The sequence below is a fragment of the Acidocella aromatica genome, from assembly GCF_014201825.1.
Taxonomy (GTDB): domain Bacteria; phylum Pseudomonadota; class Alphaproteobacteria; order Acetobacterales; family Acetobacteraceae; genus Acidocella; species Acidocella aromatica.
Window position 1 is genome coordinate 1 of sequence record NZ_JACHFJ010000014.1, and the last position, 56,295, is coordinate 56,295.

Below are 56,295 nucleotides of genomic sequence, written 5' to 3' on the forward strand. Positions count from 1 at the left end.
ATCTGCTCTTCAGAAAATCGGCTGCCCTTCATCGGTCTATCCCCCAGGAACAGACTCTACACAAAAACGGTCACATTCCAGGGGAGCACGTCAAAACTGCCGCGCTTTATCTACAAAGCCAGGAGCTCCGTCGCGCAGATCTTTGTAGAGGTTTGCCGAAAGCTTCGGTATCGCTTGATCGATAGCCTGCTCTATCACATCTTCAAAATTCTGGATCTGTATCCCGGACGCACTGGCCATCCTTCCAGCAGAATCAATTACGTCCTCGGCAAGTTGCTTTAGAGAGCGATCTTTGGATGCACTTCTCGTAGGGGGGTTAGTTCCCATCCAAAGAGACTTTCTGCGCTCGCAAAGGTAGGAGCATAGAGGTTTTTTTGCTGTCCATGATCAGACGTTAATGCAAGAATTTGGGTTCAACTAGGCGTCTCTGTACTCACCCGTTGCAAGCCTTAAAGCCACCATTCCGCTTCCCCCCGTCACCCTACCCTCCCCCTGGCAAAAACCGCCCCGCTGCCTTGGCCACTTCCTCCGCGATAAAATCGCAGGTCACACGGATGCGCGCCAGCTCCCGGATATCGGACGGCACCAGCAGCCAGAAACTGCGGATCAGCCGGATTTCCGTTCGCAGCACCCGTACCAGCCGCGCATCCGCATCGGCCAGGAAGCACGGCAGGATGCACAGCCCTGCCCCGGCGGCGGCGGCCATGTGCTGGGCCAGCAGGCCTGAGCAGCGCAAACGTGGCTCTATGCCCTTGCCGATGGCGGGCACGTAATCCAGCTCGGGGGCGACCAGCATATCGTCGATATAGGAGATGAACGGCAGGGTCTGGATGTCCTCCACGCTCCTCACCGCCACCGCCAAAGCGGGCGTGGCGTAGAGGCCCAGCGCGTAATCGGTGAGTTTGCGCGCATGGATGCGCCCATGCGCCGGGCGCGAGAGCGCGATGGCGATATCGGCCTCGCGCTTGGAGAGCGAAAACCCGCGCGGCGTGGCGGCGAGGTCGATCTGCAAATCCGGCTCCGCCTCGGCCAGCCGCCCGATCACCGGGGCGAGGAAGGCGGTGCCGAACCCCTCCGGCACGCCGATGCGCACCGTGCCCGAGACCTGGGCGCGCTCGCGCCCGGCATCCGACTGGATGGCCAGCACCGTGCTCTCCATCGCCTCCGCCCGGCCCAGCAGATGCTCGCCCTGATGTGTCAACGTATAGCCCGAAAGCTGGCGCTCGAAGAGTTTGGCCCCCAGCGCCGCCTCCAGCGCGGTGAGGCGGCGGCTCAGGGTGGAATGGTCGATGCCCAGCCGCCGCGCCGCCATGGTAAGCTTGCCCGTGCGCGCCACGGCGAGGAAGGATTGCAGCAGATCCCAGTCGAAATTACGGCTCATGTGAATTTTTGCACAATGGTTTTGGGAATCTACCCCTATGATCGTGCGCCAATTCATGCAAGCTGTGCGGTATAATTCGGAGGACCCAAAAATCATGCGTAAGATCGGGCATTTCATCGGCGGCAAGCGTGTCGCCGGTACGTCTGGCCGCTTTGCCGATGTGTTCAACCCCTCGACCGGCGCGGTGCAGGCCAAGGTGGCCCTGGCCACCAAGGCCGAGCTGCGGGCGGCGGTGGAAAACGCGCGGGAGGCGCAGATCGGCTGGGGGGCCACCAACCCGCAGCGCCGCGCGCGCGTGCTGATGAAGTTTCTGGAGCTGGTGAACAAGGAGTATGACGAGCTGGCCACCCTGCTCGCCTCCGAGCACGGCAAGACCGTGCCGGACGCCAAGGGCGACATCCAGCGCGGGCTGGAGGTGGTGGAATTCGCCATCGGCGCGCCGCATCTGCTGAAGGGCGAGTTCACTGATTCCGCCGGTACGGGCATCGACGTTTACTCGATGCGCCAGCCGCTCGGCGTGGTGGCGGGCATCACCCCGTTCAACTTCCCGGCCATGATCCCGCTCTGGAAGGCCGCCCCGGCTTTGGCCTGCGGCAATGCCATGATCCTGAAGCCCTCGGAGCGCGATCCCTCCGTGCCGCTGCGCATCGCGGAGCTGTTCATCGAGGCCGGGCTGCCGCCGGGCGTGCTGAACGTGGTGAATGGCGACAAGGAATCCGTGGACGCGATCCTCGACGACCCGGACATCAAGGCGGTGGGGTTTGTCGGCTCCACGCCGATTGCGCAATATATTTACCATCGCGCCGCCGAAACCGGTAAACGCGCCCAGTGCTTCGGCGGGGCCAAGAACCATGCCATCATCATGCCCGATGCCGATCTCGATCAGGCGGTGGATGCGCTGGTGGGGGCGGCCTATGGCTCAGCGGGCGAGCGCTGCATGGCGCTCTCGGTGGCCGTGCCGGTGGGTGAGAAAACCGCCGAGCGTCTGGTGGAAAAGCTGATCCCCCGCGTGGAAAACCTGCGCATCGGCCCCTCGACCGATGCCGCCGCCGATTACGGCCCGCTGGTGACGGCACAGGCGCTCGCGCGCGTGACTGATTATATCGGCGTGGGCGTGGAGGAAGGCGCGAAGCTGCTGGTCGATGGCCGTGGGTTCAAGCTGCAAGGCTATGAGGGCGGCTTCTATATCGGCGGTTCGCTGTTCGACCATGTGACGCCGGAGATGCGCGTCTACAAGGAAGAGATTTTCGGGCCCGTGCTCTCGGTGGTGCGCGCGCATGGGTATGAGGAAGCCATCTCGCTGGCCACCGACCATGAATATGGCAATGGCGTCGCCATCTTCACCCAGTCCGGCGATGTGGCGCGCGATTTCGCCAACCGCGTGCAGGTGGGCATGGTCGGGGTGAATGTGCCTATTCCAGTGCCTATCGCCTACCACACCTTCGGCGGCTGGAAGCGCTCGGGCTTTGGCGATTTGAACCAGCACGGGCCGGACTCGTTCCGATTCTACACCAAGACCAAGACCGTCACCTCCCGCTGGCCCTCCACCGACAAGGATGGCGCGAGCTTCGTTATTCCCACGATGAGCTGAGCCATGGATTTTCATCCCAACGAGGAACAGGGCGCCATCCGCGAGATGGCGGAGGGGTTCGCCGCCGAGGAGTTGGCGCCCTTCGCCATCGAGTGGGACCAGGCCAAGCATTTTCCCGTGGAGACGCTGCGTAAGGCGGCGTCTCTGGGGCTGGGGGCGATTTATACGCGTGACGATGTGGGCGGCTCCGGGCTGGGGCGGCAGGAGGCCGTGCTGGTGTTCGAGGCGCTGGCCAAGGGCTGCCCCAGCGTTGCCGCGTATCTCTCCATCCATAATATGTGCGTGTGGATGATCGACCGTTTCGGCGCGGACGCGCTGCGCCAGACATACATCCCGCGCTTGGCGAGCATGGAGCATCTGGCGAGCTACTGCCTGACCGAGCCGGGTGCTGGCTCGGATGCTGGAGCCTTGCGTACCCGCGCTGTGCGCGATGGCGATGACTACGTGCTCACTGGCGAGAAACAGTTCATCTCCGGTGCTGGCAGCAGCGATATCTACGTGGTGATGGCGCGCACGTCTGATGCCGGCGCGCGCGGCATCTCCGCCTTCGTGGTGGAGAAGAACACAGCGGGCCTGTCCTTCGGTGCGAATGAGAAGAAGATGGGCTGGAACGCGCAGCCCACGCGCACCGTCACCTTCGATGGCGTGCGCGTGCCCGCCGCCAATATGCTGGGCGAGGAGAATAAGGGCTTCAACATCGCCATGGCGGGGCTGGATGGTGGGCGGCTGAACATCGCCGCCTGTTCGCTCGGCGGGGCGCAGGCGGCGTTCGAGAAGGCGGTGGAGTATATGGCCACGCGCAAGGCCTTTGGCGCCGCCTTGAACGAATTCCAGGCGCTGCAATTCCGCCTCGCCGATATGGCGACGGAGCTGGAAGTGGCGCGCACCTTCCTCTGGCGCGCCGCAACTGCACTTGATGCCAAGACGCCCGACGCAACGCGCCTCTGCGCCATGGCCAAGCGCTTTGTTACCGATGCCAGCTTCGAGATCGCCAATCAGGCGCTGCAACTGCATGGCGGCTATGGGTATCTCGCCGATTACGGGCTGGAGAAGATCGTGCGAGATTTGCGCGTGCACCAGATCCTGGAAGGCACGAACGAGATCATGCGCGTGATCATCGCGCGCGGCATTACCGCGAAGACTTGAAACGAGGACCACACATGGCGGAAACCCCCGATATCCTGGTTGAACGTGCTGGCGCGCTGGGGCGCATCCGGCTCAACCGGCCCAAGGCGCTCAACAGCCTGACCTTCGAGATGGTGCAGCATATCCAGGCGGCGCTGACGCGCTTCGAGGACGATCCCGCCGTTGGGGCCTTGCTCATCACCGGCGAGGGCGAGCGCGGCCTGTGTGCGGGCGGGGATATCCGCGCGCTCTACGATAACCGGGACAAGGCGCTGGATTTCGGGCCGACCTTCTTCCGCACTGAATACCGGATGAACGCGCATATCGCGGAGTACAAAAAGCCCTATATCGCGCTCATGGACGGCATCACCATGGGCGGTGGCGTCGGCGTTTCGGCGCATGGCTCGGTGCGGATCGTGACGGAGCGCACGCGCATGGCCATGCCGGAGACGGGCATCGGCTTCTTCCCGGATGTCGGCGGCACATGGCTGCTGGCACATGCGCCGGGCGAAGTCGGCACCTTCATGGGCCTCACGGGCGATGGCTTTGGCGGGGCGGATGCGATTTATGCCGGGTTCGCCGACCATTTCGTGCCAAGCGAGAAGCTCCCGGCCATGCTCGACGCGCTGACCACCCTGCCCGTCTCCGCCACACTGGCAGATATCCGCGCCCTGGTGCAGGATTTCGCGCAGAACGTGATACCGCCAATGACCGCGCACCGTGCGGAAATTGACGCCGCCTTCGCGCATGACAGCGTGGAGGAGATCGTCAGTGCACTGAAGGCGTCGGGTAGTGAATTCGCGCAGAAGACACTGGCGGTGATGGCGCAGAAATCCCCCACCAGCATGAAGGTGACGCTGCGGCTGCTGCGGCTTGCGCGGGCCGACAAGTCGCTGAAGGACGCGCTGGAACGCGAATTCGCCGCCGTGCATACGGTACTGGCCTCGGATGAGTTCTACGAGGGCGTGCGCGCCGCCGTGGTGGACAAGGACCGCAACCCGAAATGGCGACCGGCCACGCTGGAAGAAGTGGATGCGGCGCTGGTGGATTCATACTTCCAGAATTCCCCTGACAAGCTCTTCTAGAAAACCAAAAGCAGGAGGAAACAATGAGCAAGAACATCGCATTCATCGGGCTCGGCAATATGGGGCTGCCGATGGCTGGTAATCTGGTGAAAGCCGGGTTTGCCGTCACGGGCTTCGACCTCGCCCCCAACGCCAAGGCGGCGGCCGAGGCTCAGGGGCTGAAATTCACCGCCAGCGCCGCCGATGCCGTGCGCCATGCCGATGTCGTCATCAGCATGCTGCCGGCGGGCAAACATGTGCTCTCCGTATGGGGCGAGCTGACCGCCGAGGCGAAGCCGGGCACGCTGTTCATCGACAGTTCCACCATCGACGTGGAAAGCGCCCGCAAGGCGCATAAGCTCGGCGCGGGCATGGGCATGCTGACACTGGACGCCCCCGTCTCCGGCGGCACGGTGGGTGCGGCGGCGGGCACACTCACCTTCATGGTCGGTGGCACGACGGAAGCCTACGCCAAGGGTGAGGCGGTGCTACAAAAGATGGGCAAGCGGCTGGTGCATTGCGGCGATGCCGGGGCGGGCCAAGCGGCGAAGATCTGCAACAACATGATCCTCGGCATCTCCATGGCCGGAGTGGCGGAGGCCTTCGTGCTGGGCGAGCGGCTCGGGCTCTCGCATCAGGCACTGTTCGACGTCGCCTCCACATCCTCGGGCCAGTGCTGGGCTCTTACCACCAACTGCCCGGTGCCGGGACCGGTCCCCGCCTCTCCAGCCAACCGCGACTACAAGCCCGGCTTCGCCACAGCGCTGATGCTGAAGGATCTGCGCCTCGCGCAGGAAGCGGCGCTGACCGCCGGGGCCTCCAGCCCCATGGGCGCGCAGGCGGCGGCGCTTTACAGCATCTTCGAGAAGCTGGGCCATGGCGGGGAAGATTTCTCGGCCATCATCAACTTCTTCCGGGAGGCCGAAAGCAAATAATGCAGGGCAGTTGACCCAGGTCAACGCAATACGGGCGGATCCTTGCTCAGTTGGCGGCGAGAACGGGGCGCGGGCAGCAATGGCCGGCAGCCCTGCCGCCACACATGGAAAGGACCGAAAATGGACCAGACCGGCCCCCTGCCGTCCCGCCCTAGCGCGAGCGATGAAAGCGCGCATCCGGAGGCTCGCAAACTCGGCCTGCTGATGCTGAGCGGCGTTGTCGTCGGCTCGATGATCGGCGGCGGCGCGTTCAACCTGCCCGCCAACATGTCCGGCGCCGCTGGGCTGGGGGCCATCGCCATCGCCTGGGTGATAACGTTTGTCGGCATGTATTTCCTGTCCGCCAGCTTCCGCATCCTCTCGGACAAGCGGCCGGACCTGAAGGCCGGCATCTACCGCTATGCCGAGGCAGGGTTCGGCCCCTTCGCCGGGTTCCAGATGGCCTGGGGCTACTGGCTCTCCGCCGCGTTCGGCAATGTCGCCTTCGCGGTACTGATCATGCAGATCCTCGGTTATTTCTTCCCCGTCTTCGGCAATGGGCAGAACTGGCCGTCGATCATCGGCGCATCGGTGCTGATCTGGGTAATGTGCGGGATCGTGATGTCCGGCGTGAAGCGCACGGCGGCGCTGAACGTGCTGGCGAGCTTCCTCAACATCGCCACCATCGCCGCGGCACTCGTCGTCATGGCCTACTTCATGACCGGCGGCAATTTCATGTTCGATATCTGGGGTCACGCACAGGGGCTGGGCAATGTCTTCGGCCAGGTGAAGAGCACGATGCTGGTCACGCTCTGGGTGTTCATCGGCATCGAGGGCGCGGTGGTGATTTCTGACCGTGCGCGCAAGATGTCACAGGTTGGGCCCGCCACCTTCATCGGGCTCGGCGTGTGCACCGTGCTATACTCGCTGCTCTCCATCCTGCCATTCGGCCTCATGCACCAGGCCCAGCTCTCCGGGCTGGCCAATCCTTCCGCCGCCTATGTGCTGGAGCAGGTGGTCGGCAAATGGGGCGCGGTGTTCGTCAATGTCTCGCTGCTCATCGCGGTGCTGAGTTGCTGGCTGGCCTGGACCATCCTGGTCGCCGAACTGCCCTATGAGGGCGCCAAGGGCGGCGTGTTCCCGCGCTTTCTGGCGCGCGAGAATGCCGCGCACGCGGCGACACCCTCGCTGCTGCTCTCCAGCATCGTCATGCAGACCACGCTGTTCGTGGTGCTGTTCGCGCATAACGCATGGCTGTGGCTCATCGACATTACCGGCGTGATGATCCTGCCGCCTTATTTTGCCAGCACGCTGTATCTGGCCGTGTACGCAGGCGCCAATGGCTACGTGGAAACACATGGCGAAGGCAAGGCGAATGCGCTGACCACCGGCCTTCTCGGCTCCGTTTATTCGCTATGGATGCTCTATGCCGCCGGACCAGAATTCGTTCTGATGTCCACGCTCTTGTTCGCGCTCGGCGTGCCGGTGTTCATCTGGGCGCAGCACGAACACAGGCCGGGTGAACCGCTGTTGCGCACCTACGAAAAGATCGCCGTGGTGGCACTGTTCGCGGTGGCGGCGTTGGCGCTGTGGCTGTTCCTCAACGGCACGGTGAAAGTCACCTGAGATGAGTTTCGAGATGATGTTCCGCTTCCTGCTCGCGGTGGAGACCGCAGGCATGGGGCGTACCGAGCGCGCGCATCTGGCGCGCCTCGTCGAGGCCGTCGCCGCGCGGGAGGTGACGATCACCGATGTGGTGGACCTCGCGGATGCCGAGCAGGCGGTGCTGGCGGATGCCTCCATCGGCTGCATTCTGGTGGAATGGGGGGCGGGAGAAGCGTTCGGCGATGTCGGGCGGTTCATCCGCATGGTGCGCGGCCGCGGCCTGGAGATGCCAATCTTCCTCTTCGCCCGGCGGCATGAATTCCAGGAGATCGACGCAGAAACGCTGAGGCTGATCTCGGGCTATGTCTTCGCCGGGGAGGACACGCCGGAGTTCATCGCCAAGAACCTCCTTAACCATTTCAGCCGCTATGCTGAGAGCCTGAAGACGCCGTTCTTTGGCGCGATGGTGGATTACGCCGAGCAGGGCAACCAGCTCTGGACCTGCCCCGGGCATAATGGCGGCGTATTTTACCGCAAAAGCCCAATCGGCAATGTGTTTGTCGAGCACCTGGGCGAGGCGGTGTTCCGCAACGATCTAGACAATTCCGTGGTCGAACTGGGCGATCTGCTGGTGCATGAGGGCCCGGCGCGGCAGGCGGAGATCGAGGCCGCGAAGATCTTCGGCGCCGAGCGCACTTATTTTGTACTCAACGGCACCTCCACCTCGAACAAGATCGCGCTCTCCGCCATCATCGCACCGGGCAACCTTGTGCTGTTCGACCGCAACAACCACAAGGCCGCTGTGCATGGCGCACTGCTGTTCGGCGGCGGCGTGCCGGTTTATCTGGAGACCACGCGCAACGCGCAGGGGCTGATCGGGCCGATTGCCTGGGAAGCGCTGGATGAATCAAAAATCCGCGCGGCCATCAGGCACAACCCGCTGGTGGCTGATAAGAGCATGGCCGACAAGCCCCGCCCCTTCCGCGCTCTGGTGCTGGAGCAATGCACTTACGACGGCACGATCTACAGCGCCGAGATGCTGCTGCAAAAGCTCGGGCCACTCTGCGAGTATATCCTCTTCGACGAAGCCTGGGCGGGGTTCATGAAATTCCACCCGCTCTTCAAAGGCCGCTACGCCATGGGGCTGGAGCTGAAAGCTGGTGATCCGGGCGTGATCGCCACGCAATCCACGCATAAGCAACTGGCCGGGTTCTCGCAGGCATCGCAGATCCATGTGAAGGATTCGCATGTGCAGGGCCGCGCGCGGGTGGAGCAGCGACGCTTCAACGAGCTGTATATGCTGCATTATTCCACCTCGCCGTTTTATCCGCTCTTCGCCTCGCTCGATGTCGGCGCGCAGATGATGAGGGGCCGCTCCGGGCAAGTGCTGTGGGATGACACGGTGCGAATTGGCATCGAAATCCGCAAGAAGCTGCGGGCGCTGGCCAAGAGCTTCGCGGCAGCGGCGAAAACTCTGGACGAGGCGTGGTTCTTCGACCCGTTCGTGCCGGATGCAATCGGCGGCATAGCCTGGGAGGAGCTGCCCGAGGACGAGCTGGCCAGCAATCCGCAGGCCTGGACGCTGGCGCCGGGCGCGGCGTGGCATGGCTTCCCCGGCCTTGCCGATGGCTACGCCATGACCGACCCGAACAAGCTCACACTGCTCACGCCCGGCTTCGACAGGCACACGGGCGCGTACACGGAGCATGGCATCCCCGCCCCTGTGCTGGCGGAGTTTCTGCGCGAGCGGCGCATCGTGCCGGAGAAGAACGACCTCAACTCTATACTCTTCCTGCTTACGCCAGGAGTGGAAGCAAGCAAGGCCGGCACGCTGCTCGCCGCACTCACCGCCTTCAAGGAGTTGCACGACGCCAACGCGCCGCTGATCGAGGTGATGCCAGATTTCGTACGCCGCCATGGTGCGCGTTACGCCGAAACGCGGCTGCGCGATCTCTGCCGCACGCTGCATGATTTCTACAAAATGCATGATGCCAGCCGCTTGCAGCGCGAATGCTTCGAGGCCGCGCATTTGCCCCGGCAGGTGATGACGCCGCGCGATGCTTGGGAAAAACTGATGCGCAACGAGGTGGATTACATTCCCCTTCAACAGGCGCAGGGGCGCGTCGCCGCCACGCTGGCGCTGGTTTATCCGCCAGGCATCGGGCTCATCGTGCCTGGCGAGCGCTATGGCGGTGTGGATGATCCGGTGCTGGATTATTTCCGGCTTGTCGAGGAAGGCTGCAACCTCTTCCCTGGCTTCGAGAACGAAATCCAGGGCGTGTACCGCGAAACCGGCGAGAATCAGCGCGTGACGCTCTACACCTACGTGCTCGCACGCAATTCATGAAGGATATTGCCATGACCACGATATTTTCGGACCCAGGCGTTTATTCCGAAATCGGCAAGTTGCGCGAGGTGCTGGTGCACCGGCCCGATCTCAGCCTCACCCGCCTCACCCCCGGCAATTGCCATGAGTTGCTGTTCGACGATGTGATCTGGGTAAAAAAAGCCCGGCAGGAGCATGATGCGTTTGTCGATACCTTGCGCGAGCGCGGGGTAGAAGTGTTGGAATTTGGCAAGGCCCTGGCCGAGACCTTGGCCGATACAACGGCGCGGGACTGGCTGCTGGATAAGCGCCTCGGCACCGCGCAAAGCGCCACCGGCGTGGATGCCGAATTACGCGCTTGGCTCGCCGGATTGCCCGCCAACCAGCTTGCCGCTTACATGATCGGCGGTATCGCCCGCGCGGAGCTGCCGTTTGTGCCGCATGCGCTCTTCAGTATTACCCGCGCGCCGCATGAATTCGTGCTGCCGCCTCTGCCCAACCAGCTCTTCACGCGCGACACCACATGCTGGGCGGGCAATGGCGTGTTCATCAACCCCATGCATTGGCCCGCACGCCAGCAGGAGGCCGCGAATGTCGCGGCGGTGTATAATTTCCATCCGCGTTTCAAGGGCGCGAAATTCCACAAATACTTCAACGCCGCCGAGGAACATGCCGGATCGCTGAGTCTGGAGGGCGGTGATTTCATGCCCGTGGGCAATGGAATCGTGCTCATCGGCATGGGCGAGCGCTCCACACCGCAGGCGGTAACGCAATATGCACGGCGGCTGTTCGAAAAGGGTGCGGCGGAGCGCGTCATCGCCGCCCTGATGCCAAGCGACCGCTCCTTCATGCATCTGGACACGGTGTTTTCCTTCTGCGACCACGATCTTGTCACCATCTATCCCGACGTGGTGCACCGGCTGAAACCGTTCTCGCTCTATCCCGATGACAACGGCGTGCGCATCGTCGAGGAAACCGGCAGCTTCCTAGACGTCGTTGCCAGCGCCTTGAAGATCGGAAAGCTGCGGGTGATCGAGACCGGCGGCGATTCGTACGAGGCCGAGCGCGAGCAATGGGATGACGGCAACAACGTGTTCGCGCTCGAACCCGGCGTGGTCGTGGCCTATGACCGCAATGTTTACACCAATACCCTTCTGCGCAAGGCCGGGGTGGAGGTCATCACCATCGAAGGCGCGGAGCTGGGGCGTGGGCGCGGCGGCGCGCATTGCATGACCTGCCCGATCCGCCGCGACGCCATTTAAGGAGAAGCCATTATGTCTCATCTTCGCGGACGTTCCGTTCTCTCGCTGGAAGACTTTACCCAGACCGAAATTCTTGAAATCCTGAAACTCGCTGGCGAGCTGAAGGCCGCCAAAAAAGGCGGGTACGAGGTGCAGCGGCTGAAGGGCAAGACCATCGCGCTGATCTTCGAGAAGGATTCCACCCGTACCCGCAGCAGCTTCGAGGTGGCAGCCTATGACCAGGGCGCGCATGTTACCTATATGGGGCCAAGCGGCAGCCATATCGGCCATAAGGAGAGCATGAAGGACACCGCCCGCGTGCTCGGGCGGATTTACGACGCCATTGAGTTTCGTGGTTTCGCGCAGGCGGATGTCGAAGCGTTGGCGAAATATTCTGGCGTGCCTGTGTATAACGGCCTCACCGACGACTCCCACCCCACCCAGGTCTTCGCCGATTTCCTGACCATGCAGGAACACTCCAAGAAGTCTCTGGAGGATCTCAAATTCGCCTTCCTGGGCGAGGGCAAGGATAATGTCGCGCTCTCGCTGGCCATGGGGGCGGCGAAGCTGGGGATGCGCATGAGCATCGGCTCGCCCGAGGCACTTTGGCCCAACCCGACATATATCGCGCGGCTGCACACCATCGCGGCGCAGAGCGGGGCGGAAATCAGCTTTGAGGCCGATCCGCAGAAGGCCGTGGCGGGGGCGGATTTCCTCTATAGCGATGTATGGGTCTCGATGGGCGAGCCCGAGGAGATCTGGGCCGAGCGCATCAAGCTGCTGCTGCCCTACCAGGTGAACATGGCGCTGATGCAGGCCACCGGCAATCCGGCGGTAAAGTTCCTGCACTGCCTGCCTGCTTTCCACAACACCGAGACGAGCGTGGGCCAGGAGATCGAGAAACGCTACGGCATCACCGCCATGGAGGTGACTGAAGAAGTGTTCGAATCCCCCGCCTCCATCGTGTTCGACGAGGCGGAGAACCGCATGCACTCCATCAAGGCGCTGCTGGTCGCCACGCTGGGCTGATGCATATCGTCGCCGCCCTGGGGGGCAATGCGCTGCTGCGCCGGGGCGAGGCCCTGACCGAGGCGGCGCAGCACGAGAATGTCCGCCACGCCGCCACGCAGCTGGCGGCGCTGGTGGCCGAGGGGCATCGCGTTACCCTCACCCACGGCAACGGCCCGCAGGTGGGGCTGCTGGCGTTGCAGGCGGAAGCCGGCCCGGCCGGCTCGGCGCAGACGCTGGACAGCCTGGATGCCGAGAGCGAGGGCTGGATCGGCTATCTGCTGGAACAGGAACTGGCCAACGCCCTGCCGGAGGGCATGGAGATCGCCACGCTGCTCACGCGCATCGAGGTGGCAGCGGACGACCCGGCCTTCGCCAAGCCGAGCAAGCCTATCGGCCCGGTTTACGACGAAGCCACGGCCAAGCGACTTGCCAACGAGCGCGGCTGGCATGTGGCGCCGGACGGTAAATATTGGCGGCGCGTAGTGCCCTCACCCACGCCCAAGCGGCTGCTGAATGCGGGCGGTATCGCCTGCCTCACCGGAGCGGGGATCTTCGTGATCTGCGCTGGCGGCGGTGGGATTCCGGTGGCGCGGGACGCGGCGGGGAAATGGCGCGGCGTGGAGGCTGTCATCGACAAGGATTCCTCCGCCGCGCTGCTGGCGGAACAGATCGGCGCCGACCTGCTCATCCTGCTCACCGACGTACCCGCCGTGTATTTGGATTACGGCACCTCGGCCCAGACTGCTTTGCGCGAGGCCACGCCGGACGAATTGCTGGCGCACTGCTTCGCCGCCGGGAGCATGGGGCCGAAGGTGCGGGCGGCCTGCGGCTTCGTGCAGGCCACGGGGCGAAGGGCCGCCATCGGGCGGCTGGAGGACGCCGTGGCCATCGCCGCGGGCATGGCGGGTACGCTGGTGCGTCGTTAGGCCTTAACGTCGTCGAGCGCTATGGCGATTTTGGCGGCCAGATCCGGGTTCTCACCGCAGACAAGGCGCCATACCGGGTGCGTCGTGTCGTCCACCGTCAGGTCCACGTAATAATCGTAGAAGCCGTTGTCGCGGCGCTCGCCAACGGCGTGGGTCCGCAGCGCGGCAATGGGCAGAATGGCGGATTTCAGCCCGCCCTCCTCGCGCACCGCGACGAAGGCGAGGCGCTGCGTCAAGTCCAGCGCGAGACCAACACCGTCCTTGAAAAAGCTCTTGTCTTGCTCGAAGGGCCGCCCCTGGGTCTGGCGCGTCAACTCCTGCTCAAGCTGGTGCTGGTGGTGCTGGGCGCCGGACTTCTGCAACCAGCCCGCCATGCCGGTGTACCAGCGGGTCGGCAGCATGAATATGGCAGAAAAGATGAAGGTGACGATAAGAAGTATCCAAAGCAGCGTCATTTTATGAAATCTTTTCCCGTTTGACTTGTCTCTTGCCACTTATACCCGGCCCACCACCAAGGCAACGATCGCCTACCCCATCGCCGCGAATTGCGGAACCCCGCTGGACGCATGACCAACCCCGCATATGATGCCCTTGCCTTGCACCAAAAAGGATGAGCGGCATGAAGATTGTCTATAGCGCGGACCATTTCCTGCATCACGCCCCAGGAGAATTGCTGTTCGGCGAGTTTGTCCCGGCCTTCGAGAAGCCGGAACGGGCAGAGCTGGTGCTGGCGCGGGTGCGCGAAATGGAGCTGGGCGAGGTAATCGCGCCGCAAATTTTCCCGCTGGAGCCCATCACCCGCGTGCATGCGCCGGGGCTAATGGAGCTGCTGCAAAGCGCACACAAGGAATGGGTGGAACTGGGCCGTTCCGGCGCCGCCTATCCGTACACCTGGCCGACGCGGGGAATGCGCATGGACCGCGTGCCAACCTCGCTGGACGGACGGCTTGCCTTTTACAGCTTTGACTGCGGCACGGCGCTCACCGCCACAAGCTGGCAGGCGATCAAATCCTCAGTGGATGTGGCGCTGACCGGCGCGACCCTGCTTCAGGGCGGCGAGCGCGCAGCCTTCTCGCTCTGCCGCCCGCCTGGGCACCATGCGGGGGCCGACCATTACGGCGGTTATTGCTTCCTCAACAACGCCGCCATTGCCGCGCAGAAGCTGCTGGATGACGGGGCCAAGCGCGTCGCGATTCTGGACGTGGACTACCATCACGGCAATGGCACGCAGCAAATCTTCTATAATCGTGACGATGTGTTCTTCGTTTCGCTGCACGGCCACCCGGACCAGGAATACCCGTATCTGCTGGGCTTCGAGGATGAAAAGGGTGCTGGCAAGGGCGAAGGCTACAACCTGAACTTCCCGCTGCATTGGGGCACGGAATGGCCGGGCTACGAAGCGGCGCTGCAAGAGGGAATCAAGCGGATCGCGGCTTATGCGCCGGATGTGGTGGTCGTCTCGCTCGGCGTGGATACGTACAAGGACGACCCGATCTCGCATTTCAAGCTGGAGCACGAGCATTTCACGCGCATCGGCGCGATGATCAAGGCGCTGAACAAACCGACGCTGTTCGTGATGGAAGGCGGCTACGCCGTGGCGGAAATCGGCATCAACGCGGTGAACGTGCTGACCGGCTTTAAAGGCGCGTAAAACAAAAAGGGCCCGGGGTTTCCCCCGGGCCCAATCCCGTGAACCGGTTGACGCTGATTAGGCGGCGAACTGGTTCATGGTGTTGTGCACGCCGCCCGCCTTCAGGGCAGCCTCACCCGCGAAATACTCCTTGTGGTCGTCACCGATGTCGGAGCCGGACATGTTCTGGTGCTTCACGCAGGCGATGCCCTGACGGATCTCCTTGCGCTGCACGCCAGCCACGTAGCCCAGCATGCCCATCTCGCCGAAATACTCCTTGGCCAGGTTGTCGGTGGACAGGGCCGCGGTGTGGTAGGTCGGCAGGGTGATGAGGTGGTGGAAGATGCCCGCGCGCTTCGCAGCATCGCGCTGGAAGGTGCGGATCTTGTCGTCGGCTTCGAGCGCCAGCGGGGTGGCGTCGTAGTCCACGCTCATCAGCTTGGCGCGGTCGTACGGGGTGACGTCCTTGCCGGCTTCCTTCCAGGCATCATAGACCTGCTGGCGGAAGTTGAGCGTCCAGTTGAAGGACGGCGAGTTGTTGTAGGTCAGCTTGGCGTTCGGCCACACTTCGCGGATCTTGTCCATCATGGACGCGATCTGCTCGACATGGGGTTTCTCGGTCTCGATCCACAGCAGGTCGGCGCCGTGGTTCAGGGCGTTGATGCAATCCAGCACGCAACGGTCCGCGCCGGTGCCCGGACGGAACTGGTACAGGTTGGAGGGCAGACGCTTCGGACGCAGCAGCTTGCCGTTGCGGTTGATGATCACGTCGCCGTTATGGGCGGCGTCGGCTTCCACTTCCTCGCAATCCAGGAAGGCGTTGTACTGGTCGCCAATGTCGCCCGGCTCCTTGGAGAAGGCGATCTGCTTGGTTAGGCCAGCACCGAGGCTGTCGGTACGGGCGACGATCACGCCGTCCTCAACGCCCAGCTCCAGGAAGGCGTAGCGCAGGGCGCGGATCTTGGCCACGAAATCCTCGTGCGGCACGGTCACCTTGCCGTCCTGGTGGCCACACTGCTTCTCGTCGGACACCTGATTCTCGATCTGCAGCGCGCAGGCGCCGGCTTCGATCATCTTCTTGGCCAGAAGGTAGGTCGCCTCGGCGTTACCGAAACCGGCGTCGATGTCGGCGATGATGGGCACGACATGGGTCTCGTAGGTGTCGATCTTGTGCTGCACTTCCTTCTGCTTGGCGACATCGCCAGCGGCACGGGCGGCATCGAGGTCGCGGAACAGCATGCCGAGCTCACGGGCGTCGGCCTGACGCAGGAAGGTGTAGATCTCCTCGATCAGCGCGGGCACGGAGGTCTTCTCGTGCATGGACTGGTCCGGCAGCGGGCCGAACTCGGAGCGCAGGGCGGCGACCATCCAGCCGGAGAGGTAGATGTAGCGGCGCTTGGTGGAGCCGAAATGCTTCTTGATGGAGATCATCTTCTGCTGGGCGATGAAGCCGTGCCAGCAGCCCAGGGACTGGGTGTAGTTGGCGGGATCGGCGTCGTAAGCGGCCATGTCCTCGCGCATGATCTTGGCGGTGTACTTGGCGATGTCGAGCCCGGTGGTGAACCGGTTCTGCAGACGCATGCGCGCCACGTATTCAGGGCTGATGCCGTCCCAGGTGCCGTTCTTGGCCTGGACGAGCTGGGAAACCTGCGAAATATGGTCTTGATAGGACATTTTCAGTCTTCCGTCGGGTTAGGGGAGCGCTTGTTGCGATGCAACAGACACATACAAACTCATGAACGGAATAGGGAGAGAAAAATGTCGCCAAAGCCACCCGAAAACTGCAAAAAAACTGTAATTATGTGAAGTATTTTACATACCTGCGGCCGTAAAAGTAAACACTTTTACGGCCGCAGACCTGCCCAAAATCCAGGTTTTACGCGCCGCGCCACACCCCTTTGCGCTTCTCGGAGAAGGCGGCCATGCCTTCCACCTTGTCGGCGGTGGAGCAGAGCGCGTTAAACAGGCGGCGCTCGAAATGCACGCCAGTGGAGAGCGTGGTCTCGAACGCGGCGTTCACCGCCTCCTTGTTGGCGATGGCGGCCAGCGGCGCCATGTCGGCAATCGCCTGGGCCTGCTTCAGCGCCTCGTCCAGCAGCCCGGCGGCGGGCACCACCTGGGCCACCAGCCCGGCGCTCTCGGCCTCGGCGGCGTCCATGAAGCGCCCGGTCAGGCACATCTGCATGGCCTTGGCCTTGCCCACGGCGCGTGTCAGGCGCTGGCTGCCGCCCATGCCGGGCAGCACGCCGAGCTTCACCTCGGGCTGGCCAAACTTCGCGGTGTCGGCGGCGATGATGTAGTCGGCCATCATGGCCAGCTCGCAGCCGCCGCCCAGGGCGAATCCGGCCACGGCCGCGATCCAGGGCTTGCGGGTGGCGGTAACCTGCTCATAGCCCGCGAAGAAGTTCTGGCCATACATGTCGGCGAAGCTCAGCGGCTGCATTTCCTTGATGTCCGCCCCTGCGGCGAAGGCTTTCTCGGAGCCGGTGAGCACCAGGCAGCGCTGGGTGGAATCGGCATCATAGGCGGCGAAGGCGGCGACGAGATCCTTCTGCACCTGGGAATTCAGGGCGTTGAGCGCCTGTGGGCGGTTGAGGCGGATGAGCGTGACGGCGCCGTGGGTTTCGACGAGCAGCGTTTCATAGGCCATGTAACTCTCCTAGATCGTTATCGGTTGCTTACCCTTTAGCACGGCTTTGCGGATTGCCACCTGCCCCCGCCGATTCCGGCTTCACAGCGCCGCCCCCATACCCCAGAAACCAGATATTATGGACACCCTTATCACAAGCACGCTCGGCCTGTTGCTTGCCGCCATCGCCGTGGCGCTCATCGCGCGGCGCCTGCATCTGCCCTACACGGTGGGGTTGGTGCTGGCCGGGGCAGTGCTGGCCATGGCGCGGGTGCATACCGGCATCACCCTCACGCATGAGATCATCTACACCCTCATCCTGCCGCCGCTGCTGTTCGAGGCCGCGATCAACATCCATTGGCGCGAGTTGCGCCAGGATGCTTTGCCCGTGCTGGTACTCTCCATCGCCGGCACGCTCATCGCCGCCGCAACGGTGAGTGCCGGAATGGTCTGGGGGCTGGGCTGGCCCTTGCCAACGGCGGCCTTGTTCGGCGCGCTGATCGCGGCCACCGACCCGGTCGCGGTTATCGCCATGTTCAAGGACAACAACCTCACGGGGCGGCTGCGCCTGCTGGTGGAGTCCGAGAGCCTGTTCAACGACGGTGTGGCGGCGGTGCTGTTCACCCTGGTGCTGACCTGGGCGCAGGCCAGCGGCGCGCCGCAGAGCCTGCCCGGCGTGGCGCTGAGCCTTGGCTGGACGGTTGCGGGAGGCATCCTTATCGGGCTGGCCACTGCGGCGCTGGTGCTGGGGCTGGCGGGGCGGACGACTGACCATCTGGTGGAGAGCACGCTCACCACCGTCGCCGCCTATGGGGCCTTTCTGTTCGCGCAGCATCTCGGCTGCTCGGGTGTGCTGGCCACCGTCACCGCCGGGTTGGTGATCGGCAATCTCGGCATTCTGGCCGAGACCGACGCCAGCCGGATCACCCCGCATGGCCGTCAGTTCGTATTGGCGCTGTGGGAGTTCATCGCCTTTATCGCCAATTCGCTGGTGTTCCTGCTCATCGGGCTGGCCGTGGGCGGCATGCACATAACCGAGCCAACCGAGATTGGGCTGCTGGCCGTCATCGCCCTGGTGCTGCTGAGCCGTGCGCTGACCGTGTATCCGCTCTGCCTGTGCTTTGCCCGCTCACGCTGGGCCATGCCGCTGCCCATGCAGCATGTGTTGTGGTGGGGCGGCCTGCGCGGCGCGCTGGGCCTCGCACTTGCCCTCTCCTTGCCGCCCGCTCTGCCCTATCGCGATGCCATCCTCACCGCCACCTTCGCCGTGGTCATCTTCTCGGTCGTCGGCCAAGGGCTGACCATGCCGCCGCTGCTGCGGGGCCTGCGGCTCATTCCGCGCCGGTAACCGCCCCCCCGCTTGCATCACCGGCCAGTGCGCGCATATTGCCACGGTAGAGAACATGGCTCAGGCAAGGCCTTGAGACTACCGAGGAATATTTTATGGAACTGCGCCATCTGCGCTATTTCGTCGCCGTCGCGCAGGAGCGTAATTTCACGCGCGCGGCCGAGCGGCTGCATATCGCGCAACCGCCCTTGAGCCGACAGATCCAACAGCTCGAGGAGGAACTCGGGCTGCAACTCTTCGAGCGCGAGAGTCGCCCCCTGAAAACCACCGAGGCTGGGCGGCTGTTTCTGGAACAGGCCGTGCAGGTGCTGGAGCGCGTGGACACGGTGCGGATGATGATGCACCGGCTGAAAGAGGCGGGAAAGCCGCGCTTCGTCATCGGCTTTGCGCCCTCCACCATTTACGCGGCACTGCCGAACCTGATCCGCCGCTTCCGCTCCACGGCGCCAGAGGTGGAGCTGAGCCTGGTGGAAATGGTGAGCTACGAGCAGATCGCGGCGCTGAAGGAGGGGCGGATCGATGTCGGGTTCGGGCGCATCCGGCTGGAGGATCCCGCCGTGCGGCGGGACGTGCTGCGCAACGAGCCGCTGGTGGTGGCGCTGCCGGTGGCGCATCCGCTGGCCAGCGCCGAAGGACCGCTCGGCCTCGCCGAACTCGCGCGGGAAGCACTGATCATCTATCCGCGTGAGCCGCGCCCGAGCTATGCGGATCAAGTGATCTCGCTGTTCCACGACCGCGGGCTGGAGCCAAATATCGTGCATGAAGCTCGTGAGCTGCAAACCGCCATCGGGCTGGTGGCCGCCGAGATCGGCTGCGCCATCGTGCCGGTTTCCGTGGCGAGGCTGAAGCGCGACGACATCGTGTACCGCGACCTCGACGATCCCGCCGCCGCCTCGCCGATCATCATGAGCCGCCGGGCGGGAGACACCTCGCCGATGCTTTCGGTGATGTCGCGCGTGATCGTGGAAACTTATACCGACTGGGGCTGGCCCGCCCCAGCCAGACTTGAAGACTAACCTATGTCTCCGCCGGCCACGGGGATCGTGATGCCGGTGATGTAGGAGGCTTCGTCGGAGGCCAGGAACAGGATCGCGCTCACCTGCTCATCCAGCGTGCCGTATCGGTGCATCAGGCTCGATTGCAGCGTCTGGTCGATGAGGCACTGATACCAAGCCTTCTCCCTATCGGTCTGCTCCGCCGTATTGCGCGGAACGCGCCGTGGCGGGGCCTCGGTGCCGCCAGGGGCCACGGCGTTCACGCGGATGTTCTGCGCCGCATATTCCCAGGCGAGATTCACAGTGAGCGCGTTCACACCGCCCTTCGCAGCGCCGTAAGGCACGCGCATCAGCCCGCGCGTGGCGACGGAAGAGATGTTGACGATCGCCCCGCCCTTGCCCGCCAGGAATAAAGGCAGCGCCGCGCGGCAGCCCCAAAGCGTGGGGAACAGCGAGCGTCGGATTTCCGCCTCGATCTGCTCCGGCGTGTACTCGCCATAGGGCTTGGCCCAGATCGTGCCGCCAATGTTGTTGATGAGCACATCGAGGCGGCCGAATTTTTGTTCAGCCGCCTGCATCACCGCCTCGGCCCCCGCATATTGCTCAAGGTCCGCCTGCACGGCGATGGCCTCGGCGCCAAGCGAGCGCGCCTCATCCCGCACCTCATCCACCAGTGGGGAACGGTCGGCCAGCACCAAGGATGCTCCCTCTCGCGCCATACGCAGGGCGGCCTGCTGGCCAATGCCCTGCGCGGCGCCAGTGATCACCGCGATTTTGCCCGCGAATCTTCCGGGCCAGGCAGGAGCGCTCATGCCGCCTTGTCCACCGGGGCGCTGGGGTTGAACTTCTCGTAATGGAAGCTCGCCGGGGTGACGCCGCTATCAGCGAAGTATTTGCGCACGGCTTCGACCATCGGCGGTGGGCCACAGAGATACACATCGACATCGCCACCATTGATGTGCTCAGGCAGGATGTATTGCGTCACGTAGCCCTTGCGCGGATAGGCGCCATTCGGGTTGGCAATGCAGGCTTCCCAGGTGAAACCGGGAATCTTCGCCGCGTACTCGTCCAGCGCCGCCGTTTCCACCAGATCTTCGTCGTTGGTGACACCGTAGATGAGATGCACCTTATGCCCGGGCGGTTTGGCCTGCAGATGCCCCAGCATGGACAGCAGCGGCGCAAGCCCGGTGCCACCGGCAAGCAGCAGCAGCGGACGCTTCACCTCGCGCAGGAAGAAGCTGCCGGAGGGGCCGACAAAGTTAAGCTCCACGCCTGGCTGCGCGTTGGCGATGAACGTGCTCATCAACCCGCCAGGAATATTGCGGATGAGGAAGCTCGCCACCTCCGCCCCCGGTGCGGAGCTGAAGGAATAGGCTCGTTGCTGGTTGGTACCAGGAACCTCGATGTTCACATACTGGCCGGGCAGGAATGTCACCGGCTCGGCCAGCTTGAGCGAAAACGAGATCGTCGTGGGAGAGAGCTTGTTCACAGCTTCCAGCGTTGCGGTCTGCTTCACCGGCCCGGTCTTGCAGGCCGACGAAGGCACCGGAATGTTCAGCACGAGGTCCGAGCGCGGGCGCATCTGGCAGGCCAGGGCAAAACCCTGGGCTGCCTCCTCATCCGTCAGCGCGTCCTCAATATAGGACCCGCCATCGTATTTGCCGGACTCGCAGAACAGTTTGCAGGTGCCGCAGGCGCCGTCACGGCAGTCCAGCGGGATGTTGATCCCGGCGCGATAGGACGCGTCAGCCACTGTGTCCGTCTCCGGGCAGTTGATGAAGCGCGTGACGCCGTCCTCGAAGTTGAGCGCAACCTTGAAAGCCATGATACCCTCCCTCCCCAGGTCAGATATGGTAGATGTCGACGACGTGGTGGATGTAATCGTTCTTCAGCACCACTTTCTTGTTCGTGATCTTTGGTTCCGCACCAGAGATGTCAAGCGTGTAGAACGACACACCGAAGAACGTGTCGGTCGTCTTGTAACGATGGCTCAGCGTGAACCAATTGAAGCGCAACTTGCACTCGTTGGCGCTCTGCTCGAGGACCTCGAGATTGCTGATATTATGCGAGGTGCGCGGCTCCGGGGTCGAGGCGCTGGAGCGCTCGGTGCGGATACGGAAGATGCGATCCTCCAGCCCGCCGCGGTTCGGATAGTAAATCAGCGAGATCTGGCGCTGGGGATCGGTCACCAGCGCATCGTCCTCCTTCCAGGACGGCATCCAGAATTCAGCTTCCGGCGCATAGAGTTCCAGCCAGGAATCCCACTGACGGTCATCGAGGAAACGAGCTTCCTTATACAGGAACGCCTGGACCTGTTCGGTCGTGATCATATCGTTTTTATCCCGTGCTTCTTGACGTTATTCTTCTTCGGCCTGGAACTCACCTTCCAGCACCTTGTTCATCGTTTCCAGCCAGTAGCGGTGCTGTTCCACGTACAGCCCCTCATCCTCGGTGCGGGTACCGCTGAGCAGCGGGTTCAGGCCGATGACCTTGGCCGTCTCATCCGGCCCCTTCACCCAGTGCTTGGCACCGCGCGAAAGATCGTTCCACGCCGCGGCGCGACCCTTGTAACCTTCCTGGCAGGCACGGAATTCCTCGAGGTCATCCGGCGTCGCCATGCCGGAGGCGTTAAAGAAATCCTCGTACTGGCGGATGCGGTGGGCGCGGGCCTCGGCATCCTCGCCCTTCGGCGCGATGCAGTAGATCGTCACCTCGGTCTTATCGACGGAGATCGGGCGCAGAACGCGGATCTGCGAGCTGAACTGGTCCATCAGATAGACGTTCGGGTACAGGCACAGATTGCGCGAGCGCAGCACCATCCAGTCCGCCATGGCTTGGCCGAACTTCTCCGCCAGTTCCTCGCGGCGGTTCCAGTTCGGACGGTCCTCGGGGTTGGCCCAGTTGGTCCAGAGTAGCATATGGCCATGCTCAAAAGAGTACGATCCGCCACCAGTTTTCGCCCAGCCACCGGCGGACATGGCGCGCACGCCATCCTCGCGCTCCAGCTCCTTGCGGCGGCCGGTGGTGGCCGCGTAGTTCCAATGCGTCGCGGTCACGTGGTAGCCATCGGCGCCATTCTCGGCCTGCAGCTTCCAGTTGCCGTCATACACATAGGTGGAGGCGCCATCCAGCACTTCCAGCCCTTCAGGAGATTGGTCAACGATCATGTCGATGATCTTGGCGGCTTCGCCCAGGTGCTCGGCCAGCGACTTCACATCCGCGTTCAGGCTGCCGAACAGGAAACCGCGATAGCTCTCGAACCGAGCCACCTTGGTCAGGTCGTGCGAGCCCTGCTTGTTGAAGCTCTCGGGGTACTCCGCACCCTCGGGATCCTTCACCTTAAGCAGCTTGCCGGAGTTGTTGAAGGTCCAGCCATGGAACGGGCAGGTATAGGTACCCTGGTTGCCGCGCTTGCGACGGCAAATCATCGCGCCGCGATGGCTGCACGCGTTGATGAAGGCATTCAACTCGCCATTGCGGTTGCGCGCGATGACGATCGGCTGACGGCCGATATTGGTGGTGAAGTAGTCGTTGTTGTTCGGGATCTGCGTCTCATGCGCCAGGAACACCCAGTTACCTTCGAAGATGTGCTCCATCTCCAGCTCGAACAGCTCGGGGTCGGTAAAGATGTCGCGGCGGCAGCGGTAATGGCCGGTGGCGGGATCATCCTCCAGCATGGCGCCGAGAGGGGACTGCGAAAAATCGTCCAGCATGCTTGCGTTTCCTTGCTTGCTTTTGTTGTACGAATATCGGGGAACAGCCCCCGATGGCTGACATTGGAATAGAATTTCGAGATTTTCGGGTCCAACACTGATTATGTATATTTCAATACCTACAGGATATAGAGCATCTCGCCAGCACCAAACTCGCCCCCTGGTTTGTGGTGCATCGCAAAAGGCGCTAAAACACCAGAAATCACACACACGGAACGCCAAGATGCCAGACTCCACCGAAAATGTTTTCAAATCATCCCTCGCCCGGGGAGAGACGATGATCGGCCTGTGGCTGACCCTAGCGGACCCGTATTCCGCAGAGATTTGCGCCGGGGCCGGATTCGATTGGGTATTGATCGACGGTGAGCACGCGCCCAACGACCTGCGTAGCGTGCTGGGACAGTTGCAGGCCATCGCCCCCTACGGCACCGAGGCCGTTGTCCGCCCGCCGGTTGGCGAGCCGCACCGCATCAAGCAACTTTTGGACATCGGCGTGCGCAGCCTACTGATCCCGATGATCGAGACCGCCGAACAGGCCGCCGCCATGGTGAGCGCCGTGCGCTACCCGCCCGCCGGTATCCGCGGCGTGGGCAGCGCCATCGCTCGCGCCTCGCGCTGGGGGCGGATTGGCGACTACCTGGACCACGCCGATGACAGCGTCTGCCTGCTATTGCAGGTGGAATCCGGCACTGCGCTGGAGAATCTCGACGCCATCCTGGCCGTGCCGGGTGTGGACGGCATTTTCGTCGGCCCGGCCGATCTCTCCGCCTCGCTCGGCTATCTCGGCGCGCCCGACCACCCGGAGGTGCAGGGGAAGATCCTCGATGCCATCGCGCGCATCCGCAAGGCCGGCAAGGCGGCGGGCATCCTCAGCTCGGATGAAGCCTTGTCGCAAAGCTATATCGATGCCGGTTGCGGCTTCGTCGCCGTGGGAGTGGACGCCACGCTGCTCGCACGTGGCACCGAGCGCCTGGCCCGCAAGTTCAAGCCCTCCTCCGGCCCGGCGGTGAAGCCGGGTAGCGTGTACTAGCGCCAAACACCGCACCGCCCATGCTCAGCCATATCGTTTCCGTGCTGTTCCCGTTATTCACGATCAGCGCGCTGGGCTACATCGTCGGGCGGCGCACCAAGCCGGACCTCTCCACCGCCAACCGGCTGAACATGGATGTGTTCACCCCCGCCCTCGTGTTCAGCGCGATGGCGGACAAGGATTTCCACATCCGTGGCTTTGCCGCGCTGGCGGCGGCGGCGCTGCTGGTGGTGGCGGGTTGCGGCGTGGCCGGATGGGGCATCGCGCGGCTGCTGCGAATCGACCCGAAAACCCTGGTGCCGCCGCTGATGTTCAATAATTGCGGCAATCTCGGCCTACCCATCGCCGTGCTCGCCTTCGGCCCGCACGCATTGGCTCCGGCGGTCATCACCTTCCTTGTCTCCAACGTCTCGCAATTCTCCTTCGGCACCTGGCTGCTCGACCATAAGGCACGCCTCGCCGGGGTGTGGCGCTCGCCCTCCATCCAGGCGGCCATTGTTGGGCTCGCGGTGGCGCTGGCGGGGTTCCAAATCTGGCCGCCACTGCTCGTCTCCATGAAGATGCTCGGCGATATCTCGATCCCGCTGATGCTCTTCGCCCTTGGCGCAAGGCTAGCCGATTCGCGGTTTCATGCCGTGGGGTTCGGCATTCTTGGCGCCGTGTTGCGCCCGGTGCTGGGCATGGCCATGGCATGGGCGGCGATGGCCATCATCCCCCTGCCGCCGCAGCAGCGGGCTCTGCTGCTTATCTTCGGCGCCCTGCCTCCTGCGGTGCTCAACTACATGTTCGCCGAACGTTACAACCAGGAACCGGACAAGGTGGCCTCCATGGTGCTCATTGGCAATATCGCGGCGCTGGTGTTCCTGCCCATCGCCCTGATGCTGACGCTGCATTAAACACAAACAAAAACGGCCCGGTTTGCACCGGGCCGTTTGCCGTGTTGCTTAAGCTAGCCTTCGAACGCGGTGAGGAAGCGGAAATCGACGAAGTCGCCGCCCACGTCGTTATGCACGCTGACGAAATGGTTCCAGACCGCGGTCACGCTCATTCCACCGGGGAACTCATAGCCCACGATCGGACCAACGCTGTAGCTGGTCACACGAGTATTCGCTACCGAGGCGCCATTCAGCGTATCGTTGCTGAACTGATTCGCCTGGCTGCCACCAACGCCGAGCGTCCACCTGCCCATAGTCTTGGTCACAGCGTAGTCCGCCGTGAACTCCGAGGTGGAGTGATAGCTGTTGCCGTGGATGCCAGCATAATTGTTGTCATCGCCAACGTTGAAGCTGACATGGCCAGCGGCGGTGACATTCCAGCCATTATACAGCCAGCTGACAGCGAAATCAGGCTGGAAGGTGGTGAACGCGTTACCCGAGGGCACGCCGCCATTCTTCACATTGCCCTGGAAGTAATCGCTCATGGTGTTCGTGGCGGTCGGCAGCAGCACGGTCAGGCTGACGCGTGCAAACAGATTATGAGGCAACTGCCAGGACAGAGCACCCGGGATCAGTACGGTGTTGTACATGCCCAGATTGCCGCCACCCGGATGCTCCGACTGTGTTGGCGCGTAGGAGGTGTAATCGAACGGCAGGCCAATCGCCATGCCGTAGGTCGCGCCCAGAACCTTGAAGTTCGGGATATAGATCAGCACCGGAACTTCAACCAGCGCGGAAAGATGCGTGCCTGGAATCGAGTTACCGTTACGGTCGTACTTAGTGTAATCGGCGTAGTAGTTGTCCAACTCGCCATAGAAACCCGGAGGCGCCAGAGCACCCGAGGGGATACCTTCGCCAAAACCACGCAGGTACGGATCCCAAAGCTCCTCGGCCTTGGCGGCGGTGGCGGTAAACACGGACCCAGCCACAGCCAGCGCGGCGGCACTCGTCAGCAGCTTCAGCTTCATCGACATTTCCTTCTCCCTGTATTTGTGGCACGCGGCCCTTTTTGAGCCGCGCTTAGTCTCTCCGAACTGTCCCGTTTTGACGCAGCACACCGACTAGCGGCACCACGAAGCTGAACAGGCAACAGCGCAATAAACTAAACCGTAACGTTCTCAGTCCCGCCGGGGTGGGATTTAGTCCTGCGGATTCCAAGCAAACGGCTTGATTATATCGTCTTGAACAGTGGGCTCCTCGTCGTTTTTTTGTCATCTTTGGCGGTAAGGAACCGCTCAGTCAAGATATGTTTCTCAAACAAACGACCTTGCATCAACATATTGACGCATGCCTCGATCATGGGCGGCGGACCGCACAGATAAGCAGTCAAACCCTCGAATAATTTATCGTACAGCCTTGCTGCCACATCATGCACAAACCCCCGCTCCCCGGCCCAATCGGAGCCTTCCGGCTCCGACGACAATGCTGGAACGTAACGGAAATTCGGGTGCTTCGCGGCCAGCGCCTCAAACTCCGATTCGCCGTAGAGATCGGCCCGGGTCCGCACGCCATGGATCAGCGTGATCGGCTCCGCGTAGCCCTCGGCCAGCAGGTCCAGGATCATCGAGCGCGGGCTGGAAACGCCCGTGCCGCCTGCCAGGAACAGCAGCGGCCCGCCACGGGATTTACGCACGAAGAAGCGGCCATACGGACCCGAAAGGGTCAGCTTGTCTCCCTCCTTCAAAACCTCGTGAATATAGGTCGTGCCCTTGCCGCCCGGCAACAGGCGGATCTGCAGATCGACATGCCCATTCTCCGATGGCGGATTCGCAATCGAGAAAGCGCGCGTGCCCTCCACCCCCGGCAATTTCAGATTGACGTACTGGCCAGCCTGGAAATCGATGGTTTTGCCTTCGAGACGAAGGCGCAGCCCCTTCACGTCATGAGTCAGGTTCTCAAGCGTCTCAACCGTAACGTTGAAGTCCTGAATCGGAATCCGGCGCTGGTCCGGGTCCTCCTCGATATCCGCTTCGATGGTGACATCGCTTTTCATTCGCGCCGAGCAGGCAAGTGTCTTGCCTTCGCTGCGCTCGAAATCCATCAGCGCGAAGCTGGACGCATCCGCATGGTCCACCTCGCCATCGAGAACATCGACCTTGCAGGTGCCACACAGGCCATGCCCGCAGGCGTAAGGCAGGTAGATCCCCTGCCTCAGGCACGCGTCGAGGATCGTCTGGCCTTCCTCGACCTCGATGGTCTCCCCCACCGGCTCAACGGTCAGCTGGTAGCTCATTAGCCTATTCCATTCAGTTCAAGAGAAGGCCACACCGGAAAGACCCGGCGTCCAGAACCGCACCAGCGATTTGTGGTGCAGGCCATTGGCAGCCAAAGAGGCGCTGAAATCCGGCGACTTCCTCTCGCCGTCGATGGACCAGAGCGTCTTAGACCAGTCCACATTCGCCGCATCCGGGTGCGCGGCATAGTGCGGCGCAACCACCTCACTCACGAAAGCCCCGAACGGCATACCTGGGGGCAGTGGAAAGGCGATCGCTGAACAGAAGGAGAGATGCTCCTCCCAATGCACGAAGATCAGGATGTTGCCGTGAAAATTCGTTTCGAGATCGCGGATCTCGACCTTGGACTCATAACCGGGCGCAAGCGCGACAACGGACATATTTTCCTCCTTAGGGATACGCATGGCACGCGTGGTGCCATGCGTCTTTTTTTGTTATTTCAGCTGGCTTGACGAAGCTTTTCCGCGTGCCACTCGTTCCACAGCTTCTCATCCGGCGAGCCGACATAGTCCATGTTATCGGCGCCGACATTCATATTGTACCAGCGCAGCACATCCGGCACGGTGGCGCCTCCGCAATTGCCCTGGAAGATCTGGTGCACCGGCAGCCAAGCCTGGCTGAACTTCTCCGGTTCATCGCAGAAGATGTCTTTGCAGCCATCGGAGCAGAAATGATAGGTGTCACCTTTGTACTGCGTGGAGCGGAAGCAGATTTCGGTCGGATTTCCGGGCTCAGTATAGGCCATCGGGATCTGGCAGGTCTGGCAGAGCTGCGGCAGCGCATTGTTGTAAAAACGCTTACCCTCTTTCTCCATCTTCGCCCACATCTCCCAGCGCGGACGATAATACTTGTCGAACGTGTTGGGATATTTCTCAGAGAGCCAGTCCAGATGCTCGGCATCCGGCATCCAGGTATGGAAGGCCGCGGCGTGGGTGTACTGGTAGAACACCGCCCAGTTCTGGTGCGAGATATGCTCGGCTTCCGCCGTGGCGATATCGGCGTATTTCGGCATCTTCAGCCCGTAACGGCCAAGATCCTGGAACAGCGCGCCACCGGCTTCCACGAAGTAGATATCCCAGGCTTCCTTCCAGGACATCACTTTTTTCGGCAGCATGTAGTCCATCATCATGGCGACAAGGCCAAGCAGGCGGTGGCCACGCCAGAACCACTTATCCACCCATTTCTGCACGATCGGCAGATTGTCCGGGTGCTGTTCCAGCAGGAACTTGATCACCTCGATGCCCAGCGTCATGTGGCGACTCTCATCCGACTGCGCGGAAAAGCCGAAGGTCACGGTCGACATGTCGCCGTTATAGGCGGCGCCCGACATGAACGGCACGAAGAGCAGGTTGGTGAGCAGGTACTCGAAGGCGAAGCCGATCGCGATCATGAACTCGAACGGCCCGGCCGAGCGCGCATCGTCGAAAAAGCTCTTCGGCACGGAGAGATACCACACGCGGTCATGCATGTGTGGAAACTCGCCTATGCCATCGAAGTACTTGTTGTAATGGCTGATCGTGTGCACCTGCGTCTGCAGATGGCGCAGTTCGTCGATCGACTGCATCTGCGCTGCAACGCGAGTGCCGGCACCACGAAGATGCCGCCCAGCGAAGGCGAAGCCGCGATGTGCCTGATATTCCTCCGGCGAGATGCCGGTGAGGAACAGCTTGAGCACATTGGCATAACGCCCGTCGGAAATCCCGGTCTGGCCGTTATTCTGGGCGAAGGCGTCGATCACGGCGTAGAGCTTACGCTCCTTTTCCGCCTGGAATTTCCAGTACGAATCCATGGTTAGGCGGAACGGGTCTTCCCAAGCCGACCAATCCTTGATCTTGATGCCCTCGAAAGAATCGTAGGGGAACACCTTGTCCATCGGCTGGTAGCTGGTTTCCCAGTCCAGCCCGCGCGTCAGGTATTCATAACGCTGCCGCAATCCAAGCTTCTTGGTACCGCTCATCTTTTCTGTTTCCTCTACGTTTTTAATTAGTGGCGCCAGCTCAGCGTGAAGTGATCGTCATCCTCGTCCAGGTTCCCGGCCATGGAAACCAGCACGAGCTGGATCTCCTGCGGGTCCCACGAGCGGCCGATCCGCTCCTCGACGGAAGCACGCTTCACCGTGATCGTCCCGTCGCAATCGAGCTTGACAGCACCTGGCATGTTCATAACGCGCACACCGGGATTATCAGCCATGATGGCTTCGATGATGGGGCGGGCCTCGTCGGTATGAACGAGGGTGATGGAGGCGATTTGGGCCATGTTCGTTTCCTTTCCTTAAACCGCGAGGCCGAGGCTGGCAGCCTTCTTCAGTGCCGCTTCACCGGCGGCGATAGCGGCGGTACCGCCATCATTCAGCAGCGCGACAGAGAGGGGCTTCGCCGCCTCTGTGGCGCGGCCAATCCAGTGCTTCGCCCAGCCGGAAACCAGCGCCTTGTTCTCCTCCGATTCCGCCGCGACAATCTTGATCACCGCATCGCTCCAGCGGCTCTCCTCGGCGCGCCAATCGTTCATGAACTCGGTGAGCAGCGCCACGGTCAGCCCGGCATCGTCCCAAGCGGATTCGACATTCTTGTAGATCAACGAGAGAAGAACGCCATTCACGCCCAGCGTCTGCGCCACGAAGAGGTGGAACCAGTCGCGTTCGACGAACGTATCCTCGATCAACCGGCGGGTGTCCTGCCAGGCTGCATCGTTCAGCCAAGTCTGCTTGGCTTCATCCAGCGTCGATCCGGTCTGGTTGTCCAGCAGCAGCCCAATGCGGCTGACATATTGCGCCATGCCGAGATGATCACCCGCCGAGAAGATGCACGGCGCCGTAACGGCGGTGCCATAGCCGCGCTGGCAGATCTCGGTCATGTTCATGTTGCTGCCCCAGTGCAGGTGGCGCAGCGGCAACAGCCCGCGGCGGATGGCCCCACGGGCGGATTCGGAAGCCTTAGTGAGCAGGCCACGCTCTTCCACGAAGGCAAAGTTCCGCTCCGCCGCCTGATTCATATTCGCGCGGGCGATATTGTAGGCGGCGTAATAATACTGGCGCGGGTCGAGCGGCTTGTACCAGTCCTGCATCACCACGGTGGTCTTGCGCGTGTCGTAGGTCCAATATTCCGGCTCCCAAAGCGGCTTGTAATGGAAATTCGTGGTTGCCTGGATGTCGAACGTCGCCTCCTGGTAGCGCGAGGCGGGCTTGTCCTCGCCCAAACGCCGGGCGATATGCCCAAATGTATGGCGCTTTGGCGCAAGGTCGATCGTCTTGATCTGTACAGTCATGCGTATCCTCTCCGTGGAGCGCGTTCAGCACCCCGGCTTGTTGTAATTATTGCAGGCGGAAACCAGGCTTTTTCAGTTTTTATCAGGCTGGCGGAGCAGGCCGGGCTGCCCCGCGCGCCAGGCCAGACGGTCCAGTTCGGTGGCAACGCCCTCCGCCGGCGGCAGGATCTCGGCATGCCGCTCCTGGCAGAATTCCTTGAAGGCCTGGAAAGGCAGAATCAATTCCACCTTCAGATCATCAGATCCGATTCCAAACTCGAATTCCACAAACCGACCCGAACGCGTCCCTAACACGCGGACAAAGGCGTACGCGCTTTCCACAGCACCTTGCGGCGGCTCGGCCACCGGGGGGTTCCGGCTTGCCATATGCAGCTTCCTCCTAGACCATGGTGCGCCATTCTTTTCTTCGCGCATCTCACTGGAAGAAATTTCTAGGGAAGTTTTTTTCGGTGGTCAATAATAATTTCGAGATTTCAAGAAACCCCGGCCAACCCCCTATCCCGCCAACACTTTTGCCATGATCGCCAGCGTCCGCTCGATATGCTCGCCCGCCACTTTGCAGGCTAGATCCGCATCGCGCGCCAGAGCGGCCTCGAAAATGGCCTTGTGCTCACCATGCACATCGCGCGAGACCACCCGATTGACGAGCGAGATGCGGCGGTAGCGCTCCGATTGCTGGAACAGGATGCCATACAGGTGGTTGAGCCAGCGCGAGGGACAGGCGCTGATCAGCGCCTGGTGGAACTCGCGGTTGCGCTCCTCGAACTCATCCTGCTGATATTCCGGGCCTTGAGCCAGCTTCGCCTCGATCTTGGAGAGGCGGTGATACGCGGCGACCACCCGGCCTTCCCAGGCGTCGTCCCCCGCCAAGATCGATTCGCGCAGAGCCTCCTTCTCCACGAAGATGCGCGTGCGGGTCAGGTCTGCCAGATCCTCCAGCGAGACCGGGGCAACACGGAAACCCTTCTGCTCCTCCGAGGTCACCAGCGCCTCACCCACCAGCCTTGTCAACGCCTCGCGCAGCGTGCTTGCGCCAAAGCCGTAGCGCTTACGCAGCATCTCGAAGCGCAGCTTGGTCTCGGGCGCCAGGGAGCCGGTGAGGATCTCATGGCGGATCGTATCATGCGCCGCTTCCACCAGGCTGCGGGCCGAGGCCACCCTCGGGCCATGGGCCAGTGCCGATGCCATATTGGTATCCATGCTTGCTGTAACTCCAGACCTCTGCCGGTCGGCTGTTCGTGTAACCAGTCCAATAAAAATACGGTTTTCGTAAAGTAAAATGCAAGTTCATTAAAAAATCCACAGCCTTCGCATCTGCAGCAATTTTTGTTTTTCGCGAGTTTCTCGAAAATCTCGAAATTATTATTGACACTTCCCTCCCGATCTCCGATAACCGCCCTCAACATTAAGACAGCGGCGCAAGCGAGCGCCGCCGGAAAACAAGTGACAGGATGAAATGTTCAGAAACCAGCCTTTCTGCACGGAACCTTGCCATACCGGCGGCGGCGCCTGATGCCAGCTCCGTACAAGATCACCGTTGAAAACGCCGGCGAGGCGACCTGCTACGAGAATGAGCGCGTCTTGGTGGCGCTCGAGCGTGCGCAGGGCTTCGGCCGGCTGAAGAACCTGCCGCGCAAGCTCCCCGTGGGCTGCCGGCGCGGTGGCTGCGGCGTTTGCCGCGCGCGTGTGCTCTCCGGGAATTACAGGACCGACCCGATGAGCCGGGCGCATGTGTCCGAGGCGGATGAGGCTGTGGGGCTGGTTCTGTCCTGCGCCATTTACGCCCTCGGCGATCTTTCATTGCGGCTTGAGGCGCCCCAGCCGCACAAACAAACGCCTAATATAACCTAGGAGAAAACAAGAAATGGCTCTCACCGGAGTTTTACGCCCAGGCTTCGTGCAGGTCCGCGTGCTCGACATGCAGGCGGCGATCGACCACTACACCAAGCGCATCGGCCTGCACGAGGTAATGACCGGCGAGGATGGCCGCGTTTACCTCAAGAGCGGCGATGAATTCGACCATCACTCCGTCATTCTGCGCAAGGCTGACCACGCCGGATCCGACCTGATGTCCTTCAAGGTCGCCTCCGAGGCCGATCTCGACAGCTTCGAGAAGCGCATTGTGGCCTATGGCTACCCGGTCGACCACGTTCCCGCCGGAGAGCAGCCCGGTATTGGCCGGCGTATCGGCTTCACCACCGCCTCCGGTCACCGCTTTGAGCTTTACGCGCATGCCGAGTTCTCCGAGCCGAAGCCGCTCATCCACAACCCGGATGTGTGGAGCGTGGAGCCGCATGGCATGGGCGCGCGGCGCTTCGACCACGCCCTCTTCTACGGCCCGAATGTGGACGAGAACCTCGACTTCTTCGAGAAGGTCCTCGACTTCCGTTGCGCCGAGCGCCTGGACACGCCGGACGGCCTGCTCGCCATCTGGCTCTCCTGCGGCATGAAAGCGCATGACGTCGCCTTCGTGAAGCATCCCGAGCCGAGCAAGACGCACCACGTCTCCTTCGAGCTGGAAAGCTGGGCGGATGTCGGCCATGCGGCGGATATCATCACCTGCTATGACATCTCCCGCGATGTCGGCCCAACTCGCCACGGCATCACCCGTGGCCAGACGATCTATTTCTTCGACCCCTCCGGCAACCGCAACGAGGTGTTCGCCGGCGGTTACACCTACTACCCCGACAGCCCGACCCGCACCTGGGACCACACCGAGATCGGCAAGGCTATCTTCTATTACGAGCGGCAGCTGAACGAAGCGTTCCTGTCCGTCGTTACCTAACCTACAGCAAAGGCAGACCATGAGTATTTCCCGGACCATCACCAGCATCACCACCGAAGCCGCGCTCACCGCGGTGCAGGCGGCGCAACATGCAGCCAAGGCGCGCGGTGTTGCCGTCGTGGCGGCGGTGGTGGACCCCGGGGGACACCTCGTGGCCTGCCTGCGCGCCGACGGCGCCTTCGTCGCCTCCATCGACATCGCGCGCGACAAAGCCTGGACCGCCGCCATCTTCGGCGCCAGCACGGACGGCCTCGCCACAGCCCTGAACCACAGCCAAGTATTGCTGGACGGCATCGCCTCCCGCGAGCATGTGGTTCTGTTCGGCGGCGGGATGCCCATCATTCAAAACGGCACGGTCATTGGCGGCATCGGCGTTTCCGGTGGCTCCGAGGACGATGACCGCGTTGCCGCCGCCGCCGGGCTCAAAGCCATCGGCCTCGCGGCCTGATCCCCTCCCCTCACCAGCTCACGAGGACGATACCATGAACGCTCTTTCGCAACCGCGCCGCCCGCTGGCCGAGTCCAGCGCCCGCCGCGACGCCGCGCATTTCATCAATGGCGAATTCACCCAGGGCACGACGGGCAAGTTCTACGACAATTTCTGCCCCGTTGACGGCTCGCGCATCGGCTCCGTGCCCGAAGGCGGCAAGGCCGAGATCGACGCCGCGGTGAAGGCCGCGCGCGCGGCCATGGAAGGCCCGTGGGGCCAGATGACCCTGAACGAGCGCGCGGCGCTGCTCAACAAGGTTGCCGCCGAGATCAACCGCCGCTTCGACGAATTCCTGGAAGCCGAGTGCCTGGATACCGGCAAGCCGATGTCCCTGGCCTCGCATATCGACATTCCGCGCGGTGCCGCCAACTTCACCATGTTCATCGACGTGGCGAAGACCGTCTCCTCCGAGTGCTTCCCGATGGACACGCCCGACGGCAAAGGCGCGCTGAACTACGGCCTGCGCCGCCCGCGCGGCGTCATCGCCGTCATCTCGCCCTGGAACCTGCCGCTGCTGCTGATGACCTGGAAGGTCGGCCCGGCGCTGGCACTTGGCAACACCGTCGTCGTCAAGCCCTCCGAGGCCACCCCCCTCACCGCCACGCTGCTCGGCGAGGTGATGAACACCTGCGGCGTGCCCAAGGGCGTGTATAACGTGGTGCATGGCTTCGGCGGCAATTCGGCTGGCGAGTTCCTCACCCAGCACCCCGGCGTGAACGGCATCACCTTCACCGGCTCCACCCGCTCGGGCGAGATGCTGATGCGCGAAGCCGCGCGCGGCGTGCGTCCGGTCTCGCTGGAACTGGGCGGCAAGAACCCTGGTATCGTCTTCGCTGATGCCGACATGGACAAGGCCATCGAGGGCACCATGCGCTCCGCCTTCGCCAATTGCGGCCAGGTCTGCCTGGGCACCGAGCGCGTTTATGTCCAGCGTCCGATCTTCGATGAGTTCGTCGCCCGCCTGAAGGCCGGCGCCGAGGGGCTGAAGCTCGGCCGCCCGGAAGACCCCACCACCGGCATCGGGCCGCTGGTGAGCGATACCCACCGCAAGAAGGTGCTTTCCTACTACGCCAAGGCGGTTGAGCAGGGTGCCACGGTTGTCACCGGTGGCGGCATCCCCGACATGCCGGGCGACCTCGCCGGCGGTGCCTGGATCCAGCCGACCATCTGGACCGGCGCGGCTGACGATGCTGCCATCGTGACCGAGGAAATCTTTGGGCCATGCTGCCATATCCGCCCCTTCGACACCGAGGAGGAGGTCATCAAGCTCGCCAACGGCACGCCTTATGGCTTGGCCGCGGCGGTGTGGACGGAGAACCTCTCCCGCGCCCATCGCGTCGCCTCCAAGCTGGAAGTCGGCATCTGCTGGGTGAACTCCTGGTTCCTGCGCGATCTGCGCACGGCCTTCGGCGGCGCCAAAGCCTCCGGCATCGGGCGCGAGGGCGGTGTCCACTCGCTCGAATTCTATACCGAAATGACCAATGTCTGCGTCAAACTGTAAGGCGGTTTCATGAGTTCTCAAGAGTCGATCCGGCAGGCTGCTGACCTGCTGTTTGAAGCGGCACGGAGCGGCAAGCCCGCCGCCCCGATCCGCACGCTGCTGGCGGAAGGCGATGTCGAAGCCGCGTATGCGGTGCAGGCTATCAACACGCAGCGTGCGGTGGATGCCGGGCGGCGTCTGGTCGGGCGCAAGATTGGCCTGACCTCGCTCGCGGTGCAGAAGCAGCTCGGCGTCGGCCAGCCCGATTATGGCATGCTGTTCGCCGACATGGCGCGCGGCGATGCCGAGGAAGTGGCACTCTCCGACGTGCTGCAGCCGAAGGTCGAAGCCGAAATCGCCTTCGTGCTGGGGCGCGACCTTACCGAGCCGCAGCTCACCGCGGCGGACCTGTTCCGTGCTATCGAGTACGCTGTCCCCGCCATCGAGATCGTCGGTTCGCGCGTCGCCAATTGGGACATCCGCATTACCGACACCATCGCCGACAATGCCTCCTCCGGCCTGTACGTGCTCGGCTCCCGCCCGGTCACGCTGAAGGATTTCGATCCGCGCCTGTGCGGCATGGTGATGGAAAAATCCGGTGAACCCGTCTCGGTCGGCGCCGGTGCGGCCTGCCTCGGCTCGCCGCTCAACGCCGCGCTGTGGCTGGCCAAGGTGATGGCCAAGCTCGGCCGTCCGCTGTTGGCGGGCGACACCATCCTCTCCGGTGCGCTCGGCCCCATGGTGGGCGTGCAACCGGGCGACGTGTTCGATGTGCGCATCGAAGGTCTCGGCGCCGTGCGCGCCGCTTTCGCGAAGGAGTAACAGAATGGCCAAAGTTAAAGCCGCCATCATCGGTTCCGGCAATATCGGCACCGACCTGATGATCAAGATCATGCGCACCTCCAAGAACCTGGAGATGGGCGCCATGGTCGGTATCGATCCGAATTCCGACGGTCTCGCCCGCGCCGCGCGCCTGGGCGTGCCGGTGACGCATGAGGGCATCGAGGGCCTGCGCAAGCTGCCCAACTACAAAGATATCAAGGTGGTGTTCGACGCCACCTCGGCCGGCGCGCACATCAAGAACAACGCGATCCTGCAAGCCGACGGCAAGAAGGTTATCGACCTGACCCCCGCCGCCGTTGGTCCGTTCACCATCCCGGCCATCAATGGCGACGCCAATATCGACGCCCCGAACGTGAATATGGTCACCTGCGGCGGCCAGGCCACCATCCCGATGGTCTATGCCGTGAAGCGTGCCGTTGACCGCGTGGTTTATGGCGAGATCGTCGCCTCGATCTCCTCGAAGTCGGCAGGTCCCGGCACCCGCGCGAATATCGACGAGTTCACCGAGACCACCTCGCACGCCATCGAGAAGCTCGGCGGCGCGGAGCGCGGTAAGGCCATCATCATCCTCAACCCGGCCGAACCGCCGCTGATCATGCGCGACACCGTGTTCGTGCTCAGCCAGGGCGGCTCGCGCGAGGCGATCGAGGCCTCGGTGGCCGAGATGGAGAAGGCCGTGCAATCCTACGTGCCTGGTTATCGCCTGAAGCAGAAGGTGCAGTTCGAGAATATCGGCGATAACGCGCCCGTGCGCATCCCCGGTATCGGCTTCACCTCCGGCCTCAAGACCACCATCCTGCTCGAGGTCGAAGGCGCGGCGCACTACCTGCCCGCCTATGCCGGCAATCTCGACATCATGACATCCGCCGCGCTCGTCACCGCCGATCATTGGGCGGCGCGCGAACTTATCAAGGAGGCTGCGTAAATGGCCCGCCCCAACCCGAACAAGATCTATGTGCAGGACGTCACGCTGCGTGACGGCATGCACTCCATCCGCCACCAGTATTCGCTGGACACCGTCACCGCCATCGCCCGCGCGCTGGACGCGGCGAAGGTCGATGCCATCGAGATCAGCCATGGCGACGGCATCACCGGCTCCACCTTCAACTACGGCTTCGGCGCGCATGACGATGCCGAGTGGATCGCCGCTGTCGCCAGCGTGTGCAAGCACGCGGTGCCCACCATCCTGCTGCTGCCCGGCATCGCCACCGTGCACGACCTGAAAATCGCCAAGGATGCAGGCGCGCGCTCGGTGCGTATCGCCACGCATTGCACCGAGGCCGATGTCTCCCGCCAGCACATCGAAGCCGCGCGCAAGCTCGGCATGGACACGGTGGGCTTCCTGATGATGGCGCACATGGCGCCCGTCGAGAAACTCGTTGAGCAGGCCAGGCTGATGGAGAGCTACGGCGCGGAATGCGTGTACGTGACCGACAGCGCCGGCGCGCTGCTGCCCGAGCAATATGCCGAGCGCGTCACCGCCGTGCGCGCGGCGCTGAAGCCGGAGACCGAGATTGGCGTGCATACCCACCATAACCTGACGCTGGGCGTGGCTAACGCCGTGGCGGGCCTCAAGGCCGGCGCCGTGCGCGTCGATGCCTCGCTCGCCGGCATGGGTGCCGGTGCGGGCAACGCGCCGCTGGAGGCGCTGATCGCGGTGCTGGACCGTTACGGCATCGAGAGCGGCTGCGACCTCTACACGCTGATGGATGCCGCCGACGACCTCGTGCGCCCGCTGCAGGACCGCCCTGTGCGCGTGGACCGCGAGAGCCTCTCGCTCGGCTACGCCGGGGTGTACTCCTCCTTCCTGCGTCATGCCGAGAACGCCTCCAAGACCTATGGCGTCGATACCCGTGAAATCCTCACCGAACTCGGCAAGCGCCGCATGGTCGGCGGGCAGGAGGACATGATCATCGACGTCGCCCTCGACATCCTCAAGCAGCGTGGTGAAATGGCATGAGCGCCAATCTTTCCGTTCTGGCCGCAACGCTCGACGAAGCCGCCCGCACCGCCACCGAGGCGACGCAGCTGATCGAGACACATCCCGACCTGACCATCGAGGACGCCTACGCGATCCAGCTGCTCAACGTGCAGCGGCGCTGGGCGCGCGGTGAGCGCCGGGTGGGCTACAAGATGGGCCTGACCTCGCGCGCCAAGATGCAGCAGGTCGGCGTGTCCGAGGTCATCTGGGGCCGCCTGACCGACGCCATGCGCCTGGAGGAGGGCGGCACGCTCTCGCTCGGCCGCTATGTGCATGCGCGCGTCGAGCCCGAGATCGCCTACATCATCGGCAAGCCCCTCTCCGGCGAAGTGTCCGCCGCCGAGGCGCTGGCCGCGGTGGAAGCCGTCGCCCCGGCGATGGAGATCATCGACAGCCGCTACAAGAACTTCAAGTTCTCGCTGCCGGACGTGATCGCCGACAACTCCTCCTCCTCCGGCTTCTATGTCGGCGCGTGGTCGAAACCGGATACCGATGTCTCCAATCTCGGCATCGTCATGGAAGTAAATGGCCGCGCCGTGCAGGTTGGCAGCAGCGCCGCCATTCTCGGCAATCCGGTGCGCTCGCTGGTCTCCGCCGCCCGTCTGGTCGGCCGCGCGGGCGAGAGCCTGATGCCGGGCGATATCGTGCTCGCCGGGGGCGCCACCGCCGCGCATTCGCTCAGCGTTGGCGAGCATATCCGCACCGTGTTCCAAACGCTCGGTGCGGTGTCCTTCACGGTGGGAGCGTAACCATGCCGATCGTCGAAATCACCCTGATTGAGGGCCGCAGCTTCGAGCTGAAGGAAAAGCTGGTGAAGGAGGTCACGCAAGCCGTCGTCTCCTCCATCGGTGCCCCCAAGGAGGCCGTCCGCGTCATCCTCCGCGAAGTCCCGCCATGGCACTTCGCCGCAGGGGGCGAGGTTAAAGGCCGCCCGCCAGAAGCGACGGAATGAACCCCGAAATCGGCAAATCGATCGCCGCCGGCGAAATCCTCACCAACTACCACGACGTTGGTGAGGGTTTCCCGGCGGTTTTGATTCACGGCTCCGGCCCCGGCGTCTCCGCCTGGGCAAATTGGCGCCTGAATATCAGCCCGCTCGCCCAAAGCCGCCGCGTTATCGCGCCGGACATGGTGGGCTTCGGCTTCACCGAGCGCCCTGCGGGCGCCGTGTACGGCAAAACGCTCTGGCTCAAGCATCTTTCTGATTTTCTGGATGCGCTGAAGCTGGAACAAATCGACCTTGTCGGCAATTCCTTCGGCGGCGGGCTGGCTTTGGCCTTTGCGCTCAAATACCCGCAACGCGTGCGCCGCCTGGTGCTCATGGGCAGCGTCGGTGTCAGCTTTCCCATCACGCCGGGGCTGGATGCCGTCTGGGGCTACCAGCCCTCCTTCGAGACGATGCGGACATTGCTGGATATCTTCGCCTATGACCGCAACCTAGTGAACGACGAGCTGGCCGAGCTGCGCTACCGCGCTTCAATCCGCCCGGGGTTTCAGGAGAGCTTCTCCGCCATGTTCCCTGCCCCGCGCCAGGCAGGCGTGGACGCCCTCGCCTCATCGGAAGCGGACATCGCGCAACTATCGCATGAGACGCTGATCATCCATGGCCGCGAGGACAAGGTCATCCCGCCCGAAGCCAGCCAGCGCCTGTTTGCGCTCATCCCCCGCGCCGAGCTGCACATGTTCGGCCGCTGCGGGCATTGGACGCAGATCGAACACACAGACCGCTTCAACAACCTTGTGGATTCATTCCTGACGGCTTGAAGATCTTCATCACCTCCCGCCCAATCTGGGCGGGGGTGTACTTGCCCGGCCTGTACCAGTTGCACAGGCTGTTCAGCTGGGTGAGGAGGCAGATGCGGTAGATCTTCCGGTCTATCCCATCATCCAGTGGCACATCCCGCACCAGCCGGTCGAACAACGCCTCGAAATTATCGCGCGTCTCGATAAGCTGCGCCTGCAACTCCGGCGGCAGTTGGTGAAAATCGTTCATCAGCGGCATGGTTATAGAGGCCGGATCGAGTTGCAACTCCGCCAGCGTCACGCTCGCCCGCTCCAGCCGCTCCCATGGCGAGGCCAAATCCGCAATCGCTGCCTCGATCTTATCCGCCGCGTTCTGCAGCGCGATATTGTGGATCTTCACGAACAACGATTCCTTGGACTTGATGTGGTGGTACAGCGACCCACCCAGCAGCCCAACGCGCTCGCCAATGTCGCGGATCGAGGCGCCATGATATCCTCGCTCAGCGAACAAAGCGGCTGCGGCGTTCAGAATATCCAGCGTGCGCCCGCTCACCTCGTCCGTGGCTACCACCTGCCTGTGCGCGTTCCCCCGGCGCCCCGTTTTGTCAGGTTCTCTTGTCATCGTCATTCCATTCTTAATTCACCGCGCAGCCACGCGCCAGAAGCCCCTAGCTTGACTGTAACGACCGTTTGATACATACGCAGACTGGACCGCGGCCGAAAGATGCGCGGCGCTGAAAAACCAGTTCAAGAATGAGGTTCCGCCGTGGATTACACCCCGCCGCTCGACGATCTTCGTTTCCTCCTCACCCAGGCGATCGACACCAGCGAACTCTCCACCCTCTTCGCCGAACAGGGCTTCGATAACGATCTTGCCCTAACCCTGCTCGAAGAAGCCGGGAAGTTCTGCGCCGAAGTCATCGCCCCCCTCAACCTCCCCGGCGACGCCACCGGCTGCCGCCTGGAAGACGGCAAGGTCATCACCGTCCCGGGCTTCGCCCAGGCTTACGCCACCTATGCCGAGGGCGGCTGGTGCGGTCTTTCCGCTGAGCCGGAATATGGCGGCCAGGGCCTGCCCCGCACGCTGCAATTCCTGGTCGATGAAATGCTCTCGGGCGCCAATCTCTCCTTCGGCCTGTTCCCCGGCCTCACGCGCGGCGCGGTGGAAGCCATCGTCGCCCACGCCTCGGATGAGCTGAAGAACACCTACCTGCCGAAGATGATCTCCGGCGAATGGACCGGCGCCATGGCGCTCACCGAGTCCAACGCGGGCACCGATCTCGGCCTGCTACGCTCCAAGGCCGTGCCGAATGGCGATGGCAGCTACGCCATTACCGGCACCAAGATCTTCATCTCCTCCGGCGACCATGATTTCGGCGGCAACGTCATCCATCTGGTCCTGGCCCGCCTGCCGGACGCGCCCGAGGGCGTGAAGGGTATCTCCCTGTTCCTCGCCCCCAAGTTCCTCGTGAACGCGGATGGCAGCCTGGGTGCCCGCAACAGCTTCTCGGTGGGCTCGCTGGAGCACAAGATGGGCATCCACGCCCAGCCGACCTGCGTGATGAACTACGACAACGCCACCGGCTGGCTCGTCGGCGAGCCGGGCCGCGGCCTGAACGCCATGTTCACCATGATGAACGCCGAGCGCCTGTTCGTCGGCCTGCAAGGCCTGGGCATCGCCCACGCCGCCTATGGCAAGGCCGTGGCCTACGCCAAGGACCGCCTGCAAGGCCGCGCCCCCGGCGATTCCCGCGCGCCCGCGCCGATCATCGGCCACCCGGATGTGCGCCGCATGCTGCTCACCATCCGCGCCTTCACCGAGGCCGGGCGTGCCCTGGCGGTGTGGACCGCCATCCGCATGGATGTCGCCCACCATCACACAGATGCCGCCGAGCGCGCCAAGGCCGATGCCCTGGTCTCCCTGCTCACCCCGGTCATCAAGGCCGCCTTCACCGATTTCGGCTTCGAATCCACGGTGATGGCGCAACAGGTCTTCGGCGGGCATGGCTATGTGCATGAATGGGGCATGGAGCAGTTCGTGCGCGATGCCCGCATCGCGCAGATCTACGAAGGCACCAACGGCGTGCAGGCGCACGACCTCGTGGGCCGCAAGCTGGGTCTGTCCAATGGCAAGCTGGCGCATGAGTTCTTCGACCTCATGGCCGCCGAGCTGGCCGAGGCCCGCGCCGTGGGCGGCATCGACGACATCACCGCCCCGGTGGAAGCCGCCCTCGCCCGCCTGCGCGACGTGACCACCCGCGTGCAGGCCCGCAATGTGGACATCGCCGAAACCGGCGCCGCCGCCTGCGACTATCTGCGCATGTTCGCCCTGGTCAGCTTCGGCTGGATGTGGGCGCGCATGGCCGCCACCGCCACAAAAGGCGGTGACACCAAGCTGCACGAGGCCAAGCTTGCCGTGGCGCGCGTCTTCACCGGCCGCCTGCTGCCGCAGACGGCAGCGCTGGAAGCCGCCATCGACAACGGCGCGGCCCCGCTGCTGCAACTCGCCGCCGATCTGTTCTAAGCTAAGCCGGATGGCCGTCTTGACCAGCGTCAAGGCGGCCATTCCAAAAACACCGAAAAGCAACAAACCGATATGGGATGAGGACCTGAGAATGAGCGAGCTGCTGCACTCGATTTTCGAAACCGATCTGGACAAGAACCCGGCGAATTATGTGCCGCTCTCACCGCTCAGCTTCCTGCGCCGGGCGGAGCGTGTCTTCCCCACCAAGACCGCCGTCACCCATCACGACCGCAGCTATAACTACGCCGAGTTTGCCGCGCGCGTGCGCAAATTCGCCACCGCCATCAAATCCGCGGGCGTAAAGCCCGGCGAGTGCGTGGCCGTGCTGGCCCCCAACGGCCCGGTGGCGCTGGAAGCGCATTACGCCGCTCCCCTGGCCGGCACTGTGCTGTGCATGATCAACACACTACTCGACGCCGCAGCCATCGCCTTCATCCTTGAGCATTCCGAGGCCAAACTCTTCCTGGTGGACCGCGAATGGGCCCCAAAAGCGCGCGCCGCGCTGGAGCAGATCGGCCACACCATCCCGGTGGTGGAGATTGCCGACGAAGCCGCCCCCGCCGGACTGACGCTGGACGCTCCCGAATACGAAGACTGGATCGCCCCGCACGCCCCCGCCGACTGGGCGCTGCCTGACGATGAATGGCGTGCCATCGCCGTCAACTACACCTCCGGCACCACGGGCAACCCCAAGGGCGTGGTGTATTCGCATCGCGGCGCGTATCTCGGCGCGGTGGGCATCGCGCTCACCATGGGGCTGACGCGCAACAGCAAATATCTGTGGACATTGCCGATGTTCCACTGCTCCGGCTGGACCCTCACCTGGGCCGTCACCGCCGTGGGCGGCACGCATGTCTGCCTGCGCAAGGTAGAAGCCGCCGCGATCTTCAACCACATCGCGCGCCACGATGTAACGCATATGTGCGGCGCGCCAATCGTGCTGGGCATGCTCATCAACGCCCCCGCCGAGCAGCGCAAGCCCCTGCCCCACCGTGTGCTGGTGGCCACCGCCGGAGCCGCCCCGCCGAGCGCCATCATCGAGGGCACGGAGCGCCTGGGCTTCCGCGTGCATCACGTCTACGGCCTCACCGAGGTCTACTGCCCCTCCGCCAATTGCGAGATCCAGCCGAGCTGGCCGGCGCTGGATGTCACCCAGCGCGCCAAGCTGATGTCCCGCCAGGGCGTGCCGGGCGCGACGCAAGAGGATCTCACCATCCTCGACCCCACCGGCCAGCCTGTGCCGATGGACGGGCAGACGCTGGGCGAACTCGCCTTCCGCGGCAACGTGGTGATGAAAGGCTATCTGAAGAACCCCAAGGCCACGGCTGAGTCATTCAAGAATGGCTGGTTCCTCACCGGCGATCTCGGCGTGCTGCACCCGGATGGCTATGTCGAGATCAAGGACCGCTCGAAGGACATCATCATCTCCGGCGGCGAGAACATCTCCTCGCTCGAGGTGGAGGATGTGCTCTACCGCCACCCGGCGGTGCGCGAGGCAGCGGTGGTCGCCGCCCCAGACGAGAAATGGGGCGAAGTGCCACTGGCCGTGATCACGCTGAAGGACGGCATGGAAGCCACCGAGGCGGACCTGACAGCCTTCTGCCGCGAGCGTCTGGCGGGATTCAAGATCCCCAAGAAGTACATCTTCGGCGATCTGCCCAAGACCTCCACGGGCAAGATCCAGAAGCACCTGCTGCGCAAGCTCGCACAGCCGAACTAACGGAAGTTTTTTAGGGGCAGCCTTTTTAAAGGCTGCCCCTAAAACTTTCAGAACTACTCTATGCCTTTATGCGCTCCATCTTCGCGTCATGCAGGGGCGCCAGATGCACGTTGGCATGCACGCGCTCGCCCGCGACTTCCAGTTCGTAGGTGCCCGAAAGCACGAAGTCCTCGTCCACCCCCGCCGGGTTGCGCACATAGCCAAGTCCGATCGGCAGACCCAGCGTATGACCGAACCCTCCAGAGGCCAACCAGCCCACGCGCTCGCCATTGCGGTAGATGGTCTCGCGGCCAAGCAGGATCACCGATGGATCGTCCACGGTAAACGTGGCGAGCAGCTTCTTCACGCCGTTCCGCTTCTGCGCCTCCAACGCCTCGCGGCCCAGGAAGGGCATCGTCTTCCTGAACTTCACCGCCCAGCCAAGTCCGGCCTCAAGCGGCGTATAATCCGGCCCGATATCCCCGCCCCAGGCGCGATAACCCTTCTCCAGCCGCAGCGTCTCGATGGCCCGGTACCCCACATTGGCAATGCCGAACTCCTGCCCGACCGCCATTAGCGCCTCGTACAAAGCCGCGCCAAACTCCACCGGCACATGCAGCTCCCAGCCCAGCTCGCCCACATAGGTCACGCGCAGCGCCAGCACCGGCGCGCCCGCCACGCTGAGCTTGCGGCACTGGCCGAAGGGGAAGCCCGCGTTGGAGACATCGTCGCTGGTCAGCTTCTCCAGCACCATGCGCGCTTTCGGCCCCATCAGGCTGAACACGGCGTTGGCGGAGGTCACATCCACCAGATGCGCGTCCTTTCCCTCGGGGATGTTGCGGCGGATCCAATCGGCGTCATGCGTGGCGAAGCCCGTGCCGGTGACGATGTAGAACTCCGTCTCGCTCAGCCGCGCCACGGTGAGGTCCGCCTCGATGCCACCGCGCTTGTTCAGCATCTGCGTATAGGTCAGGCTGCCCGGCTTCTTCGCCACGTCATTGGCGCAAATCCAGGAGAGCGCCGCCTCGGCATCTCGCCCCACCAGCATGAACTTGGCGAAGGAGGTCTGGTCGATCAGCCCCACCGCCTCGCGGATGGCCTTATGCTCGCGCGCCACGGCAGTGAACCAGCTGGGACGCTTATAGGTGTACTGGTCCTCGGCGACCTCGCCGGCAGCGGCGAACCAGTTCGGGCGCTCCCAGCCCAGCTTCTCGCCGAACACCGCCCCTTGTGCCTTCAGCGTGGCGTAAAGCGGCGAGCGGCGCAGCGGGCGCCCAGTGGTGAATTCCTCGGACGGATAAGCAATGGTATAATGCCGCGCATAGGCCTGCAGCGTACGCTCGCGCACCCATTCCACATCCTGGTGGTTGCGCCCAAAGCGGCGAATATCCACCGGCCACAGATCATAAGGCGGCTCTCCGCCCGCGATCCATTCCGCCAGCACCTTGCCCGCCCCGCCGCCCGAGGCGATGCCGAACGCATTGAACCCCGCGCCGACGAAGAACCCGCGCAGCTCCGGCGCCTCGCCCAGGATGAAATTGCCATCCGGCGTGAAACTCTCCGGCCCGTTGATGAGCTGCTTAACCCCGGCTGTCTGCAATGCGGGCACGCGGCCCATCGCCAGCTCCATGATCGGGGTGAAATGGTCGAAATTCGAGTCGAGAAGCTGGAACTCGAAATTCTTCGGAAAGCCCTTCCGCGCCCAGGGGATCGGGTTCGGCTCATACCCGCCCATCACCAGCCCGCCGACTTCCTCCTTGTAGTAGGTCAGCCGGTCCGGGTCGCGCAAGGTGGGCAGGTCGGAGCTCACGCCCTCGATCCGCTCGGTCACCATATACTGGTGCTCCACCGAAACCAGCGGCACATTCACCCCCGCAAGCTGTCCCAGCTCCCGCGCCCATTGCCCGGCGCAGTTCACCGCCACTTCGCAGGCGATGCGCCCTTTATCGGTAAGCACCGCCACCACGCGCCCCTTCTCAATCTCGAAGCCCGTGACTTCCACGTTCTCGAAAATCTTCGCCCCGGCCATGCGTGCCCCCCTGGCCAGGGACTGCGTGATGTCACTGGGATTGGCCTGCCCGTCGGTGGGGAGATAAGCGGCACCGATCACATCATGCACATCCATCAGCGGCCACAGCTTCCGCGCCTCGGCGGGGGTGAGCAGATGCATTTCCAGCCCGAAGGACCGCGCCGTGGTGGCTTGGCGCTTTACCTCGATCCAGCGTTCCTCGTTACAGGCCAGACGCAGCCCGCCATTCATCTTCCAGCCGGTAGCCAGCCCGGTCTCTGCCTCCAGCGAGCGGTAAACTTTCACCGATTCGCCCAAGAGCTGGGTGATATTGGCGCTGGTGCGCAACTGCCCAACGAGCCCAGCGGCGTGCCATGTGCTGCCCGAGGTCAGCCTGTGCCGCTCCAACAGCACCACCTCCCAGCCCAGCTTGGCCAGATGATAGGCCGTGGAACAGCCGATAATGCCGCCACCGACGATGACCGCGCGCGCCTGTGTAGGAAAGCTCATGCCCTAATCCTTCGCCCTGGAATACCCAAATATCCGCACGCCAACCGGCGCCGTGACAACATAAAGCCACATAAAACCACAAATCAGCAAATCGTCACATTGGCGGCTAGCCCGCCCAGGCTGGTTTCCTTGTACTTGCTCTGCATATCGAATCCCGTCTGGCGCATGGTCTCGATCACCGCATCCAGCGATACGATATGCGTGCCATCGCCTTGCAAGGCGAGCGACGCGGCGGTGATGGCCTTAATCGCGCCAAAGGCGTTGCGCTCGATGCACGGCACCTGCACCAGCCCACCGATAGGGTCGCAGGTCATGCCAAGATGGTGTTCCATGGCGATCTCTGCCGCATTCTCCACCTGCGCATTGCTACCGCCCAACGCCGCGCACAGCCCCGCCGCGGCCATGGCCGAAGCCGAGCCAACCTCCCCCTGGCACCCCACCTCGGCACCCGAGATAGAGGCATTGCGCTTGATAAGCCCGCCAACGGCGGCGGCGGTCAGGAAGAATGTCCGCACCCCCGCCTCGTCGGCGGTATCACAGAAATCCCGGTAGTAGCGCAGCACGGCGGGTATCACCCCGGCGGCGCCATTGGTGGGGGCCGTCACCACGCGCCCGCCAGCGGCATTCTCCTCGTTCACCGCCATGGCGAAGGCACAGACGTAATCTAGATGCGTATGCGGAATGAACTCGTTGCGCTGCGCCCTGCCCTGCAACCCGGCATAAATATGCCGGGCCCGGCGCTTCACATGCAGCCCGCCCGAAAGCTCGCCCTGCTGGGTCAGGCCGCGCTCGATACAGGCAAACATCGCCTCCGCAACCCTACCTATATAGCCAAGAACTTCTTCATTTTGGTGGCGCGCGCCCTCATTCGCCAGCGCCAGTTCCGCAATGCTTAATCCAGCCACCTGCGCCGCGTGCAGCAGCTGCGCGGCGGTGCCGTACGGATACGGCACCGAAATCTCCGCCGCTGGTTCGCTTTCCTCGCCATCACGCACCACAAAGCCGCCACCAATGGAAAACCAAAGCTGGGACAATACCTCCCGCCCAGCGGTATCGAAGGCGGTAAAGCGCATGGCATTGGTATGGCGCTTGAACTGCATCTGCCGGTCGAAGCTCACATCCCGCACCGGATCGAAGCCGATCTCCCGCCCATCCGGCAGACGCAACACATGCGCCGTGCCGATGCCGTGAAACAGCTTATCCGCCTCATCGGGAAGAATTTCATCCGGCCTGCAACCGGCCAGCCCCAGGACCATCGCCTTGTCGGTGGCGTGTCCCTTTCCCGTCCAGGCCAGCGAGCCATAGGCCGTAGCGGTCAGCCTGGCGATCTCCCCCTCCCGCCCGGCCAAGGCGCGCAGAAAGGCGTTGGCGGCGCGCATCGGGCCGACAGTATGCGACGAGGACGGGCCAATGCCGATCCTGAACAGATCCAGCAGGGAGATCGACGAGGCAGAAGCGGTGTGGCGGATTTCAGGCTGCATAGACACTCCTTCACCGCTGTTTTTTGCGCGGCGGGCTTTGCGGCCAGGTTATTGCAAAACCAAAAGCCACGCCACCATCCCGCAGATCATGCCAATTTAAGAGGCATAATGTGGTTTTCACCCTTCACACATAAAAATGTGTCGGTTTTCATTTCTATAATCTTAATATTTACACTCTATACGGGAACATTAAACAAATTTATTGACGAGTTCTTGCTATGGTTGTATTTTCGCCTCAATCCTGCGGAGGCGAGTATGAAAATCCTTTCTTTTGAGACCGCGTCGAATAAAAAAGATCTTTTAACGGCTTTCTTGCGTTCGCGCCTGGCCATCGTCGATGAGACGAATGACGGCGAGGAAGCCCTCGATCTGGTGAAGTTCTACGATTACGACGCCATCCTGCTGCGCCTGTCCGAGGAACGGCTGGGCGACCTCGAAATTATCCGCAAGCTGCGCATGGCCCGCGTCCGTGCGCCGATCGTGGCCGTGGCCCGCACCATGAACGAGGCCGCCCGGCTGCGCGTACTCCAGGCCGGGGCCGACGACCTGATCGTGGACGCCCTGTCCCACGAGGAGATTTTCATGAAGGTGCAGAACCTGATCCGCCGCTCGCGCGGGTTCCAGGAGAACGCGCTGCGCATCGGCTCCGTCGAGATCAACATGAACGCGAAAAAAATCTACGCGAAGGGCCGCCCCGTCACGCTGACGAAGAAGGAATACCAGATCGCCGAGATCCTCGCTTTGCGCAAAGGCGTGGTGCTGAGCAAGGAGGCGATCCTCGATCATCTCTATGGCGGGCTGGACGAACCGAACCCGAAAATCATCGACGTGTTCATCTGCAAGATCCGCAAGAAGCTGCAGGCGCTGGGCGTGGATGATTTCATCGAGACCAATTGGGGCCGCGGTTACATGGTCATCGACCACCGCCAGGACGCCAACACGGCCGAGACTTTACAGCGCAATTATGCCGCCACAGAAGCCCGCGCCATCGCGTAGCACCAGAGTTAACGTTTAGTCGTTTTTGCTATGCGTAAATAGCATAACAAAACAACGTCCATTTGCCGTAGTCCGCACTCCGCTTTGTCCCCTACGGGGGAGAGCATAGATGCATCGCACGTGCCGCGAACCCGGTCATGGCCGGGTACAGCAACGACGAGACGCATCCTGGTAGGTCGAGCCAGTCCGCAAGGGCTGGGATCAATTGGGAGACGCTTGATGTTGCTACCCAGATTACTGGAGCGGAACATAACGATGCGAAGTCCGCGCATCACCGCCTGATCCACGTCGCCGCGCCCTTGTAGCGCGTGCCGTGACTGCTTTTGTTTATTCTGAACAATCGGCCGGGACCATTGCGCCCGGTGGCGTCTTGCGAGGATTTCTCACGATGAGCCTGATTCAAAACCGCCCGCCTGTCGGACCGCTGCACCGTCACATCTCCCTGCGCCCGGAAGTCCAAGCGCTGCCGGATGTCGCCAGCCTGGTGCAAACCCTGCGCCCGGAAGAGCCGCTGCACTGCATCCGCCCCGCGGTCATCACCGCCGCCGCCCAGGCCTTCACCGCCTCTTTCAATGGCGACGTGCTGTACGCCGTGAAATGCAACCCGGAACCCGCCGTGCTGCGCGCGCTGTGGGAAGGCGGCATCCGTCGTTTCGACTGCGCCTCCATCTCCGAAGTCTCGCTGGTGCGCCGCCTCTTCCCCGGTGCCGACATCCATTTCATGCACCCGGTGAAGTCCCGCGCCGCCATCCGCGAGGCCTGGATCATCAACGGCGTGCGTGATTTCGTGCTCGATTCCGCCGATGAGCTGCGCAAGATTCTGGAAGAGACCAACACGCCGGAAGCCGCGCGCATCGAAGCCCGTCCTGGCCTGTTCGTGCGCCTCGCTCTGCCCGAGACCGGTGCGGCCATCAATCTCTCCAAGAAGTTCGGCGCGGATGCCGCCACCGCCGTGGAGCTGCTGCGCGCCGCCCGTCCGCATGCGGGCAAGCTCGGCGTCGCCTTCCATGTCGGCTCGCAATGCACCGACCCTCTGGCTTGGCGTGACGCCATGGCCCTGGCTGGCGAAGTGATCCGCGCCGCTGGCGTGCGCATCGAGGTCATCGATGTCGGCGGCGGCTTCCCGGCCGCCTACCCGGACATCGACCCGCCGCCGCTCGGCGCCTTCATGGCCGAGATCGACGCCGCTTTCGACGAGCTGAACCTCCCCGGCGTGAAGCTCTGGGCCGAGCCCGGCCGCGCGCTGGTCGCGGGCGGCAGCTCCGTGGTGGTGAAGGTGCAGCTGCGCAAGGGCAACATGCTCTACATAAACGATGGCGTTTACGGCGCCCTCGCCGATGCCGGCGCGCTGAAATTCCGCTTCCCCACCAAGCTGCTGCGGAGCCGCCCCAGCCCAGGCGCGCCAGACGCCGCCTTCGGCTTCTTCGGCCCCAGCTGCGACTCGCTGGACGTGATGCACGGCCCCTTCATCCTGCCCGACGACATTTCCGAGGGCGACTGGATCGAGATCGGCCAGCTCGGCGCTTATGGCACCTGCCTGCGCACCGGCTTCAACGGGTTCGACCGTGCGGCCCTGGTCGAGGTCCGTGATCCGGCGATGCTGGAAACCGCAGGCTACGCGCCGCAAGACGACATCGAAGCCTGACATAGAAGCTTCAAACTCGCGCCCGGGACCTTCGGCTACAAACCAGGGTTCCGGGATGAATTCGCTTTCCCGTCTTACCAGGAGTCCCCCCGACGATGCCCCATGACATCGCGACCGCGCATGTGCGTTTTTCCGGCCGCCTGCTGATCCTCGGCTTCGGCAGCATCGGTCAGGGCGTGCTACCCTTGCTGCTGCGCCATATCGACATGCCGAAGGAGAACGTCTCCATCCTCACCGCCGATACGCGCGGCAACAAGGTGGCGGGCGAACTTGGCGTGCCGGAGGAAATCCTGCCCCTCACCCCGGAGAACTACCGCGAGGTGCTCACCGCCCGCCTTTCCGCCGGGGATTTCCTGCTCAACCTCTCGGTCGAGGTCTCCTCCGTGGCGCTGATCCAGCTCTGCCGCGAACTCGGCGTGCTGTATCTGGATACCTGCGTCGAGCCTTGGGCTGGCGGCTATACCGACCTCTCCCTCTCGCCCTCACAGCGTTCCAACTACGCCTTGCGCGAGAGCGCGCTTGCCCTGCAGACGGACGCCACCGCGCCGACCGCCGTCGTCGCGCATGGCGCCAATCCGGGGCTGGTCTCGCATTTCGTGAAGCAGGCGCTGCTGAACCTCGCCGCCGATACCGGCCACACCATCACTGCCCCGCCGGCGGACCGCGCGGGCTGGGGCAAGCTTGCCCAGAACCTGGGCGTGAAGGTCATCCATATCGCCGAACGCGACACCCAGGTGGCGAACATCCCCAAGCAGCGCGGCGAGTTCGTCAACACTTGGTCCATCGACGGCTTCGTCGGCGAAGGCTGCCAGCCCGCCGAACTGGGCTGGGGCACGCATGAGAAATCCCTGCCGCCCGACGGCATGAAGCACGAATTCGGCTGCGACGCGGCGATCTACCTCAACCGCCCCGGCGCCTCCACCCGCGTGCGCACCTGGACCCCGCTGGAAGGCCCGTTTCACGGCTTTCTCATCACGCATAACGAGGCCATCTCGATCGCCGATTACTTCACCCTGACCGAGAACGGCGCCGCCACCTACCGCCCGACCGTGCATTACGCCTACCACCCCTGCGACGACGCCGTGCTCTCCGTGCACGAACTCGCCGGCAAGAACTGGGAGATGCAGGAGCGCCAGCGCCTGATGGAGGATGAGATCACCTCCGGCATCGACGAGCTGGGTGTACTGCTCATGGGCCACGCCAAGGGCGCGTATTGGTACGGCTCGCAGCTTTCCATCGAGCAGGCCCGCGCGCTGGCTCCGTATAACAACGCCACCTCCTTGCAGGTGACGGCCGCCGTACTGGCCGGTGTGATCTGGGCGATGGAAAACCCGCGCCGTGGCGTCGTCGAGGCCGATGGCATCGACCATGCCCGCATCTTGGAGATCACCACCCCCTATCTCGGCACCATGACGGGTGCGTATTCCGAGTGGACGCCCTTGCTCAAGCGCGGCGAACTCTTCGCCGAGGATGTGGACGCCGATTGCCCCTGGCAGTTCAAGAACTTCCGGGTGGTCTGAGTGAAGTCGTGGGGGCTTTTTGAAAAAGCCCCCACATCCGCGAAAACTTTTGGAACTATATACTTGGCCAAGCGGGCCGCTTTCTCGCGAAAGAAGCTATTTTACGATAAACGAAATTGCCATCTGACTGGAGAACATGGTGATCGGCTTCATTTCGCTTGAATTGGCTGTTTTACCGGCAATCTTTGATGAAACACCGGAGTTTGTTGAGCGGCTTCAGCGACAATTTTCTAAAGCGGTGGTTTTAGAACGGCAGAATACTGGCTTGGGCTTCCTGACAACCATATCCGTTTCTGACGATTTAGACGCAATTCAAGGTCCGCATGCACTCGGCTATGCCACATATGCGCAAATTGAGGGGTTGAAACATGGTTTTGGTTTTGCGCTTCTACTGAAGAAAGGCTTGCTTTACCAACTCGACAGTTATTCACTTAGCGGAGAAAACACCCACGGACTGGATATCTCTGAAGTAAAGTTTCGGCTTACCGAAGCTCCGCCAGGCAATTAGCGCAGCAAAAGTCGAACTACATAACAAAGTATATAGCTGCCAGAACTTTTGGAACTTTGACAGCGCCGCTAAGACCCTGTCCTCTGCCGCCATGCTGCTGATTACACGAGACCTGCCCCCCGACGTGATGGCCCGCGCCCGGCGCGAGCACCAAACCCGCGAGTTGCATCTGCAAGCCGCGCTCTCCCCGCAGACGCTGCTGGAGAATCTCTCCGGCGTCAGCGCCATCCTCTGCACCACCAGAGACACTTTCGACGCCGCGCTCATCGCCGCCCTGCCCTCCAGCATCCGCGTCATCGCCACCTCCAGCGTCGGGGTCGAGCATATCGATCTTGAAGCTGCCGCCGCGCGGGGCATCGAGATCCGCAACACCCCGGGCGTGCTGACCGCCGCCACCGCCGAGTTGACCCTGCTGCTCATGCTGATGGCCGCGCGCCGCGCTGGCGAGGGCGAGCGCCTGCTGCGCGCCGGCAACTGGACCGGCTTCTCCCCCACCTTCCTGCTGGGGCGGGATGTCTCGGGCAAGGCGCTGGGCATTTTCGGCATGGGGCGTATCGGCCGCGCCTTCGCCCACATGGCCCGCGCGCTGGATATGACAATACATTACCATAACCGCACCCGCCTGAGCCCGGAGCTGGAAGACGGCGCGATCTACCATGCCGATGACGAGAGTTTCCTCTCCGCCATCGACTTCCTCTCCATCAACGCCCCCGGCGGCGAGGCCACGCGGCACTGGCTGAACGCCGAGCGCATCGCGCGCCTCAAGCCCGGTGCCATCGTGGTGAATACCGGGCGCGGCAGCTCGGTGGATGACGAGGCGCTGATCGCGGCTCTGCAAAGCGGGCATGTCGCGGCGACGGGGCTGGATGTCTTCAACAACGAGCCCGCCCTGCACCCCGGCTACCTCGCCTTGGAAAATGCCGTGCTGCTGCCTCATATCGGCTCGGCCACGGTGGAAACGCGCAACGCCATGGGCTTCCTCGCACTCGATGGCATCAACGAGGTGCTGAACGGCGTTTGACGAGGATCAATGAGCTGCTCCCCCGGCGGGCGCAGAGTTTCCTTGAGTTAACGAAGACGAAAAGGAAGCCTATACACATGTCGATCCACCTCAAGGTTCTGTTCGCCCTTGCCAACGGGGAGCATGCCCGCTTCGTGCGGCCGACAGAAGATGACAACACCCTGCACTCGTCGAGCCGCGTGAACCCGGCCGAGGGCCACGAAGGTGCTGCCAACCACCCGCACGCGCAGGACAGAGAAAAATTTGCCGCCTGGGTTGCCGAACAGCTCAACCATGATGTTTCCACCTACGACGAGCTAGTGCTGGTGGCCCCGGCGCATACGCTGACCACCATCCGCGAGCACCTGAGCAAACAGGCCGCCGCCAAGATGGCCGGCACGGTGGAGAAGGATCTGGTCAAGATCTCCGACCATGATCTCTGGCCGCATGTGCGCGAATGGGTGCGCCCGGTGCATCGCCAGAAAGTGATGTAAGCCAAATGCTTCGGCCAAAGCGGCCACACCGGAACGTGGCCGCTTTGGCCGATATGTTTAATCACCGTCGAGGGTGAAGCCCACATTCAGCCCGACTTGGTAGCGCACGGCCTTGCCGTCGCGGATTTCGCCTCGAACCTGCGTGACCTCGAACCAGCGAAGATTTCTTATTGTCTTGCTCGAACGCGTGATCGCCGAGTTGATCGCGTCCTCCACGCTGGTATCCGACGTCCCGACGAGTTCGATTTTCTTATAGACATGGTTTTCCATGGCATTTCCCCTTTATGGTCTTGGCCCGTAATGCGGGCATGGCCGGCGTAACGGCCCGGCATAAGGAGGCTAAGCGAATTCTCCGGGTTTTCCCAGAATTTTCCTATTCCCGCCGCCAGACCGGCTCCTTCAGCTTGCCTATGAACGCCTCATGCGCCTCAAGCTGTTCCGCCGTGGGCTGGAACAAATGCTTCGCGCGGTTCTTCGGCGCCTCGTATTGCGCAAAGGCCAGGCCCTGCTCGGTATCCAGCGTCAGCCCGCGCTGGCGCCCGCCGGTCAGCTCCACATACACGTCGGCCAGCAGCTTGCAGTCCAGCAGCGCGTTATGGGTGGTACGGGCGGAAAGGTCGATCTCGAAACGGCGGCACAGCGCGTCCAGGCTGTTCGGCATGCCGGGGAAGCGCTGTTTGGCCAGCACCAGCGTGTCGATCATACGCGCCTTGTCCAGCTTCGGGCGGCCAATGCGCTCCAATTCAGCGCTAATGAACGCGAAGTCGAATGGCGCGTTATGCGCGACGAGCGGATCGTTGCCGAAGAATTCCAGCATCTTGTCGGCCACATCGGCGAATTTCGGCTTACCCTCGACATGCGCGTTGGTGATGCCATGCACACGCGTGCTGTCCGAGGGGATGTCCCGCTCCGGGTCGAGCAGAGCGTAGAACTGGTTCTCCGTCGGCAGATCGTTGATCAGCTCGATCGCCGCGATCTCGATCACGCGGTCGCCGGTCAGCGGTTCGAACCCCGTGGTTTCCGTATCGAACAAAACGGACCGGCTCATAGGCCCAACTCCCCGATGATGCGCGCCACCTGCGCCCGCGTCTCCTCCAGCGCGCCGCCGGTCTCCACCACGTAATCCGCCCGGCGGCGCTTCTCGGCATCGGGCATCTGGCGGGAGATAATCTCCTCGACATCCGCCAGCGGCACCCCACGCGCCAGCACGCGGGCAATCTGCGCCTCTCGCGGGCAGGAGACGGTGATCACCTTGTTCACCCTACCTTCCCCGCCCGTCTCGAACAGCAACGGGATGTCCAGCAGCACCGCGCGGCGCCCGTCCTTCTGCGCCGCCGCGAGGAATTCGGCCTCCATGGCCCGGACCATCGGGTGCATGATGGCTTCCAGGCGCTTCATCGCCACATCATCGGCCAGCACCTCGGCACGCAAGCGCGCACGGTCCAGCACGCCGTTATTCACAGCATCGGGGAAAGCAGCGGCCAGGGCCGGAATCGCGGCACCGTTGGGGGCCTGCAGGGCGTGCACCGCCTCGTCGGCATTGAAGCTTGGCACGTCTCGTGCCGCGAACATGGCGGCGACGGTGGATTTACCCATGCCGATGCCGCCGGTAAGGCCCAGCACCAT

55 protein-coding genes and 1 pseudogene (2 of these 56 cut by a window edge) are annotated in these 56,295 nt (G+C 63.1%); 33 read left to right on the top strand and 23 right to left on the bottom strand.

Translation table 11 applies throughout. The features are described 5' to 3' along the window. Positions 1-282 (top strand): hypothetical protein (locus HNP71_RS14110; protein ID WP_221246890.1); only part of this gene is annotated, 282 nt, incomplete at its 5' end. Between the two features lie 199 nt (positions 283-481). On the opposite strand, the gene HNP71_RS12500 is transcribed toward HNP71_RS14110, so the two are convergent. Beyond that, positions 482-1,381 carry a LysR family transcriptional regulator gene (locus HNP71_RS12500; protein ID WP_183267280.1) on the bottom strand — a complete coding sequence of 300 codons (900 nt, stop codon included), beginning with the start codon at positions 1,379-1,381 and terminating at the stop codon, positions 482-484. A gap of 94 nt (positions 1,382-1,475) precedes the next feature. Here HNP71_RS12500 and HNP71_RS12505 point away from each other — a divergent pair, with 94 nt between their 5' ends. The 9 genes and pseudogenes from HNP71_RS12505 to arcC all read left to right on the top strand — a co-directional run bounded on the left by HNP71_RS12505 (position 1,476) and on the right by arcC (position 13,184). Continuing rightward, a complete protein-coding gene (locus tag HNP71_RS12505) occupies positions 1,476-2,972 on the top strand; it encodes a CoA-acylating methylmalonate-semialdehyde dehydrogenase (RefSeq protein ID WP_183267281.1) in 1,497 nt (498 codons plus the stop codon). A 3-nt stretch (positions 2,973-2,975) separates the two neighbouring features. After that, entirely contained in the window at positions 2,976-4,118 is a 1,143-nt protein-coding gene (locus tag HNP71_RS12510; RefSeq protein WP_183267282.1) for an isobutyryl-CoA dehydrogenase, read from the top strand. Between the two features lie 14 nt (positions 4,119-4,132). Continuing rightward, entirely contained in the window at positions 4,133-5,182 is a 1,050-nt protein-coding gene (locus HNP71_RS12515) for an enoyl-CoA hydratase/isomerase family protein (RefSeq protein WP_183267283.1), read from the top strand. Between the two features lie 20 nt (positions 5,183-5,202). After that, positions 5,203-6,096 (top strand): annotated as a pseudogene (gene mmsB, locus HNP71_RS12520) (3-hydroxyisobutyrate dehydrogenase); the annotation flags it as partial. Between the two features lie 120 nt (positions 6,097-6,216). Beyond that, positions 6,217-7,701 (top strand): basic amino acid/polyamine antiporter, encoded by a 1,485-nt coding sequence (locus HNP71_RS12525; RefSeq protein ID WP_183267285.1) that lies wholly within the window; start codon positions 6,217-6,219, stop codon positions 7,699-7,701. Position 7,702: 1 nt separating this feature from the next. Next, on the top strand, positions 7,703-10,027 hold the full coding sequence (locus tag HNP71_RS12530; RefSeq protein ID WP_183267286.1) for an Orn/Lys/Arg family decarboxylase: 2,325 nt from the start codon (positions 7,703-7,705) through the stop codon (positions 10,025-10,027). An 11-nt stretch (positions 10,028-10,038) separates the two neighbouring features. Beyond that, the gene (arcA, locus tag HNP71_RS12535; RefSeq protein ID WP_183267287.1) at positions 10,039-11,268 is read left to right on the top strand and encodes an arginine deiminase; all 1,230 of its coding nucleotides are present in this window, start codon (positions 10,039-10,041) and stop codon (positions 11,266-11,268) included. A gap of 12 nt (positions 11,269-11,280) precedes the next feature. After that, the gene (argF, locus tag HNP71_RS12540) at positions 11,281-12,276 is read left to right on the top strand and encodes an ornithine carbamoyltransferase (RefSeq protein ID WP_221246892.1); all 996 of its coding nucleotides are present in this window, start codon (positions 11,281-11,283) and stop codon (positions 12,274-12,276) included. Continuing rightward, the gene (gene arcC / locus HNP71_RS12545) at positions 12,276-13,184 is read left to right on the top strand and encodes a carbamate kinase (protein WP_183267288.1); all 909 of its coding nucleotides are present in this window, start codon (positions 12,276-12,278) and stop codon (positions 13,182-13,184) included. Before argF ends, arcC begins: the two co-directional genes overlap by 1 nt. Here arcC and HNP71_RS12550 read toward each other — a convergent pair. Further along, positions 13,181-13,639 carry a hypothetical protein gene (locus tag HNP71_RS12550; RefSeq protein WP_183267289.1) on the bottom strand — a complete coding sequence of 153 codons (459 nt, stop codon included), beginning with the start codon at positions 13,637-13,639 and terminating at the stop codon, positions 13,181-13,183. The genes arcC and HNP71_RS12550 overlap by 4 nt on opposite strands. Before the next feature lie 164 nt (positions 13,640-13,803). Here HNP71_RS12550 and HNP71_RS12555 point away from each other — a divergent pair, with 164 nt between their 5' ends. Further along, positions 13,804-14,835, top strand: a complete 1,032-nt coding sequence (locus HNP71_RS12555) for a histone deacetylase family protein (RefSeq protein WP_183267290.1) — start codon at positions 13,804-13,806, stop codon at positions 14,833-14,835. 57 nt (positions 14,836-14,892) lie between these two features. Here HNP71_RS12555 and HNP71_RS12560 read toward each other — a convergent pair whose 3' ends face one another. Next, positions 14,893-16,488, bottom strand: a complete 1,596-nt coding sequence (locus HNP71_RS12560; RefSeq protein ID WP_183267291.1) for an isocitrate lyase — start codon at positions 16,486-16,488, stop codon at positions 14,893-14,895. A 202-nt stretch (positions 16,489-16,690) separates the two neighbouring features. Then, positions 16,691-17,464, bottom strand: coding sequence for an enoyl-CoA hydratase-related protein (locus HNP71_RS12565; protein WP_183267292.1), 774 nt, complete (start codon positions 17,462-17,464; stop codon positions 16,691-16,693). Between the two features lie 118 nt (positions 17,465-17,582). On the opposite strand from HNP71_RS12565, the gene HNP71_RS12570 reads away from it, so the two are divergent. Beyond that, a complete protein-coding gene (locus HNP71_RS12570; protein WP_183267293.1) occupies positions 17,583-18,791 on the top strand; it encodes a cation:proton antiporter in 1,209 nt (402 codons plus the stop codon). Between the two features lie 95 nt (positions 18,792-18,886). Next, positions 18,887-19,807: a LysR family transcriptional regulator gene (locus HNP71_RS12575; protein WP_183267294.1), complete on the top strand. Its 921-nt coding sequence runs from the start codon at positions 18,887-18,889 to the stop codon at positions 19,805-19,807. Here HNP71_RS12575 and HNP71_RS12580 read toward each other — a convergent pair. From HNP71_RS12580 to benA, 4 genes are read right to left on the bottom strand one after another with little or no spacing between them, the layout of a single operon-like run. Next, positions 19,804-20,598, bottom strand: a complete 795-nt coding sequence (locus HNP71_RS12580) for a 1,6-dihydroxycyclohexa-2,4-diene-1-carboxylate dehydrogenase (RefSeq protein ID WP_183267295.1) — start codon at positions 20,596-20,598, stop codon at positions 19,804-19,806. The two genes, HNP71_RS12575 and HNP71_RS12580, sit on opposite strands and share 4 nt — an antisense overlap. Then, positions 20,595-21,611: a benzoate 1,2-dioxygenase electron transfer component BenC gene (benC, locus tag HNP71_RS12585; RefSeq protein WP_183267296.1), complete on the bottom strand. Its 1,017-nt coding sequence runs from the start codon at positions 21,609-21,611 to the stop codon at positions 20,595-20,597. The genes HNP71_RS12580 and benC overlap by 4 nt, the downstream gene beginning before the upstream one ends. A 19-nt stretch (positions 21,612-21,630) precedes the next feature. Next, positions 21,631-22,116, bottom strand: a complete 486-nt coding sequence (gene benB / locus HNP71_RS12590; protein WP_183267297.1) for a benzoate 1,2-dioxygenase small subunit — start codon at positions 22,114-22,116, stop codon at positions 21,631-21,633. Positions 22,117-22,143: 27 nt separating this feature from the next. Next, positions 22,144-23,499, bottom strand: coding sequence for a benzoate 1,2-dioxygenase large subunit (gene benA, locus HNP71_RS12595; RefSeq protein ID WP_183267298.1), 1,356 nt, complete (start codon positions 23,497-23,499; stop codon positions 22,144-22,146). A 223-nt stretch (positions 23,500-23,722) separates the two neighbouring features. Here benA and hpaI point away from each other — a divergent pair, with 223 nt between their 5' ends. Together hpaI and HNP71_RS12605 are read left to right on the top strand one after the other, a co-directional pair. Then, entirely contained in the window at positions 23,723-24,529 is an 807-nt protein-coding gene (hpaI, locus tag HNP71_RS12600; RefSeq protein WP_183267299.1) for a 4-hydroxy-2-oxoheptanedioate aldolase, read from the top strand. 20 nt (positions 24,530-24,549) lie between these two features. Continuing rightward, positions 24,550-25,425 (top strand): AEC family transporter, encoded by an 876-nt coding sequence (locus HNP71_RS12605; RefSeq protein ID WP_183267300.1) that lies wholly within the window; start codon positions 24,550-24,552, stop codon positions 25,423-25,425. A gap of 53 nt (positions 25,426-25,478) precedes the next feature. Here the strand turns inward: HNP71_RS12605 and HNP71_RS12610 are convergent, their stop codons facing one another. The 8 genes from HNP71_RS12610 to HNP71_RS12645 form a co-directional block, all read right to left on the bottom strand. Then, positions 25,479-26,432: a SphA family protein gene (locus HNP71_RS12610; protein WP_183267301.1), complete on the bottom strand. Its 954-nt coding sequence runs from the start codon at positions 26,430-26,432 to the stop codon at positions 25,479-25,481. A gap of 203 nt (positions 26,433-26,635) precedes the next feature. Next, positions 26,636-27,697 carry an NADH:ubiquinone reductase (Na(+)-transporting) subunit F gene (locus HNP71_RS12615; RefSeq protein WP_183267302.1) on the bottom strand — a complete coding sequence of 354 codons (1,062 nt, stop codon included), beginning with the start codon at positions 27,695-27,697 and terminating at the stop codon, positions 26,636-26,638. A gap of 18 nt (positions 27,698-27,715) precedes the next feature. After that, the gene (locus HNP71_RS12620; protein ID WP_183267303.1) at positions 27,716-28,078 is read right to left on the bottom strand and encodes a phenol hydroxylase subunit P4; all 363 of its coding nucleotides are present in this window, start codon (positions 28,076-28,078) and stop codon (positions 27,716-27,718) included. Between the two features lie 59 nt (positions 28,079-28,137). After that, positions 28,138-29,655, bottom strand: coding sequence for an aromatic/alkene/methane monooxygenase hydroxylase/oxygenase subunit alpha (locus HNP71_RS12625; protein WP_183267304.1), 1,518 nt, complete (start codon positions 29,653-29,655; stop codon positions 28,138-28,140). A 26-nt stretch (positions 29,656-29,681) separates the two neighbouring features. Then, positions 29,682-29,954: an MmoB/DmpM family protein gene (locus HNP71_RS12630; protein ID WP_183267305.1), complete on the bottom strand. Its 273-nt coding sequence runs from the start codon at positions 29,952-29,954 to the stop codon at positions 29,682-29,684. A 15-nt stretch (positions 29,955-29,969) separates the two neighbouring features. Further along, entirely contained in the window at positions 29,970-30,962 is a 993-nt protein-coding gene (locus HNP71_RS12635; RefSeq protein WP_183267306.1) for an aromatic/alkene monooxygenase hydroxylase subunit beta, read from the bottom strand. A 72-nt stretch (positions 30,963-31,034) separates the two neighbouring features. Further along, on the bottom strand, positions 31,035-31,328 hold the full coding sequence (locus tag HNP71_RS12640; RefSeq protein ID WP_183267307.1) for a phenol hydroxylase subunit: 294 nt from the start codon (positions 31,326-31,328) through the stop codon (positions 31,035-31,037). Positions 31,329-31,457: 129 nt separating this feature from the next. Continuing rightward, on the bottom strand, positions 31,458-32,162 hold the full coding sequence (locus HNP71_RS12645) for an FCD domain-containing protein (RefSeq protein ID WP_221246894.1): 705 nt from the start codon (positions 32,160-32,162) through the stop codon (positions 31,458-31,460). A gap of 312 nt (positions 32,163-32,474) precedes the next feature. Between HNP71_RS12645 and HNP71_RS12650 the strand changes: the two genes are divergently transcribed. Genes HNP71_RS12650 through HNP71_RS12695 form a run of 10 tightly spaced genes read left to right on the top strand, consistent with a single transcriptional unit; the run spans position 32,475 to position 40,305 of the window. Next, positions 32,475-32,813, top strand: coding sequence for a 2Fe-2S iron-sulfur cluster-binding protein (locus tag HNP71_RS12650; protein WP_183267308.1), 339 nt, complete (start codon positions 32,475-32,477; stop codon positions 32,811-32,813). 13 nt (positions 32,814-32,826) lie between these two features. Next, positions 32,827-33,747 carry a catechol 2,3-dioxygenase gene (locus tag HNP71_RS12655; protein ID WP_183267309.1) on the top strand — a complete coding sequence of 307 codons (921 nt, stop codon included), beginning with the start codon at positions 32,827-32,829 and terminating at the stop codon, positions 33,745-33,747. 19 nt (positions 33,748-33,766) lie between these two features. After that, positions 33,767-34,195, top strand: a complete 429-nt coding sequence (locus HNP71_RS12660) for a GlcG/HbpS family heme-binding protein (protein ID WP_183267310.1) — start codon at positions 33,767-33,769, stop codon at positions 34,193-34,195. Between the two features lie 34 nt (positions 34,196-34,229). Next, positions 34,230-35,738: a 2-hydroxymuconic semialdehyde dehydrogenase gene (locus tag HNP71_RS12665; protein WP_183267311.1), complete on the top strand. Its 1,509-nt coding sequence runs from the start codon at positions 34,230-34,232 to the stop codon at positions 35,736-35,738. Between the two features lie 9 nt (positions 35,739-35,747). Then, the gene (locus tag HNP71_RS12670) at positions 35,748-36,539 is read left to right on the top strand and encodes a 2-keto-4-pentenoate hydratase (protein WP_183267312.1); all 792 of its coding nucleotides are present in this window, start codon (positions 35,748-35,750) and stop codon (positions 36,537-36,539) included. Between the two features lie 4 nt (positions 36,540-36,543). Beyond that, positions 36,544-37,485: an acetaldehyde dehydrogenase (acetylating) gene (locus HNP71_RS12675; protein ID WP_183267313.1), complete on the top strand. Its 942-nt coding sequence runs from the start codon at positions 36,544-36,546 to the stop codon at positions 37,483-37,485. Further along, on the top strand, positions 37,486-38,520 hold the full coding sequence (gene dmpG, locus HNP71_RS12680; RefSeq protein WP_183267314.1) for a 4-hydroxy-2-oxovalerate aldolase: 1,035 nt from the start codon (positions 37,486-37,488) through the stop codon (positions 38,518-38,520). It begins immediately after the preceding gene. Beyond that, entirely contained in the window at positions 38,517-39,290 is a 774-nt protein-coding gene (locus HNP71_RS12685) for a 2-keto-4-pentenoate hydratase (RefSeq protein WP_183267315.1), read from the top strand. The genes dmpG and HNP71_RS12685 overlap by 4 nt, the downstream gene beginning before the upstream one ends. 2 nt (positions 39,291-39,292) lie before the next feature. Further along, positions 39,293-39,493: a 2-hydroxymuconate tautomerase gene (locus HNP71_RS12690; protein ID WP_183267316.1), complete on the top strand. Its 201-nt coding sequence runs from the start codon at positions 39,293-39,295 to the stop codon at positions 39,491-39,493. Next, positions 39,490-40,305 (top strand): alpha/beta fold hydrolase, encoded by an 816-nt coding sequence (locus HNP71_RS12695; RefSeq protein ID WP_183267317.1) that lies wholly within the window; start codon positions 39,490-39,492, stop codon positions 40,303-40,305. Before HNP71_RS12690 ends, HNP71_RS12695 begins: the two co-directional genes overlap by 4 nt. Here HNP71_RS12695 and HNP71_RS12700 read toward each other — a convergent pair. Further along, the gene (locus HNP71_RS12700) at positions 40,271-40,906 is read right to left on the bottom strand and encodes a TetR/AcrR family transcriptional regulator (protein ID WP_183267318.1); all 636 of its coding nucleotides are present in this window, start codon (positions 40,904-40,906) and stop codon (positions 40,271-40,273) included. The genes HNP71_RS12695 and HNP71_RS12700 overlap by 35 nt on opposite strands. A 144-nt stretch (positions 40,907-41,050) precedes the next feature. On the opposite strand from HNP71_RS12700, the gene HNP71_RS12705 reads away from it, so the two are divergent. Both HNP71_RS12705 and HNP71_RS12710 read left to right on the top strand, forming a co-directional pair. Continuing rightward, positions 41,051-42,808 carry an acyl-CoA dehydrogenase C-terminal domain-containing protein gene (locus tag HNP71_RS12705; RefSeq protein WP_183267319.1) on the top strand — a complete coding sequence of 586 codons (1,758 nt, stop codon included), beginning with the start codon at positions 41,051-41,053 and terminating at the stop codon, positions 42,806-42,808. Positions 42,809-42,899: 91 nt separating this feature from the next. Next, positions 42,900-44,528, top strand: a complete 1,629-nt coding sequence (locus HNP71_RS12710; RefSeq protein ID WP_183267320.1) for an AMP-binding protein — start codon at positions 42,900-42,902, stop codon at positions 44,526-44,528. A 58-nt stretch (positions 44,529-44,586) separates the two neighbouring features. Here the strand turns inward: HNP71_RS12710 and HNP71_RS12715 are convergent, their stop codons facing one another. Both HNP71_RS12715 and HNP71_RS12720 read right to left on the bottom strand, forming a co-directional pair. Further along, positions 44,587-47,025, bottom strand: coding sequence for a GcvT family protein (locus HNP71_RS12715; RefSeq protein ID WP_183267321.1), 2,439 nt, complete (start codon positions 47,023-47,025; stop codon positions 44,587-44,589). Positions 47,026-47,108: 83 nt separating this feature from the next. Beyond that, on the bottom strand, positions 47,109-48,506 hold the full coding sequence (locus HNP71_RS12720; protein ID WP_183267322.1) for an L-serine ammonia-lyase: 1,398 nt from the start codon (positions 48,504-48,506) through the stop codon (positions 47,109-47,111). Between the two features lie 255 nt (positions 48,507-48,761). On the opposite strand from HNP71_RS12720, the gene HNP71_RS12725 reads away from it, so the two are divergent. From HNP71_RS12725 to HNP71_RS12750, 6 genes are all read left to right on the top strand, one after another. Then, positions 48,762-49,502, top strand: a complete 741-nt coding sequence (locus HNP71_RS12725) for a response regulator transcription factor (RefSeq protein WP_183267323.1) — start codon at positions 48,762-48,764, stop codon at positions 49,500-49,502. Positions 49,503-49,890: 388 nt separating this feature from the next. Continuing rightward, positions 49,891-51,147 (top strand): type III PLP-dependent enzyme, encoded by a 1,257-nt coding sequence (locus tag HNP71_RS12730; RefSeq protein ID WP_183267324.1) that lies wholly within the window; start codon positions 49,891-49,893, stop codon positions 51,145-51,147. A gap of 95 nt (positions 51,148-51,242) precedes the next feature. After that, positions 51,243-52,667, top strand: coding sequence for a homospermidine synthase (locus tag HNP71_RS12735; RefSeq protein WP_183267325.1), 1,425 nt, complete (start codon positions 51,243-51,245; stop codon positions 52,665-52,667). Positions 52,668-52,803: 136 nt separating this feature from the next. Next, a complete protein-coding gene (locus HNP71_RS12740) occupies positions 52,804-53,175 on the top strand; it encodes a hypothetical protein (protein ID WP_183267326.1) in 372 nt (123 codons plus the stop codon). 91 nt (positions 53,176-53,266) lie between these two features. Further along, entirely contained in the window at positions 53,267-54,196 is a 930-nt protein-coding gene (locus tag HNP71_RS12745) for a 2-hydroxyacid dehydrogenase (RefSeq protein WP_183267327.1), read from the top strand. Between the two features lie 77 nt (positions 54,197-54,273). Continuing rightward, on the top strand, positions 54,274-54,669 hold the full coding sequence (locus HNP71_RS12750; RefSeq protein WP_183267328.1) for a baeRF12 domain-containing protein: 396 nt from the start codon (positions 54,274-54,276) through the stop codon (positions 54,667-54,669). 57 nt (positions 54,670-54,726) lie between these two features. Here the strand turns inward: HNP71_RS12750 and HNP71_RS12755 are convergent, their stop codons facing one another. Continuing rightward, complete coding sequence (locus HNP71_RS12755; protein WP_183267329.1) at positions 54,727-54,939, bottom strand: dodecin; 213 nt, start codon at positions 54,937-54,939, stop codon at positions 54,727-54,729. Positions 54,940-55,042: 103 nt separating this feature from the next. Next, the gene (gene dnaQ, locus HNP71_RS12760; protein WP_183267330.1) at positions 55,043-55,717 is read right to left on the bottom strand and encodes a DNA polymerase III subunit epsilon; all 675 of its coding nucleotides are present in this window, start codon (positions 55,715-55,717) and stop codon (positions 55,043-55,045) included. Beyond that, a protein-coding gene (gene coaE / locus HNP71_RS12765) for a dephospho-CoA kinase (protein WP_183267331.1) crosses the window boundary here: on the bottom strand, positions 55,714-56,295 show its 3' portion. Its footprint extends 3 nt past the window's final position; the window shows 582 of its 585 coding nt (coding positions 4-585); its start codon lies beyond the right edge, outside the window; it ends in the stop codon at positions 55,714-55,716. Before coaE ends, dnaQ begins: the two co-directional genes overlap by 4 nt. Beyond that, a protein-coding gene (locus HNP71_RS12770; protein ID WP_183267332.1) for a shikimate dehydrogenase crosses the window boundary here: on the bottom strand, position 56,295 shows a 1-nt sliver of it. The gene runs 824 nt beyond the window's last position; only 1 of the gene's 825 nt is visible here; the start codon falls outside the window, past its right edge; the stop codon is cut by the window's right edge — 1 of its three bases falls inside, at position 56,295. The genes coaE and HNP71_RS12770 overlap by 4 nt, the downstream gene beginning before the upstream one ends.

Coding starts and splice junctions, on each gene's coding strand:
- HNP71_RS12750 (WP_183267328.1), top strand. CDS start 54,274: ATGTCGATCCACCTCAAGGTTCTGTTCGCCCTTGCCAACGGGGAGCAT.
- benC (WP_183267296.1), bottom strand. CDS start 21,611: ATGGCTTTCAAGGTTGCGCTCAACTTCGAGGACGGCGTCACGCGCTTC.
- HNP71_RS12740 (WP_183267326.1), top strand. CDS start 52,804: ATGGTGATCGGCTTCATTTCGCTTGAATTGGCTGTTTTACCGGCAATC.
- hpaI (WP_183267299.1), top strand. CDS start 23,723: ATGCCAGACTCCACCGAAAATGTTTTCAAATCATCCCTCGCCCGGGGA.
- HNP71_RS12565 (WP_183267292.1), bottom strand. CDS start 17,464: ATGGCCTATGAAACGCTGCTCGTCGAAACCCACGGCGCCGTCACGCTC.
- argF (WP_221246892.1), top strand. CDS start 11,281: ATGTCTCATCTTCGCGGACGTTCCGTTCTCTCGCTGGAAGACTTTACC.
- HNP71_RS12575 (WP_183267294.1), top strand. CDS start 18,887: ATGGAACTGCGCCATCTGCGCTATTTCGTCGCCGTCGCGCAGGAGCGT.
- HNP71_RS12755 (WP_183267329.1), bottom strand. CDS start 54,939: ATGGAAAACCATGTCTATAAGAAAATCGAACTCGTCGGGACGTCGGAT.
- HNP71_RS12670 (WP_183267312.1), top strand. CDS start 35,748: ATGAGTTCTCAAGAGTCGATCCGGCAGGCTGCTGACCTGCTGTTTGAA.
- HNP71_RS12515 (WP_183267283.1), top strand. CDS start 4,133: ATGGCGGAAACCCCCGATATCCTGGTTGAACGTGCTGGCGCGCTGGGG.
- HNP71_RS12745 (WP_183267327.1), top strand. CDS start 53,267: ATGCTGCTGATTACACGAGACCTGCCCCCCGACGTGATGGCCCGCGCC.
- HNP71_RS12500 (WP_183267280.1), bottom strand. CDS start 1,381: ATGAGCCGTAATTTCGACTGGGATCTGCTGCAATCCTTCCTCGCCGTG.
- HNP71_RS12560 (WP_183267291.1), bottom strand. CDS start 16,488: ATGTCCTATCAAGACCATATTTCGCAGGTTTCCCAGCTCGTCCAGGCC.
- HNP71_RS12620 (WP_183267303.1), bottom strand. CDS start 28,078: ATGTCCGTTGTCGCGCTTGCGCCCGGTTATGAGTCCAAGGTCGAGATC.
- HNP71_RS12655 (WP_183267309.1), top strand. CDS start 32,827: ATGGCTCTCACCGGAGTTTTACGCCCAGGCTTCGTGCAGGTCCGCGTG.
- HNP71_RS12525 (WP_183267285.1), top strand. CDS start 6,217: ATGGACCAGACCGGCCCCCTGCCGTCCCGCCCTAGCGCGAGCGATGAA.
- HNP71_RS12550 (WP_183267289.1), bottom strand. CDS start 13,639: ATGACGCTGCTTTGGATACTTCTTATCGTCACCTTCATCTTTTCTGCC.
- HNP71_RS12625 (WP_183267304.1), bottom strand. CDS start 29,655: ATGAGCGGTACCAAGAAGCTTGGATTGCGGCAGCGTTATGAATACCTG.
- HNP71_RS12715 (WP_183267321.1), bottom strand. CDS start 47,025: ATGAGCTTTCCTACACAGGCGCGCGCGGTCATCGTCGGTGGCGGCATT.
- HNP71_RS12510 (WP_183267282.1), top strand. CDS start 2,976: ATGGATTTTCATCCCAACGAGGAACAGGGCGCCATCCGCGAGATGGCG.
- benA (WP_183267298.1), bottom strand. CDS start 23,499: ATGCTGGACGATTTTTCGCAGTCCCCTCTCGGCGCCATGCTGGAGGAT.
- HNP71_RS12675 (WP_183267313.1), top strand. CDS start 36,544: ATGGCCAAAGTTAAAGCCGCCATCATCGGTTCCGGCAATATCGGCACC.
- HNP71_RS12605 (WP_183267300.1), top strand. CDS start 24,550: ATGCTCAGCCATATCGTTTCCGTGCTGTTCCCGTTATTCACGATCAGC.
- HNP71_RS12700 (WP_183267318.1), bottom strand. CDS start 40,906: ATGACAAGAGAACCTGACAAAACGGGGCGCCGGGGGAACGCGCACAGG.
- HNP71_RS12640 (WP_183267307.1), bottom strand. CDS start 31,328: ATGGCAAGCCGGAACCCCCCGGTGGCCGAGCCGCCGCAAGGTGCTGTG.
- HNP71_RS12650 (WP_183267308.1), top strand. CDS start 32,475: ATGCCAGCTCCGTACAAGATCACCGTTGAAAACGCCGGCGAGGCGACC.
- HNP71_RS12505 (WP_183267281.1), top strand. CDS start 1,476: ATGCGTAAGATCGGGCATTTCATCGGCGGCAAGCGTGTCGCCGGTACG.
- HNP71_RS12695 (WP_183267317.1), top strand. CDS start 39,490: ATGAACCCCGAAATCGGCAAATCGATCGCCGCCGGCGAAATCCTCACC.
- HNP71_RS12720 (WP_183267322.1), bottom strand. CDS start 48,506: ATGCAGCCTGAAATCCGCCACACCGCTTCTGCCTCGTCGATCTCCCTG.
- benB (WP_183267297.1), bottom strand. CDS start 22,116: ATGATCACGACCGAACAGGTCCAGGCGTTCCTGTATAAGGAAGCTCGT.
- dnaQ (WP_183267330.1), bottom strand. CDS start 55,717: ATGAGCCGGTCCGTTTTGTTCGATACGGAAACCACGGGGTTCGAACCG.
- HNP71_RS12685 (WP_183267315.1), top strand. CDS start 38,517: ATGAGCGCCAATCTTTCCGTTCTGGCCGCAACGCTCGACGAAGCCGCC.
- arcC (WP_183267288.1), top strand. CDS start 12,276: ATGCATATCGTCGCCGCCCTGGGGGGCAATGCGCTGCTGCGCCGGGGC.
- HNP71_RS12630 (WP_183267305.1), bottom strand. CDS start 29,954: ATGGCCCAAATCGCCTCCATCACCCTCGTTCATACCGACGAGGCCCGC.
- HNP71_RS12710 (WP_183267320.1), top strand. CDS start 42,900: ATGAGCGAGCTGCTGCACTCGATTTTCGAAACCGATCTGGACAAGAAC.
- HNP71_RS12735 (WP_183267325.1), top strand. CDS start 51,243: ATGCCCCATGACATCGCGACCGCGCATGTGCGTTTTTCCGGCCGCCTG.
- HNP71_RS12635 (WP_183267306.1), bottom strand. CDS start 30,962: ATGACTGTACAGATCAAGACGATCGACCTTGCGCCAAAGCGCCATACA.
- HNP71_RS12580 (WP_183267295.1), bottom strand. CDS start 20,598: ATGAGCGCTCCTGCCTGGCCCGGAAGATTCGCGGGCAAAATCGCGGTG.
- arcA (WP_183267287.1), top strand. CDS start 10,039: ATGACCACGATATTTTCGGACCCAGGCGTTTATTCCGAAATCGGCAAG.
- HNP71_RS12690 (WP_183267316.1), top strand. CDS start 39,293: ATGCCGATCGTCGAAATCACCCTGATTGAGGGCCGCAGCTTCGAGCTG.
- HNP71_RS12645 (WP_221246894.1), bottom strand. CDS start 32,162: ATGGATACCAATATGGCATCGGCACTGGCCCATGGCCCGAGGGTGGCC.
- HNP71_RS12615 (WP_183267302.1), bottom strand. CDS start 27,697: ATGAGCTACCAGCTGACCGTTGAGCCGGTGGGGGAGACCATCGAGGTC.
- HNP71_RS12660 (WP_183267310.1), top strand. CDS start 33,767: ATGAGTATTTCCCGGACCATCACCAGCATCACCACCGAAGCCGCGCTC.
- HNP71_RS12610 (WP_183267301.1), bottom strand. CDS start 26,432: ATGAAGCTGAAGCTGCTGACGAGTGCCGCCGCGCTGGCTGTGGCTGGG.
- dmpG (WP_183267314.1), top strand. CDS start 37,486: ATGGCCCGCCCCAACCCGAACAAGATCTATGTGCAGGACGTCACGCTG.
- HNP71_RS12530 (WP_183267286.1), top strand. CDS start 7,703: ATGAGTTTCGAGATGATGTTCCGCTTCCTGCTCGCGGTGGAGACCGCA.
- HNP71_RS12555 (WP_183267290.1), top strand. CDS start 13,804: ATGAAGATTGTCTATAGCGCGGACCATTTCCTGCATCACGCCCCAGGA.
- HNP71_RS12665 (WP_183267311.1), top strand. CDS start 34,230: ATGAACGCTCTTTCGCAACCGCGCCGCCCGCTGGCCGAGTCCAGCGCC.
- HNP71_RS12730 (WP_183267324.1), top strand. CDS start 49,891: ATGAGCCTGATTCAAAACCGCCCGCCTGTCGGACCGCTGCACCGTCAC.
- HNP71_RS12570 (WP_183267293.1), top strand. CDS start 17,583: ATGGACACCCTTATCACAAGCACGCTCGGCCTGTTGCTTGCCGCCATC.
- HNP71_RS12725 (WP_183267323.1), top strand. CDS start 48,762: ATGAAAATCCTTTCTTTTGAGACCGCGTCGAATAAAAAAGATCTTTTA.